Raw genomic sequence first — 56,144 nt, 5'->3', positions numbered from 1 at the left:
CCTACTTGATCATGACTAAAGCTTTGGATTACTTCGATCCTTCTCGTGAGTATGAACAATCTTTAGTTAAAGCAATGTCGAATACAAAATGTAAATTCCTTGTGATTTCATTTACTACGGATTGGAGATTCTCTCCTTCCCGATCTGTTGAGATTGTGGATGCATTGATTACCAATCATAAGCCTGTGAGCTATGTTGATATTGATGCAGAACAAGGTCATGACTCGTTCTTGTTCCCTATCCCTTTATATGTCAAAACTTTAAGGGCTTTCTTAGGCGGTGTAGACCATCTTGCTTCAACCCCTAAGGAGACCGTGTAATGCGTATCGATCAGAAGCTTGCAGAAAAATGGATTAAACCTGATTCAAGCATTTTAGATCTTGGTTGTGGCGATGGTGAGTTACTGGCTCATATGAGCAAAAAGCACAACATTCGTGCATACGGATTAGAAATCGATCAAGAAAAGATTGCAATTGCAGTCAGTCGAGGGTTAAATATCATCCAACAAGACTTGAACCTCGGTTTGGGACGCTTTGCAGACCAGTCATTTGACTATGTTGTCATGGCACAAGCTTTGCAAGCTGTAGATGCACCTGATGTGCTTTTGCGCGATATGGTGCGTGTTGGGAAACAAGCAATTATTACTTTTCCTAACTTTGCACACTGGAAAACACGCTCTTTCCTTGCTTTAAAAGGGAAAATGCCTGTTTCGGATGCCTTACCCTATATGTGGTATAACACTCCAAATATCCATCTGTGCACGTTTAAGGATTTCGAAGCACTTTGTGCTGAGAATCAAATTAAAATTATTGACCGTTTAGCCGTGAATGGGAATCAACAAGGGAGTTTGCTCAGCAAGCATATCCCGAACTTGTTTGGCGAGGTCGCGATTTATCGAGTGAGCGCTCTATGAAAAAGTTATTCTTAGGTACTTCATTATTTCTAGGGTTGTTGAGTTTCCAAGTTCATGCAGATTATGTACCTCAACAACCATCAACTTCTGCACTAGCTGCACAGTATTCACGTATGCCTGTATCGGAGCTCCAAAAAGCTGCTCGAGCAGGTCAACCGGCTGCCCAGTTTTATCTGGCAACACATTATCAACATGGTAAAGATGTTGCTAAAGACCTAAAGCAAGCTTTCGTTTGGTATAAGGCAGCAGCCGATCAAGGTATTTCATCTGCTCAGCTGAATGTGGGTCGTATGTATGCTGACGGTATTGGTGTTGCTAAAAATGAAACCTTAGCTCGCCAATACTTCGAAAAAGCAGCAAGTCATGGTGACAATCGTGCAAGCTTCAATTTAGCCGTTATGGAAGAGCAAAAGAAAAACTATATGAGTGCTTACCAATGGTATGAGCTTTCTACACGTGATGGCATGTTAGATAATAAAGTGATCAATATGTCTGAGACAAAAAAGACGGCTTTGGCTGCCAACCTGACACCAGAACAAATTCGTACTGCACGTGATCGTGCTGATCAATGGATTCAAAGCCGTTAGTAACGCTTATAAGTTTGAAGAAAGCACCTATCGGTGCTTTTTTTATTCGATCATCTTCTTCATTCTTATGAATTTCAGATCTTCGAATATGTCCACTTCACTCTGTGAAGTAAAACCTAATTTTTTATAAAAATGAACAGCCCCTATATGCGCATTGACTGTTATCTGCTGGATATCCGTTTGATTTAATTGATCTAACACATAATTAAATAAAAGAGTTCCAACGCCTTGAAATTGCAGATTTGGATGAACAAAAAAATGAAAAATATGAGTGGGTTGTTTGTAAGCAATCATCCCAACAAGCGACTGCTTTAATTCTGCAACAAAGTATTTTATCTCTTGATGATTGATGTGCGATACAAGAGCTTATTTTGAAAATAGGGACTTACTTTTTGGTATTTCATCAAAGTGGTTCAAAGCTAAAGCAATACAGGACGCAATATTTTCAACATCTGCGATCTCTGCTTAACGAATATGAATGCTATTTAAATTTCTCATGTTTAATGATTGGTTATTTTAAAGATGAGTTCATCTGTATCATCGCAAATATCCGTTAGAATAGCTTCAAATTTGAAACAGAAAGTGATTCAACATGGCGTCTAAAGATTGGTTAGATCAAGGTACTTTGGTTTTAGCGAGCAACAATAAAGGGAAAATAGCTGAGTTCGAAAAGTTATTTGAAGAATTAAAACTCCCTGTTAACGTTGTGCCTCAAGGACAACTGAACATTGAGGATGCGGTGGAAGATGGGTTAAGTTTTGTAGAAAATGCCATTATCAAAGCACGACATGCTTCTAAGATTTCGGGTAAACCAGCTATAGCAGATGACTCAGGTATTTGCGTCCCTGCACTTGGTGGTGCTCCTGGTATTTACTCTGCACGTTATGCTGGTGAGCATGGCGATGATGCTGCCAATAATGCTAAATTACTGGCAGATTTAGCACCATTACGTAACAATGGTGACGTGATTGAAGGGATGTTTGTGTGTGTACTCGCCTTAGTTCAACACGCTGAAGATCCTTTACCTCAGATTTTCCAAGGAATCTGGAAAGGTGAAATTTTGGAAGTAGCACGTGGCAAAAATGGTTTTGGCTACGACCCACTGTTTTGGCTACCTGAACTCAATATTAGTAGCGCTGAAATGACCAAAGAAGACAAAAATAAGATCAGTCATCGTGGTCAAGCCATGCAGTTATTCAAAGCAAGCCTCGAAACGAACTAAACGATCAGTCCATGATAAACCATGGCAAATAAACCAATTGTCATGCAACTTACGATGGTACCCGCTGCGATATATTGGGCTGAAACACCTGTTCCTGAATAATGTGTTTCTAAAGCAACAATATTCGCTGCGGGTGGTAATAAAAAAAACATAGACATCAGTGCAATAACAACCAGTTCGTGAGGAATCGGTAGAAGAAAATAGGCTACCGCACAGCACACTAAACCAAATAGAAATTTAATCAAAGCAAGTTTTAAACTTTCAATTAAATCGGACAAGTGAATTTTTACTTGAGATAACCACATCCCAAGGACACACATCCCTGTAAAGGTCATTAACCACTTATCCAATATATACAATGATTGAATCATTGCATTCTGCTGAAAATAACTAACATTCCATAACGAAAGAAAACCAGCAACTAATAAAGCTAAAATCGGTGGAGAGAAAGTCAATTTTCTCAAAATCTCCATCGCAGACTGCTTTTCAGCACTTAATACGGTCACTGCACAAATATTACCAAAAATAGAGCCCCCGACATAAAGTGCAACCATAGGACTAGATGCTTGCGCACCAAAAATAGCGAATGCAAATGGAAAGCCAAGCCAAGCCATGTTCAGGTAACTGGAACATAAGGAGACTAATTTGTCTTTTGTACGGTAATAAACAAATAAATACAGCAAAAATGAAGCGATAAAACTAAATAACATCAACCATATACTGCCCTCTTGGTAAAACACCATATTGTAAATAATGATGAGAGGAATCAGCACTTTCGCCAACAACATCGCCATAAAGGGACGAATTTTTTGTAAATATTCTACGCCAAAATAGCCGATGAGAAAGGAGACTAGTGGGAGTAGAAGAACCATATTAAATATGAAATAGATTTTTTCTCATCTTAGCACAACATCTATTTCACTTCAGAATAAGTCTCTTGCACACATAAAAAATCCATGACTTCAAACTGAAATAATTCCGTCAACTTGCTGTCATAAAGAACTGTTGAAATCATTCAAGATCATTTTCAATAAGGAATATATCATGGCTGGATTATCAATTTGGCACGTACTTATTTTCGCAATTGTCGTTTTACTTTTGTTCGGTACGTCTAAGCTAAAAAATTTGGGTAAAGATGTTGGTGGTGCGGTTAAAGATTTTAAAAAATCAATTAAGGATGACGAAGACCAGAGCACATCTGCTCAATTAAAAGAACCACGCACGATTGAACATCAAACATCTCATGATTTGAACTCAACAGCGAAACATTAAAGGTAGGTAACAGTAATGCTGAATATTGGTATGGCTGAACTATTAATGTTTGGCATCATTGCATTGCTTGTTCTTGGACCTGAAAAGCTTCCTGAGGGTGCGCGATTTGCTGGTAAATGGTATGGCAAAATTAAGCGTATGGTCAGCAATGTACAAAATGATATTGATCGTGAACTAAGAATGTCTGAACTTAAAGAACAAATGCAGACTGAAATGAAGCGCATTCAAGAATTAGAAGAAAAAATGAAAGCGCAAATGCAGGAAATTGAAAAACACACAGTATTAAGCGATGAATATTTAAATCCACCTATCGATCAACAGGTTCTCTCTGAAACAAGATCTATTTATGTGTATTTAAGCGTTCAGCAAAGTACAGCAGTTCCTTTTAGAGGACATGCTACACCTAAGCAAAGTTTTATTCATATTCAAAATTCGGCGCAACACAATAAACCGTATGTAGTCTTAGCGGAGGCAGTATGAGTCACAATACTCTCCCAAATATCATCTCTTCAAATGAAGATAATCCTCAGCTTGAAGAAATGCCAATAACCAAGCATCTTATTATTTTAAGAAAATATTTATTTAGAATAGTTGGGGTCATTCTCGTTTTATTCTTTTGTTTATTACCATTTGCAAATCAAAGCTATCAAATGATGTCTGAGCCTCTTAGAGCTCAACTCCCAATAAATTCATCAATGATTGCAACTGATGTCACCGCGACATTTATGGCACCATTTAAGTTAAACTTCTTCGTTGCTCTAATGATCGCCATGCCATTTATCATTTATCAAATATGGGCTTTTGTCAGACCGGCGCTATATAAAAATGAGAAAGCTTTAGCTCTACCATTACTCATCGGAAGTATTACATTATTTTATGCGGGTGTTGCTTTTGCTTACTTTGTAGCCCTCCCTTCGATTTTACATTTTTTCATTAGCGTTGCACCTGAAACGGTAGCACCCATGACTGACATTAATAGCTATCTGAGTTTCTGTTTAAAGTTATTCTTGGTTTTTGGTTTAACTTTTGAAATTCCAATTGTGACTTTATTACTCATTATGATTGGGGTAGTTACCACAGAACAATTGGTTGAAAAAAGACGTTTTATTATTGTAGGTTGTTTCTTCGTTTCTATGTTTGTGACGCCACCTGATGCACTCTCGATGATTATGTTAGCGATACCAATGTGGATGTTATTTGAATTGGGACTTTTGTTTGGAAAATTACTCGAAAACAGAAGAGCAAAGTCAGTACTTTGATATCTTGACCCTTTTACACATAGGCGAGTCTAAAGACTCGCCTTTTTCATACTCTTTAAATAAAAGCTTAATTCAACTGACATAAATCTATCATGTGATTGTCATGATTCCGCATTAAGTTGTTTGTGACGCTAAAAACTACCAAGCAAGATGCTAGGAACGAACATGACTGATTTAACACCTTTTAACGATGATTACGATAGCAATGATTCGGGGAATCCAGAATTTCACCATTTACTTGAAAAGCAAATTACGCGTAGAGATCTCATTAAGAAGACTGCTGGTGGTGCAGTAGCATTGACAGTAGCGGCTTCAGTAGCAGGCTGTAACAGTGACGACAATGACAATAACAACTCAAATCCTTCTCTACCTGAATTCGACAAATCAAAAACGCCAACTGAACTAACATTTAAAGCGGTTGATAAAAATATTAAAAATGAATTCACAGTGCCTGAAGGATATGAAGCACGTGTTATTTATGCACTAGGAGACCCGCTTTTTGAAGGTATGCCTGAATGGGATGCAGATAATATTCCGAGTGGTGCTTCATTTACCATGCGCTCAGGCGAATGTCATGACGGTATGACATATTTCGGCATGAAAAATAGTCGTTATGATCAAAATGAGTCAAATGTAGGTTTACTGGTACTCAACCACGAATATGTAGATAACAAAGCGATTTTGCATCCAGCGAATAATACCATTTCAGCGGATATTCGTTCTGAAGATGAAGCATTACGTGAAATCAACTGTCACGGCGTTTCAGTGATTGAAGTACAAAAAAATCCTACAACTCAACAAGTCACTCTAAACAAACGCTCTGTATTCAACCGTCGAATTACAGCTGCAACACCGATCGATTTCGCTGGTCCTGTAAAAGGGCATGAATTGGTACAAACCAAGATCAGTCCAGAAGGCACATTTACATTAGGTACGATCAATAACTGTGGTAACGGTTATACGCCTTGGGGCACATACTTAACCACTGAAGAAAACTTTAACCAATACTTTACTCGCGATGATAAAGATCGTTCTGAAAAGGATTTGGAGTCGTTAAAACGCTATAAAATTGCTTCAAATAGTTCTTATAAGTGGCACACAGTTCAAGCACAACTGTTCCCTCAAGATGTCTATGAGCGCTGGTTAACTAAAGTCTCTGCATCTTCTGCAACTCAAGATTTTAGAAACTCACCAAATACATTTGGTTGGATTGTTGAAATTGACCCGTTTGATGGTCGTCAACGCCCAGTAAAACGTACAGCTCTTGGACGTTTTGCACATGAAGATTGTCGTGTCAGTCGTGCCATTCCTGGGCAACCACTAGCCTTCTATATGGGGGATGACTCTCAAGGCGAATATATCTATAAATTTGTTTCAGATGCGGTTTGGGACCCTAAAGATATCAACGGCGGTTATGCTGCTGGTGATAAATATATGAATAACGGTAAATTCTATGTTGCTAAATTTAACTTTAATGAAGCAACTCAAAAGACGTCTGGTGAGTGGATTGAACTCAATATCTCCAATCCATTAATTGCTAGTTATTCAAAATACAAATTTACAGATCAAGCTGATGTATTGGTAAATGCCCGTTTAGCAGGTGATGCAGTTGGTGCAACCAAAATGGATCGTCCAGAATGGGTTGCAGTAAACCCAGAGAATGGTGAGGTTTATGTCACCTTAACCAATAACTCATTACGTGGAAGTGAGCATACAATTGATGCTGCTAACCCTCGTAACTATGCTGATAATGATAAAGGTGGTACTCCTCGCGGGAATATCAACGGACATATTATTCGTTTCCGTGAAACTGGTGATACTGTTACAGCAAAAACATTTGTATGGGATATCTTCTTATTTGGCGCAGAAGAAGATTCACTTCCAGGTGTAAACCTATCTGGACTCACATCAGCAAATGATTTCTCAAGTCCAGATGGCCTATGGTTTGATCCACGTGGTGTCTTGTGGATACAAACTGATGATGGCGCTTATACAGATGAAACGAATTGCATGATGCTCGCTGCACTTCCAGGTCAAGTAAGTGATGGTAAAGTGACTTCTGCAAATGCTGGTTCAAATAATGCCACTCAACTTACTCCTGCTGGCGCACAGCTTGATGATTCAAAGTTACGTCGTTTTTTAACAGGCCCTTCAGGCTGTGAAATTACAGGTGTAACGATGACACCAGACTATAAAGCTATTTTTGTGAATGTTCAGCATCCAGGTGGTACTTGGCCTGCAAATCACAGCAACACTATCAGCGGTGGTAAAGGTACACGTCCTCGCTCTGCGACGGTCGTGATTACACGTAAAGATGGTGGCGAGATTGTTGGGGAAAGTCTAGAAAAGAAAGAAAACACTCCTGCTGCTTAATTCAAACATTGAAATAGAAAATGCCGACTACGATGTCGGCATTTTTTTTGAAAGATGCAGATCAAGTTTGACTATTTGATTCTGATGCTTACCTTGCTGTGTTTTTTCAAACCAAGTCCATTGATTTCTTTTCATCAATAAATAGTTTGAACATCGTGTTCCATATATTGGGCTTTGTATAAAAGTAGAAGATAACAGCTGCTCCATTTCCACTGATATGCCCGTTTGAGGTAATAAGTCTAAATCAATTTTTCTTTCATCTTGTAAGATATCCCAAACGGCGTACTCTAAATCATACGCTTTTTGAGCATTGGGATTTAATTGCAATAATGGTAAGAACTCTTGTGTAAAGCGTTTACGCAAATGTTTGGTTTTTTCCCATGGATCACTTAATACACCATTGGAAACCACATATACACCTTTGGCAAGAACTTGTGGAGATTCACCACGATTACTCATATAAACCGCTTGATCAGAGGTTCCGATAAAAAGGTTAAATCCAGCGTAATCACATTGCTTTTTTTCTAATTCTTGGGCAAATCGGATCGGTGCTAATTCAGACTCCAGATATTGCTGAATGATATGTCCTCTTGAAGTTGGATATTCCTTCTTATCATTTGCATCACGGTAATTTGTCACAAGTGCCCAACGCCCTGCAGCAGTAATCCCCATCCATGTCCCACCAGATTGTAAATCTTGACCTGCAATAATTGGGCTATTTTCCCACTTATGAATTTGTGAAGCAGGTCGGTGATAAAACTCATCCCGATTTGAAATTAAGCATAATGGTGTTTCATCCAACACTTGCCATGCGATTGCTACAATACACATCGTTGCATCCTTAGAACTTTACACATTGAATGTACAACATTTTTTCAGTCTTTCCGTTAGAATCGACACAAAACATAATATAAAGGAAAAGCAATGCTGACCTATCCTTCTATTGACCCAGTGGCAATATCTGTGGGTCCATTACAAGTTCACTGGTATGGACTCATGTATCTACTCGCATTTTTATTTGCGTGGGGCTTGGCAACATTCCGTGCTAAGCAACGAGGATGGACACCAGACATGGTCTCTGATCTCATCTTTTACGGTGCATTAGGTGTCGTGATTGGTGGTCGAGTAGGCTATGTGTTCTTTTATGGTTTTGATCAATTCCTTGCAAATCCGATATGGTTATTCCAAGTTTGGACAGGTGGCATGAGCTTCCATGGCGGCTTCTTAGGTGTCATGTTTGCCATGTTATTGTGGTGTAAAAAATACAAAATGACTTGGTTCCAAACACTGGATTTTATTGCCCCATGTGTTCCAACAGGTCTGATGTTTGGTCGTATTGGCAACTTTATTGGCGGCGAACTTTATGGCCGACAAGTCACAGATCCAAATTTCGCATTGGGTATGGTTTTCCCTACAGATCCTTTACAACTCGTACGACATCCATCCCAACTTTACCAAGCACTCTGTGAGGGTTTGATTCTTTTTATTGTTCTGTGGTGGTTTAGTTCTAAACCTCGTCCACGCATGGCTGTTTCTGCTCTATTCTTAATTGGATATGGTATCGCTCGCTTCACAGTTGAATTCTTCCGTGAGCCAGATAATGGTCAATTATTTATCGGATGGATGAGCAAAGGACAATTCCTTACAGTTCCAATGATTCTCATCGGCCTATGGATGCTTTGGTATGCCTATCAAAAGAAAGTATATGACTGGGGTCCTCTACAAAATAATGGCAAATAAGTAAATCATGCCCTCAAAGGTGAACATCTTGTTCACCTTTTTTTGTGCTAGAGTTTTGACTTATTTACTTTGATTCAGATTACTATGCTCGAGTTTTGGTTTGATCCTAAAGTTTCAATACAGCACAAAGCTTTATTTTTTATTTTGATCGCGAGTGCTACCGCTACGTTATATTGGATGCAACCACTTAACTTTGATGCCATCTTAATGTTTGTGGGCACAGGTATCGTTTTTCTTATTTGCCGTTACTGTAAAATTCATTTCGCTTCACACCATCCAACAGGGTTGATGTACCGATTATTTACTTGGATTCCTATCGCTCTGCTACTTGCCTTGATTTTCATGCATGCAAAAGATGGAGAAATTCTTTTACCTGGCGCTCAAGGATTAGGATTTATGGCTTTATCTATTTGCTTATTTTCCCCACTGTCTCTACTTCATCAACATCAGCATTAAGACTTCATTATGTTAAATTTCTGGTATTCGGAACGATGCACACGCAGGCTTAAATTGATCATTTGTATATCAACGTGTGTAGTGATTCTGTTGACAGCTGAAATTAAAAAACTTGATTTTCTATCGACACTAATGAGCTTATGTTTAGGCTTAAGTCTACACATTATTCATCATGTTTTGATCCAATCTAAGCGTCTAAAGCATCAGCTGAAAGCATATTATGCTTTTAGTCCTTTCATCTTGATTGTATTTTTTATCTTCATGCTTTCAGCGCTGAACTTTCAAAATAGCAGAGAGTTTTTTGCACTTTTTGTACAACTCATGGGTTATAGCGCAGTGGGATTATTCGTAGTGAGTTTATATGCATCTCGTACACCCCGCTGAATTTCAAAACTACTAAGCAAATGAAAATAAATATAAATTAATCGCACTCACTTAACGCTTTGCTACAGAACAGTATTATTTCTACTCCAAAACTGTGCCTATACTCAAAGGATGTATCTAATTTAGATTAAATGGAGTACATCATAATGAGTCAAAATTTAACGACCGTATCTAACTTCCAACTTGAACGCTATTTAGGTACTTGGTATGAGATTGCACGCTTACCAATGAAGCATCAACCTGAAGACAGTACGGATATTTCGGCAGTCTATACCTTAAACAGCGATGGAACTGTACGTGTTCAAAATCGTTGTCTTGATGGCAACAAAGAGCTGGATGAGTCTATTGGCGAAGCCACAGTCGTAGATGCTGCACATGGCAAATTAGAAGTCAGCTTTTTGCCTGAAGGATTTCGTTGGATTCCATTCACTAAAGGTGACTATTGGGTACTTAAGATCGATGAAAATTATCAAACTGCTTTAGTCGGTGAACCTAATCAAAAATATCTTTGGATTCTGCACCGTGAACCTGTGTTAAATGAATCTATCAAACAAGCGTATCTTGCATATGCTCAATCCATTGGTTATGACCTAAGCGATTTAATTCATACTGTACATACAGGACACAAAACTACTTAAGCCCTAAAATTTTGAGTTAAATGAGAGCACCCTAAAGGGTGCTTTCTTATTTCTTTAATTACTCGCTTTCAAAGATTCTATTCCGTAAGGAAGATATTAAAAAGCATGCTGCTTTAGTATAAACTGATGCCAATGAAATTTTTGGCATTGGTTTATTCTTCAAATGCCACATTCAAATCGATCAGGAAATTTATGAAAGCGTATTTAGACCTACTACAACATATCCTCGACAATGGCGGTGATAAAGGTGACCGTACTGGTACAGGTACTCGTTCTGTATTTGGTCATCAAATGCGCTTTGATCTTTCTAAAGGTTTTCCTCTACTGACCACAAAGAAAGTTCACTTCCGTTCAATCGTGGTTGAATTACTTTGGTTCCTTAAAGGTGATACCAATGTTAAATATCTCCAAGATCATAAAGTTACAATTTGGGATGAATGGTCGACAGCTGAGCAGACTGCTCGTTTTGGACGTCCTGAAGGAGAGCTAGGTCCAGTATATGGACACCAATGGCGTAACTTTGGTGCAACTAAAAAAGACGATGGTTTATACGAGCAAGATGGTTTCGATCAAATCAAATGGTTAATTAATGAAATTAAAACCAATCCAAACTCCCGTCGTTTAATCGTATCAGGTTGGAACCCAAAAGAAGCTGGACAAGTGGCACTCCCTCCTTGTCACACGCTTTTCCAGTTTTTTGTTCAGGATGGAAAATTATCATGTCAGCTTTATCAACGTAGTGCTGATGTTTTTCTTGGCGTTCCATTTAATATTGCAAGTTATGCACTTCTCACCCATATGATTGCGCAAGTCTGTGATCTAGAAGTCGGTGATTTTGTTTGGACAGGTGGTGATACTCATCTTTACGCCAATCATTTCGAGCAAGCACAACTTCAATTAACACGTGAACCACTTCCATTGTGCCAACTCAAACTGAATCCCGAAATTAAAGATATTTTTGATTTCAAATTTGAAGATATTGAAATCGTAAATTACGAATCGCATCCTGCAATTAAAGCACCTGTTGCGGTTTGATTTTAACTAATGTCTTTTGGGATCACAGTTGATACTAATCGTGATCCAACTTTACATTTCCCTCTTTAACTCATATTCGCTGGAAGAATAATCATGGCATTTCAAGGTTTAGAAGTCGTACACGTCGTTGCAATGGATCAGCAACGTTGTATTGGCAAAGGAAATGATTTGCCATGGCATATTTCAGCTGATCTCAAACATTTTAAAGAAATTACCCAAGGTGGTGTTGTGGTGATGGGACGTAAAACACTTGAGTCTATGGGTAGAACGCTTCCTAAACGTGTAAATTGGGTCATTACACGAGATACGTCATGGCAATTTGAAGGAACAAAAATCGCGCATACAATCGAGAGTGCACTTGAGCAGGCAGTCCATGATGTAAAAGCTTCAGAAAAGCCTGGATCTATTTTTATCATAGGTGGTGGAGAAATTTTTAGCCAAACGATCTCTATTGCGGATCGCTTAGAACTCACGCATGTTGAATTAGACGTTCAAGGTGATGCTCATTATCCCGAGATTCCACCTGAATTTAAAAAAGTGGCATCAGAGCAACATATTGATGACAAAACAAATATTGCATTTGAGTTCGCAACCTACCAAAAATAAAGCTTTCTAACATATAGCCAATAATAATGCATAACATCGGTAAAAGAGAGTTTATTCTTGCACTTGCAAAGGGAGCTTTTCACTCCCTATTTAGTTTATTTGTCATCTTCTCTTCGATTTGGTTATGTATGGCCTTATGGGTTCAAGAGCCATTTGGCTGGTTAGTCAGTCGTATTATCATTGGCTTTTGGGGCGCTTTTGCCTTAAGTGTTTTAGGCATATATGCAACACAACATTTTTTTAGCCGTAGTAAAGATGTCGTCTTATACATTGTCTTTTTTGCGTTCAGTTTAGTTTGGTATTTTAGCATCCCTGCCAAACAAGACCGTGAGTGGAATCCTGAAGTCGCAAGAATTCTCAATTATGAACGTCAAGGTGATTGGGTCACTTTACACAATGTGCGTAATTTTGCATGGAATGAAGACGGAACCTATCAAGAACGCTGGGATACACGTCAGATTGATTTGAATCAAATCAGTGGCATTAACATCATTACTTCATATTGGATGGGACCACAAATCGCCCACACTTTAGTCAGCTTTGATTTCAAAAACTCTAAACCATTGACCTTTTCGATTGAAATTCGCAAAGAAAAAGATGAAGAGTTCTCTGCTATTGGTGGTTTTTTTAGAAAGTACGAAGTCAGTTTAGTTGCTGCTGACGAGAAAGACATTATTTATACACGTAGCAATGTACGTAATGAGCAGGTCTATTTTTTCCCAATCAACATGGAAGCTGCTGAAATGAAAGCTTTATTTGAGGAATATTTAGAGCAAGCAGATCAACTTAATCAAGAACCAAAATGGTATAACACCTTGACCAGTAACTGCACCACTTTGGTTTTTGATATGGTTCAAGCGATTTCCAAACATGAACTGCCAGTGGACTACAGATTATTAGCCTCAGGTTATTTACCTAATTATCTGTATGACTTGGGGGCATTACAACATCATTGGGATATCAAAACATGGTACAACAAGGCACATGTCAACCCAAGAACAGACCAATTTAATCAATTTAAATATCAAAGTAGTGAAAATTATTCAAAATTGATTCGTCTGGGTCTCCCTCAGAGTCAGCCAGAGCTTGCACCTTAGCGTATCAGTTGATATACATAAAATTGACTTGAATTTAATTTATATTAGAAAGAAATAACACAGGGGCATTTCATATGTTAAAACAACTTTTAGCCGTATCCGTTATAGGCTCAGCATTACTTTTTACAGCATGTACCACAACACCATCTGCTGAAAAGCAGCAACAAGCACTTAATCAATTGCAAAATAAAACTTGGATTTTGACACATATCGGCGCAACAGAATTTAAAACCGACCCTACTGCACACAATGTTCCAAGTATTCAATTTGATGCAGCATCTAGTCGTTTGAGTGGTGCAGATGGTTGTAACCGTTTTATGGGTGCATATAGCATTAAAGCTGACAAAATTAGCTTGAGTGAAGTTGCGACTACACAAATGATGTGCGTGAATACTCAAGAACTTGCAAATCGCTATAATGCTGCCTTGGCAAAAGTCGCGGCATTCCAAGTCTATGACAAAACGCTTCGCCTACTCGATGAGAATGGTAATCCAGTATTGCAGTATGAGTCTGCAATACAACCGCGTTAACAGTTAAGCAACCATTTCACTGGTTGCTTTTTTCATTCTACACCCCATTATTTCAGTCATTGCAACTCAATAAGGTGAATCCCATGCAACAAGCTTTGCTCGGTGGCGGATGCTTCTGGTGTGTTGAAGCAGTTTTCCTTCAACTCAAAGGTGTCACTAAAGTCGTGAGTGGTTATGCGGGTGGGTATACGGCCAATCCAAGCTATGAGGACATTTGCAAAGGAGACACCCATCACGCGGAAGTGGTTTTAGTGGATTTTGATGAAAGTCAAATTAGCTTTGCTCAATTGCTTGATGTATTTTTTGCAACACATGATCCAACCACACTCAATCGCCAAGGTAATGATATAGGTACGCAATATCGCTCTGTCATTTATTATTTTGATGAAGAACAGCGCCAGATTGCAGAGAAAGCGATTCGACAGTTAAAAGCAGAAGGTTTAGATATTGTTACAGAACTAAGCTCAGTACCGACCTTCTACCCTGCTGAAGAATATCATCAAAATTTCTTTGCTCGTAACCCGACTCAAGGCTACTGCAATTTTAGTATCCCACCAAAACTTTTAAAGCTGCGCTCTAAATTTGAAGGTTTACTCAAAGACTAATACAGGTTTAAAAAAAGCGACCTTATGGTCGCTTTTCTCATGTTAATCAGTTAATTATCTGTGGCAAAGGCAATGTCAGCAAGCCCGGCTTCGCTTGCACGTGACATCACTTGAGCAACAGTATCATAACGTGATTCTTTATCTGCTTTAAGAATAATCGTCGGTTGTTGTGCTGAACCACCGGCATCGTTAAATCTTTTTTGCAATTCATCTAAGCTGATAATTTCTGAATCCCATGCAATCTCACCCTGTGAGTTAATGCTTACTTGAATCGATTCAGGTGGCGGATCAATGATATCCGCTGTCGTTTTTGGTAAAGTTAATGGAATTGATGGGTTAGCAACGGTCGCTGTCACCAAGAAGATGATCATCAAAACCAACATAATGTCAATTAACGGGATGAGGTTCATCTCCGTCATGCCTGTATCGTTGTCTTCACCCAATTGAAAAGCCATTAAGCTTGACCTCCAACGTAACTTTCTTGAGTCGCTTTCACTTCAACTTTTTGCGCAGAAGAATCTTGTTGCAGCATCGTGTCGATTAAAAGACTGTGAGCATGATCTTGTAGTTCATTACTTAATGTACGATTAAAGCGAATACAAATGTTGTATGCGATCACTGCTGGAATAGCAACTGCTAGACCAATACCAGTCATAATCAGGGCTTCACCCACAGGGGTTGCAACTTGTGCAAGTCCTGCTTGACCGCTTTTACCTACTGCAACCAATGCATGGAAGATTCCCCATACTGTACCAAATAGCCCTACAAATGGTGCAAGTGAGGCAATAGTTCCGAGTACAGCAACACCTTTTTCAGCAGATGCTTTTTCCAAAGCAATCTGACGCAATAAAGCTTGCTCAGCAACAGCTTTACGTTGTTCAAATCCCAAAGGAGCGAGTTTTGCTTTCAATCCTGCTAATGCTTTAGAGAGTTGAGCATAAGCAACTTCTTTCAGTTGACGTGTTCCCATCACACGTAAAACGACAATTGTCCATGTCGCAATAGACATTGCGAGTAAAACGAAATAAAGCGTCTTACTGACTGCATCAGCATGTTGCCAATAAACTGAAAAGTTCATACTCGAACTCCTAATAAAAGTTAGCCGTTAGAATTCAACTTAAGTTCAAATGGTTGTTCCGCTCTAAACGGATAAGCCACGCCATTTTCCTTATAAGGTCTGAATTTTGCATTACGCACTGAGCGTAAAATCTTTTGATCAAGCGAATCAATTCCACTTGATTTTGTGATTCTGGCATTCACTACATTACCGTTAGTGTCCGCTTCAATCGATACTACAACAGTACGATCAGAACCTTGTAAATCTCGGTTGGTATATGATGGCTTCGGTGTACGAGACCATGATATTTGCCCAATACTTAAATTCTTTGGTGTATTGCGTGCTTGCTGCTCACGACGTTCTTGTTCGCGTCTTTCATTTTCCAAGCGCTCACGTTCTTGTTGCTCACGTAGCTGTTGGTCACGCAATGCTTGCTCTCGTCGCTGCTGTTCCAGCAACTCACGATTTTTACGTTCTTGCTCTAACCGCTGTTGTTCCTGCTTTTGCTTTTCTAATTTATCTTCTTGAACAATTGCTTTTTGTTCGACAGGTTTAGGCTTTTCAGCAATGACTTTGGGTTTAACCACAGGAGGTGGTTCAACCACTTTAGGTTCTGGTTTTGGTTGAACTTGAGGTTTCACAGGTTCAACAGGAGGTGGCGGCAGTGGCGCATCCTCTTTAATCTGAACAAAACGAACCTTAATTGGATCCTTATCAATAGGTTTTAATTCAGGTGTTTTCATCTGACTCACGGCAAATAAAACACCAATATGCCCGATCACCACTGCAATGAGCGAAGTAAGCACTTTCTTTTTCATTGAGATTGGATTTTGCATCATAGGAATGGGAGATGGGCTCATTAAAATTTATGACCTGATATACATTGACGCTGTCTTCATAAGGAAGATTTCAATCAAACTTATCGGTTAGTACAATTAAAGTACGCCAATAATAAATGAGAAGTGTTTTCATTTGCAACTATTAATTCTGCAGTTTTGATGAGTTTTTTTGATCATCAATAAAAAAGGCATGCTCACGCATGCCTTAATAAATCAGTGATATTTAATTAAAAATCACTGGAATACCACAGTTTTATTACCATCAACAATGATACGGTCTTCTAAATGCCACTTAACAGCACGCGCCAAGACATTACGTTCAACGTCTTGACCTAATTCACGTAATTGATCAACTGTAAAATCATGGCTGACACGCTCAACATCTTGTTCAATAATCGGACCTTGATCCAAATCAGCTGTCACATAATGCGCTGTTGCACCAATCAGTTTTACGCCTTTTTCATACGCTTGCTTATAAGGGTTAGCACCCACAAAAGCTGGAAGGAAAGAATGATGAATGTTGATCACTTTCATTTCCCACTTAGAGACGAACTCTTCATCAAGAATCTGCATATAACGTGCGAGTACAAGTAAATCATTACCTTGCATTAACTCATCAATTTTTGCATATGCTTCGCGCTTGTTCTCTTTATTGACAGGCACAACTTCAAAAGGAATACCGAAGTTTTCCACAGACTCACGTAGATCTTCATGATTCGATACAACCTTAGTGATTTCACAAGGTAATCCACCACGTGCATGACGCCACAAAAGCTCAAGCAAGGCATGGTCGACTTTCGATACCAAAATACCGACTTTCTTTACATCTGACACTAAAGCTAAACGCCAATGCATGTTGTAACGTTCAGCTACGTTTGTGGCGAAAGTTTGTAGAATATTCTCCTTACGGCTTTGCAAATTGTCGAGTTCAAACTCAACACGCATGAAATAACGCCCGCCCTGAGCTTCTGTTGCATATTGATCAAGCGCAGTGATGTTTGCCCCTTGATGATACAAAAAGCTCGATACAGCCTGCACGATTCCTGGTTTATCTTCGCAAGTAATCAGTAAACGTGCTGTGTTAGCAGTTGTCATATTCATGATGATTTATATCACTTAACAGTTAAATTGAAAAACAGCCGCGTATTCTAACTCTTTTTTTAATGCTTTCAAATTATCTTTGCTGAAATCAATCTTCTCGATCAGCAGAAAGACTGGCAAATAATTCAGATGTTCCCAGCGTTTCAAGCAAGCGCTCATAAGTCTGACGACTTTCACCACGTAAATAAGGACCTTCAAGAAACACCATTTGACGCAGTGCCTGCCAAACCCACTTTTCATCTAAATGGTTGGAATCTTTTAAATGACCAGACATATAGAGAAAATTCGTCCAGTTCGTTAGGACGATCCATAGGTTGATGATCAACGCTTCAATTTCAGACTCTGTCATTTGCATGAGACCTGCATTGACGAAGGCTCTGTAAATCTTTTGACCTTGTTGCATCACTTTACCTGCGAAACGCGGGTAAATTTTTCTAAAGTCATCATTATTTTCTGTTAAATGATATACATCACGATGCAGAAAACGATAGGCCCATAACTGACTACTGAGTACTTGAAAGTATCGGATTTTATCATTGGCATTTACATCACGGTCTTCTGGCAATGCTAGCAGCTCTAAAGTTGCATGCTGATATTGCTCCATCAGCTCTTTAATGATCTCTTGCTTGTTACGAAAGTGATAATAGAGATTACCAGGACTAATACCTAACTCTGCTGCGATATGGTTAGTTGTGACAGATCGCTCTCCACGTTCGTTAAAGAGTTGCAAACTAATTTGCAAGATTCGGTCTTTGGTTTTTAACGTTTTGGAATGCGACATCCTAATACCATCTATAACAAGAATAATGACGTTTAGCCCAAGCTAACATAAAAGTGACTTGACTTTTAGAGTATTTACTCTAAAAATAAAAATCACATCAACCCTTACATTAGTGGTACTGGTCATGAACAGTCAAACAAAAACAAATTTAATGACGACTGAAGCATCGGAAGTTCAGCATTTACATGATCTTCTAGCGCTTCAGAAAGCAGCCTATCGACGTTATCCGAACCCGACAGCAAAACAGCGTATTGAACGTTTGGCTCGTCTTAAAGCAGTTTTGATTAAATATCAGGACCAAATTGCAGAAGCAATTAGCCAAGATTATGGTAATCGTTCGGTTTCTGAAACTAAAATTGGTGAACTGCTCACTTCACTCGAGCAAATCAAATATTACAGCAAACATTTAACAGAGTGGATGAAGCCTTCTAAACGCCATATCGGTATTTTACATCAACCTGCAAAAGGTTGGGTTCAGTATCAACCTTTGGGTGTTGTCGGTATCATTTCCCCTTGGAACTACCCTTTATTATTGGCGATTAGCCCATTAGTATGTGCCTTGGCAGCGGGCAACCACGCCATGATTAAAGTTTCAAGCACCTCACGTAATTTTGGTTATGTATTACAAAATGCTCTATCTGAAGCATTCCCACAAGAGTTAGTTGCCGTTGTTACAGGTGGTGGCGTAATCTCTGACACATTCAGTCATCTTGCATTTGATAAATTAGTCTTCACAGGCTCTACCAATGTTGGTAAGACTGTGATGAAAGCAGCATCTGAAAACTTAGTTCCAGTTATTCTAGAACTTGGTGGTAAATCACCAGTTATCGTGCACCCTTCAATTGACTTAAAGGATGTCGCGGAGCGTGTTGCATTCGGTAAATTGTGGAATGCGGGTCAAACTTGTGTCGCACCAGATTATATTTTCCTACCACGTGGTAAAACTTCAGAGTTTATTCACCAGTTTGAAACCGTTGCGAAAACGATGTATCCAACATTACGTGACAACCAAGATTACACCTCTATAGTGAGCGATAAGCAAAATAAACGCTTACAAGGTTACTTAGAAGATGCGATTCAAAATGGTGCTCAAGTCACTGAAATTAACCCATTAAAAGAAGAGCTTGCTTCTGTACGTAAAATAGCGCCAACCCTTCTGACCAATATCAGCCCTGATATGGAAATTATGAAGAACGAAATCTTTGGTCCAATTTTACCAATCTTAGAATATGATCAAATAGACGAAGTTATCGAGTTTATTAATGACCGACCACGTCCACTTGCATTATACTATTTCGACTTTAACGATGCTCGAGCAGAATACGTTTCGCAACGTACTCACTCTGGACACTTTGGTCAAAACGCTGTTGTTACTCATGTTGCACAAGATGATCTACCTTTCGGTGGCGTTGGTGCATCTGGTATGGGCAGATACCATGGTCCCGAAGGCTTCTTCAGTTTATCAAATGAACGCTCAGTCATGTCTATTCCAAAGCTATTCAGCTTGAAATACGTACTGCCTCCGTTTAATAGACCGATCCCTAGTCTTATCCGTAAAGCCTTTCTTCGTTAAATGATCAAGGCATGATCTATCACAACAGGTCATGCCCTGTTTTTATCAATTTCGCTTGTCTTTTAAGCGTATTTTTGATATAAAACGCCCCTTGAATGAATTCAATCCGTTTTATTTTGACTGGCCATACAGGTTTGCTGTTGGCTAAATCAATGGAGTTACACCATGTCTAAGGTTTGCCAAGTTACCGGCAAGCGTCCAGTCGTTGGTAACAACGTCTCACACGCCAACAACAAAACTAAGCGCCGGTTCGAGCCGAACCTGCACCACCACCGTTTTTGGTTAGAAAGCGAAAAACGTTTCGTACGTCTTCGTCTAACTACTAAAGGTATGCGTATTATCGACAAATTGGGCATCGAAAAGGTTGTTGCTGACCTACGTGCTCAAGGTCAAAAGATCTAAGGAGCAACGAAAATGCGTGATAAGATTCGCCTAGTTTCTTCTGCTGGTACAGGTTATTTCTATACCACTACTAAGAACAAACGTACTATGCCGGAAAAAATGGAAATCAAAAAATTTGATCCAAAAATCCGTCAACACGTAATCTTCAAAGAAGCTAAAATCAAATAATTTTAGCTCTTTAAAAAAATACGACCCATTGGGTCGTTTTTTTTGCCTTTTTTTTCTTCAGGTTGTTAAAATTTAATCTCAGTTTGGCATTTTTTATGCTTATACAGCTCAAAAGCCAATTCATAATTTATAAATATTTAAGGGGTGATTAGTGCCACATGATGTAGATTTAATTATATTGCTTGCGGTTGGTTTTGGCTTAGCCCTTATTTTTGGCTTTATCGCCGCACGTTTACGTCTACCCCCTCTTGTTGGCTATCTCATTGCCGGCATTATTATTAGCCCCAAAACCCCCGGTATCGTCGCCGATATCACACTAGCCAATCAACTCGCAGAACTGGGTGTCATGTTTTTGATGTTCGGTGTCGGGATGCACTTTTCACTGAAAGATTTAATGCAAGTTCGGCGTATTGCTGTCCCTGGTGCAATTTTACAAATCACAGTGGCTACCATCCTCGGGATTGGCGTCTCCATGCTATGGGGATGGAGTTTTGGGTCAGCATTGGTGTTTGGCTTAAGCTTATCTTGTGCGAGTACTGTGGTACTCCTAAAAGCTTTAGGTGACCGAGGCTTACTGGATTCAGTCAATGGAAAAATTGCTGTGGGATGGCTACTCGTCGAAGACCTAGTCATGGTGCTCGCATTAGTTTTATTACCCGCTACAGCTGTACTCCTTGGCGGAACAGCACTGGAAGGCGCTGATCCAGATCAAAATGTCTTTGTGACTTTAGGAATAACCTTACTTAAAGTTACGGGCTTTATTGCCTTTATGCTGATTATTGGTAAGCGCCTCATCCCTAAAATTATTCAGTTTGTCGTACGCTTGGGTTCTCGCGAGCTATTTACACTGACTGTGGTTGCAGCAGCCGTATCCATTGCCTATGGTTCATATGCGATTTTTGGCGTTTCAATGGCATTAGGTGCATTCTTTGCTGGGATGGTGGTTAAAGAGTCTGACTTCAGTCATCGTGCTGAAGAAGAAACGTTACCACTGCGTGAGATATTCTCCATCCTATTCTTCGTCTCTGTCGGAATGTTGTTTGACCCAACAATTATCGTTGAAGAACCATTTCATATTCTGGCTGTGATTGGCATTATCATGATCGGAAAAACATTAGCAGCAATGGCGCTGGTTTTGTTCTTCCGCTATCCATTAAATACCGCACTTACAGTAGGTGCCTCACTCGCTCAAATCGGTGAGTTCTCATTTATATTGGCAACACTCGGTCTATCTATAGGATTATTAACCCCTGAAGCTCAAAACTTGATTTTAGCCGGGGCATTATTTTCTATTTCGCTCAATTCTGTTTTATTTTCAGCCATTGAACCCGTACAGAAATGGATTCGTGAGCGCTCGCATTTGGCTCGTTTGCTTGAGCGTAGTGGTGATCCATTGGCGATGTTACCTGACGAGGTCTCACAGGACTACCTGCGCGATCAAGTGGTCATGGTCGGTCATGGAGAAGTTGGACGTCGCTTAACGAAAACACTGATGGAAAATAACATCAAAGTGGTGATTGCTGAAGAAAACCGAGAAATTGTTGAAAAACTACGCGCAAAAGATATTGCTGCAGTATCAGGTTCAGCAACAGAACCAGGCGTATTAATTCAAGCACATATTCAACATGCGAGGCTTTTAATTATCTCGCCGATGGATATTTTAGATATTCATAAGATTGTAGATACTGCCAAACTTCTGAATCCACAGATTCAAGTTTTGATCTGTGCAGAAAGTAAAGAAGAAGCTGAAGCAATACGTGCAGATGAAATTGGTGAAGTGTATTACGCGAAGGAAGAAATGGCGAAGAACATGAGCAATCATATTCTAAATCAAATTGAAATCGCACATCATCATGCACCATCTCACTAAGTAAAATAAAAACCGCGCTATTTGCGCGGTTTTTTCTTAGCTATAAAACCGTGGTTTTTCATCTACGATTTCCGCATGCCATTCATTCGATTGTTTTTCGAGAAGTGCAAATAACGCAGCCTGAATCATGTGTTGGGCAATCAAAGGCATATGATCACCTAATAAAGCTTTCACTTCATCATTAAATTGAATTTTCACAAGTGGCTCATCCTCGGATGCAGCGTGACGAAGCGCTAACTCGCCATTCTCAAGTTGCACCAATTCTAAAATTGCTTCTTGTGTTCCGAATAATTCTTTCAATTGCTCTATAGACATATACCCTCCATGATTCACATGGTGGCAAAATGCTGAATGCACTTTGCATAGCTTAGACTATTTTATATAAGTTCTAAAATTTATATTTCAAGTCTAATCGTTTAAAACTGTCATGATTACAATTAAAACTCAACCATTTCGTTACGAAAACCGTCAATAAGATGGGTTAAGTCACGATGCCACTCTCGAAGAATTTGAATGTCTGGCAACCACGCTTGAGGTGTCTGCGTGACTTTAATAATAAGATTTGAAGAAGTCTCATCCTCAGGTTCTGGTGCACTTGGTTCAGGTGCATACTGGCACATACGATAAGCGCGCTTTAGTTCTGCAATAAAACCATCCTTTGCAAGATGCTGTAACACGGTGATTTCCGGAGAAACTTGCCCTTTAGCGGCCATATGCTCTTCAATAGATTTTAATGTAGGTGAAAAATCATTTAAACGGTAATAACGAACCAACTCTTGCAAAAATGCCAAGACTGCTCCATGCAAATGAAAGACTGCCGCTTCACGATGGGCTTGAGCTTGTTGAATATGCTCTGTCTGTTCTGCTTGCTGACATGATAGACGGGCAAAATAGAGTTTTTGATTAGTGCGATCTGCATGAAAACGAGCAACACGAGACATGAAAACTTCCTAACAACATTTATGTCATACAACTTAAATGTTGACGCCATATCACGCAATGCTTTTAAGAAAAAAATCAAGATTAATTTTAGATCAACAAGATTGATTGAAAGCCTGATTATTAATGCATACTGCTTAAATAAAAAAGCCAGCCAAATGCATGGCTGACCCTTTCGAATGAATCTAAGGTTATATTAGCGAACAATACCCTTAAAAATTCCTAATGGATTATAAGTCCCATCGCCTTTTTCATTGTCATAATGAAATTTGACCTGATCTTGATCGCCACCTAACAGTGTTCCAGCCCTGTAAAGACCTTCTGAAATCGCAAGGAAGCCAACATCAATTGCTTGATGAACTGTACCAACACCAGGAATTAGGCTCAATGGCTTCCAAATTGGAGCTTGAACATTCAATGTGCTCGAAAATAGGTTTGATGCGTTTTGAAGCGTGTCACCGATTAACGTACCTGCACCTGATACGATTTCTGTTTCTAGATGATTTAATTCTTGAATAGACATTTTTATAACCTTTTGGGGTTTTATAATGGAGCTTTTATACTACACACTTCACTCAAACTTATTCAATCTATTATTAAGTTATACTTCACAATAATTTGTATATAAATGTGATTTTAAGTGTATGTTTTTAATAAAAATATTAATATACAACAGAAATACATTTCAAAAATATGTCAACTCTTCAAAGTACAAAAGTTGGTCAAAAAAGCTAAAAAGATTCATATTTATTAGTAAAATTAAATAAAATATCAAATAAAAAGGAGCAATAACTGCTCCTACTTTATTTAGACATCAAGTTATGCCTCTGGCTTTTCGTCTGCAGCTTTTACTCGAATACCTGCACCTTTAACTTTACGGGTGTTCAGCCCCTTAATTGCTTTCACAGCTTCACGGCCATGTGGCATTTCAACAAAGGCAAATCCTTTCGATTTGCCTGTTGCAGCATCTAATACCAATGTACATGAGTCTACTGTTCCAAACTGCTGAAATAACTCCAGAATCTCAGCTTCAGTAATGCTGCGCTCTAAGTTACGAACTAAAATTTTCATGAAAAAACCTTAAGAAGATAGGCAAAAAAACCAAAAAGTACGCGCCTACTCTACTTTTTGTATGAAACAATCTAGATAGTTTAATCGAGATCAATCCCAAAATCTAAATTAATCGACTGTCGCTCAATCAAAGCACTCTTAACCGTTTGCTGTCTGGTTTTATAATGTGTTTCACTTGTACACAAATGTCTTGAAAGATCATTAAGAAAATAGCTTTCAACTTTTCGTCCTTGCTCATCAACTTGTTCCCTTGCCCACGTCACCAAATTTTGCTTGGTTAAAATCAATTCATTTTGTGCACGGGTAAGTGCTACATAAAGCACACGGCGTTCTTCTTCAACTTCATCAAAATCCCCTTGAGCTCTTGCATGTGGATACTGACCAGGTGTCACATTCGCCACGTAACAAACTTTTTGTTCAGTTCCTTTAGCAGAATGTATCGTGATCAAGGTAACAACATCAGTATCTGACTGGCGTTCGATTTCACTGATTGAAACTGGATCAAGCACGTAGGCTTCTAAAAACTCACTTAACTGAGTATGTTTTGAAGCTAACTGTTTCACCAACTCAAAGTCTCCTTGACGACGCCCCCAATCCTTTTTGTAATTTTCACTCAACTGAATTTCTATTGCCTGAATTGCCAAGCTTACGCAAGCTTGAACTTCAGTCTTTAACACATTCAACTGCTTCATAATGAGTAGAGCCTCAGCAGGAATACGTCCAAATTTTTCTAGTTTTTCCGCAATGACATCATCTTGAGGGTCCTGTAACAACTGTTGCGCTAAACGGCTTGCGCCAACATCACCGACCCCATCCCAAAGCGTCAAAAACCGCATCCATGCAATATCGTCTGAAGGATTGGCAATGACCCGTAGTAAACTCAGTAAATCCTTAACATGCGCAGTTTCAAGAAGTTTCATACCACCAATAAACCGATATGGGACATTGGCTGCAATGAAAGCTGCTTCAATATGACGAGCTGCAAAGCTTGAACGTACCAGAACCATATGATCGCGCCAAGGACTTCCCTCAAGTAAATGTCGCTCTTTAATATCTATGGCAATCCATTTTGCTTCATCAAACTCATTCGGGAAAATATGAATTTTAGGCTTTATGCCTGTACCTCGATACGCATTTAAGCGCTTGTCGTATTTAATCTCACTTTGATCAAGCAACCAATTTGATAAATCTAAAATTTCTTGAGTAGATCGGTAGTTTTTTTCTAATTTAAAAATTTGAGCTTCTGGCACACGCTCTTTAAAGTGATGAATGTTTTCGAAATCTGCTCCACGAAAACCATAAATCGATTGAGCATCATCACCGACGCAAAACAAACTTACTCGATCCTTTAAAGGATCTAACAGCGCCCATTGCAATGGATTGGTGTCTTGCATTTCATCCACGAGCATATGTCTGCAAATCGAAGCCACATAATCGACTAGACCCTCAGACTGTGCTAAAGCTGATGCCACGATCGCAAGAATATCGTCATAATCAAGAAAGCTACGTGCCTGCTTTCGAGTTTCATATTCTTTCATGATTTCTGCAATCAGGTCTTTCATTGCTAAGAATTCAGGCATTTGCTTTTCTATGGCAACACTTAGCTTTTGACGCGTATTTCTAGCATATGAATACAGATCACATAATTCAGCAGGCTTCGGGAGCTGATTGGGATTCTTCTTATCATCTTTACCACGTATCAAACGAAACATCATGAGTTGATCATCACGATCAATAATTGAGAATTGCGCTAAGCCGAAAGCTTTTGGTATACGACGCAGCAAGTACATACAAAAAGTATGGAATGTTGATGCTCGTAATCCTTTTGCTTGTTCACCGAGTGCCAATTCGACACGCGCCACGATTTCACTGGCAGCACGACGCGTAAACGTCAAAATTTGAATTTGATTGGCGGGTACACCTTGATCAATGAGATAAGCAGCACGTGCCACAATCGTTTTGGTTTTACCACAGCCCGCACCCGCCAACACCAAACTATGTAAGGCTTCTGTGGTTGCAGCTTGTTTTTGTTGAGGATTTAATTCATCAATCAGGCTGTCTAAACTCATCGCTACTCATCAATTTTACAATAACAATAGTTTAACAGAGCTAGATTTAGAAAATACAAACACGCTTCAGTTTTAAACCTCAAAGCCCACTTACATAGAGAATTAGATATACTGCCTTACGATATTTTGTACCGTTAAATCTAAATTCTGAACTGCATTTTTCAAGGATTCTGACAAACTTTGATCCAGTGGATTAATACTACAGATGTGATGAAACCCTTGTTCGTACAATGGTTCCACCCCTTCACCAACTCTACCAGCGAATGCAAATACAGGCTTGTTGTGCCGATATGCGACTTGAGCAACGGCAAATGGGGTTTTACCAAATTGAGTCTGAGTATCAATTTTCCCTTCACCCGTAAATACATAATCAGCTTGCGCAATTTTTTCAGCCAATTGAGTTTCCTCAATGATTAATTCAGCACCCGATCGAATATCTGCGCCTGTAAATGCCATCAAACCAAATCCCAAACCACCTGCTGCACCAGCACCAGATCGATGACGTAAATCGACTAAAAACTGCTGCTCTACCACCCCTGCAAAGTGCGATAAGTTAAGGTCTAATACTTGCACCATTTCAGGTGTAGCCCCTTTTTGCGGACCAAAAATATACGATGCGCCAAGTGGACCACATAATGGATTGTTTACATCTGAAGCGATAACAATTTCTGTTTTAGTCAATCTTGGGTCGAGTTGTGACACATCAATGGAATCGATTTGGTTTAAGTTTCCACCTGTTGGCTCAAATGCTTCATGATATTGATTAATAAATTTCACGCCCAAAGCATGCGCCATACCAGCACCACCATCATTGGTCACACTCCCACCTAATCCGATGATAATCTTTTTCACACCGAATTCGAGAGCTGCGGCAATCAGTTGCCCTGTTCCTACAGTATTAGTGAACAAAGGGTTTCTTAAATGAGGTGGTATGAGATGAATGCCATTGGCTTTCGCCATTTCAATGACTGCTGTTTGTCCCTGATCAATTAATCCAAAATGAGTCATGACACGCTGATCAGCGAATGGACCTTGTACTTCGCACGCGATTTTTAATCCTGATTTTGCCATGACCAATGCATCAATGGTTCCTTCACCACCATCTGCCATTGGATTCAAAATACATTGTGCATCGGGTAAGACTTTATGGATTGCATTTTTCATAATCATGCATACCTGCTCAGCAGGCATGCTTTCTTTGAAAGAGTCGGGAGCCAAAATAAAAGTTTCTATCCTTTGCTGCATACTTTATTGCTATTCTCATATTTAAATTAATTCAGATACTTATTTATTACATTGAGATTTTCAATTTTTCAAATAGAACCCTTATATATATTGTAATAAACTTACAATTCCCCAAAAAAAATAACGGTATAACAATGCAAAAATATCAAATATTTAAAAAAACTTTAGTGCTGTGTACATTCATTTTTGTATGTAATCAAGCTACCAGCTCGTCTGCAACCAATTCACACAGTAGTGAAAATATTCAATTATCAGCACTTTCAGCCAAATGGAAATGTACTGAAGAAATGGATTACATGGGTTATGCTGCGAAAAGCGAAATAGTGTCTGAGTTCAAACCAAATGGTCAATATTTTGAAAAAAATCAAATGACCTTTATTAAAGATAACGAGAAAGCAATTGCTTATACCCAATCTGAAGCTCAATGGAGTTTACAAGAACATATACTCACAATTGATCAAAATAAATTACTGAAATTTGAAATAGACAATGCTCAAGTTGAAGAGCAATTAAACCTTAAATCAGCTTTAGCTGATCCTGATGCTGTGAAATTACTAATTAAAAAACTCGATAACAAAGAAATGATTGCGAATTTCATTCTATTTGATACAGAAATAGAAAATCTCTCAAGAGTATGTGTAAGACAATAAATTTAATGTCATAAAAAAATGCTGACCTAAGTCAGCATTTTCTGTTATTTAAACGTTAAGCTTCAATCCATTTACCATCTTGGTAAATCAAAGACCATTTCGTTTGTTTACCTTCAGGCGTTTCAGAACCAATATATTGCGCTTGATTTTTACGACTAAACTTCACTAAAGTTGGGTTTCCATCAGGGTCAGTATCTGGCGCTTGCAGAATAAACTGATACTTTGGATCTAGCTGTTCAGCAACCGTACGCAATTCCGCAACCTTAGGAGCACGAGTTTCACGCACTTTAGGGAATTTACTTGCTGCTAAGAATAAGCCTGCTGCTCCATCACGTAATACGAAAAAGTCGTCATGTTTCGTTGAGCGCAAATGTTCCATTTTAATCGGGTCGACACGAGGAGGTGCTGGTTGACCATTCTTCAATACTTTACGTGTATTTTCACAGCTTGTGCAGGCAAAATAAGGACCAAAACGCCCTGTCTTTAACTGCATCTCACCATCACATTTGTCACATGGAATTGTTGGACCATCGTACCCTTTAATTTTGAACTCACCTTCTTCAAGTTCAAAACCTTCGCAATCTGGGTTGTTCCCACAAATATGAAGTTTACGGCCACCATCAATAACGTAGCTATCCATTGCTGTTTCGCAAATTGGGCAACGTTTTTTCGACATTAAATCTGCGGTTTCTGCAGACTCATCATCAGATAATGCAGCCAAGGACTCTACTGGCGTTAAGTTAAGTGTGCCTTTACAACGTTCTTTCGGTGGTAAGTTATAGCCAGAACAACCTAAGAATACACCTGTGGTACCGGTACGAATCTGCATCGGACGATCACATTCTTTACAATGCACAGCATCAACTTCAACAGGCTGATTACGGCGCATGCCATTTTCACCCTGTGCAGTAGTCAGACGTTTCTTAAAATCACCATAGAAACTATCTAATAACTCTTTCCAATTACGCTCACCATCTGCAACTTTATCCAGTTGACCTTCTAAATCTGCAGTAAATGCATAATTCATTAAGTTGTTAAAACTTTCGTCCAAACGATCTGTAACAATTTCACCCATCTTCTCTGCATAGAGACGACGGTTATCCAATTTCACATAGCCACGATCTTGGATCGTTGAAATAATCGCTGCGTAAGTTGAAGGACGACCAATGCCTTTTTTCTCAAGCTCTTTCACCAATGATGCTTCTGTAAAACGTGCAGGCGGTTTAGTGAAATGTTGCGAAGGATCTAACTTTTGAAGTTGTAGAACTTCACCCACTTTCACAGCAGGCAGTAAAACATCATCATCCGACTTGTTCTGACCACGTACTTTCGTAAAGCCATCGAATACCAAAGTACGACCTTTAGCTTTAAGCTCTACACCGTTTGCATCGACGAAGATTGTCGAAGACAAATATTCAGCAGGTGTCATTTGACATGCAACAAACTGACGCCAAATCAGATCATATAGACGCTGAGCATCGCGATCTACGCCTGCAAGCTGATCACCCTTCAACGCGACGTTTGATGGACGAATCGCTTCATGGGCTTCTTGCGCACCTGCTTTATTTCCAAAACGGTTTGGCTTTGCAGGAATATATTTTTCACCATACTCGGTTTCGATATGTCCACGTACCATATTGACCGCATCATCACTCAAGAATGTAGAGTCGGTACGCATATAGGTGATATAACCCGCCTCATACAAGCGCTGTGCCATCGTCATCGTTTTCTTTACAGAGAAACCAAGTCGAGTACTTGCTGCTTGTTGTAAGGTCGATGTGATATAGGGTGCGCTCGGATTAACTTTGGTCGGTTTATCTTCACGGGCAGCAACTTTAAATTCAGCTTCTTTTAAGACATCCAATAAAGCATCTGTTTGTGCTTTGTTTTGAAGTTTTAATGTCTTACCTGACTGTTTGACTGCTTCTAAACGAATATCATCTTTTTTAGATTTGGTATCTGCAAAAACTTGCCAATATTCTTCAGGAATAAAAGCACGAATTTCTCGCTCACGCTCAACCACAAGTTTCGCAGCAACTGACTGTACACGACCCGCAGATAAACCACGTGCGATCTTCTCCCACAATAGTGGTGAAATCATAAAGCCAACAATACGATCAAGGAAACGGCGTGCTTGTTGTGCATTGACTTTATCAATATCTAAACGAGCAGGCTGTTTAAATGCTTCTTGAATGGCATTTTTAGTAATTTCGTTGAAAACCACACGTCTATAACGAGAGTCATCACCACCAATAACTTCTTTTAAATGCCAAGCAATCGCTTCTCCTTCGCGGTCCAAATCGGTTGCGAGATAGACCTCGTCAACCTGCGAAGCAAGCTTTTTCAGTTCTGAAACAACATTTTCTTTACCAGGAAGCACTTCATAGTGTGCTTTCCAACCGTGCTCAGGGTCTACCCCCATACGATTGATCAGTGCCTGTTGAGCTTTTTCAGCTTTCTCTTCAGCAGTCTGTTTGGTACGTGTTACTGGTTTCTTTTCCGTACTTTTTGAAGCACCTGTTGGTAAGTCACGGACATGACCCACAGATGATTTCACAATGTAGTTTGAACCTAAGTATTTATTAATGGTCTTCGCTTTAGCAGGCGACTCGACGATCACTAAAGCACGTTTTTTTCCAGCTTCTGACGATTGAGCTGTAGCGCTTTTGGATGTGGACTTAGGAGCATTCGCCATAGTGAACCGTTATTCCTATAAGATTAAAAAATTAAATTTCAGCCAATTTGTGTAAAAGTGCTTTCATTTCATCAAGTTGTGTAGCATGAAGATCTTCTTCTTCCTTCCAGTACAAACCGACGCAATTAGACTGCATATCAATAGCATAAATCCCTTTTAATGCAATGGGGAAATCATTAAATTTCTCATTCCCGTGAACAACCTTAAGTTTTTCATTTTCAACCAATGCGCGCATTAAAGGTAGGCGACCATCAGGAATGATAACGCTGTAATACGCTACCATACTGGCACGATTTTCTGATGCCATTGGAATATTGGTCCATGAAGGTGCAGCAATCAAACGCGGGTGTAATCCCATTTTTCGCGCTTTCTCACGCATGATCCCCAAAGCTTTTTCTCTTGGATTTACACGTAATCCGAAGATCGAGCCCAGCACAAAAACAACGATAAGAATCGTTATCCAAAGTCCAGCATTTTCCATAGTTCACCTTTTGCTTCTTATATTAGAGTTGCATAAGCCGAATATAAAAGGCAAGTTGAAAATTAAAAATACGATTTATAGCGGCATGAAACCAGTATTGAGACCTGAACCAAATAAGGCATGATGTGGTATAACTCACCTAAGCACAGTGCAACTGAAATAAAAAAAAAAGCGATAAAATCATCGCTTTTTTCCTAGGCATTTTTAGTTCAAAAACATCTCATGGCTATAAAGTACTTCATGACCATTCCAATAAATATATCCTTTATCAATCATTTCCTTAAGCAATAACCGCACATCTGATTTTGGAAATAGTTGTTCTAATAAATCACGCAGTTCATAAATATCTTTAGGCTTTCCGGATTTTAAAGCATTCAATTTTTGGATGACTTCCAGCTGGACAGGATCTATTTTTTCAAAATTTTTAAACAAATCACTCTGAATATGTTGAATGTCTTGTGACTCTTCAATTTCAGCTAAAATGTCTTTTGCTTCGATATGTAGCTTCGCCAATAACGCATCTACCTGACCAAGCTTGTGGTCTGCTACTACATCTTCATCAACATTCATATCCAATTGAGCCCACTGCTTTAATACCTTTTTACGAAAGGAAATTTGCTCACCTTCTTTTTTAATCACCTTTAAATTAATGAGCATGCCAATCAATTTAGCGCTGTGCTCGTCATTTATTCGCAACGTATTCTCGATCGAGTTTTTAAGCTTAGCTAAAGTGTTTGGCTTCCCTTCCATACGAACCACAACATCGCAATATTGCTTTACTCTAAATAAATCATAATTTTGACGAATAGTTTCAACTGAAGGCACGTTGTATTTGAGTTTTGACACAGGTTGCTCTGGTTGTACCTGTATCAAATTACATTGAATACCAGAAGCTCGCATCATGTCAGCCAACATGGTGCTACAGTCTCGTGCAGAAATCACATCAATTTCTGCGCCATGCTCAACCAATGCCAAGATTTGCCCCACAATCACAGCGTACTCAAATTCTTTTTCTTTTGCCTCAAGCATTTCTAAAATGACAATTTGACCACTACTAATCCAACTCGAAAATTCAGTCAAATCAGTGAGACTGTAATGAAAACTCCCTTTCGAATGAAATAGATATGTCGTGGTGTAATGTTGCACAATCTCCCGAAATAACGTCGAAGTCGGCATGTTATTTTCAAGATCTATTAGGACAACTTTAGCGCTCATAGGATAAGATTCAGAATTCGGCAAGTGAAAAGACTATTACAACGACCTTCATATCAAAGGTCAAACTATTTACGCATACTTCTTGATAAATAATCAGTATTTATGTCACGTCTTAATAATGTGGCGGTTTATCCAAAATTGGATCAAATGGAGCAACACCATCGTCAGCATGAGTAGCTTCAACACGTTGATACAAAATTTGCATTTGTTTCTTTAAATCGCTGATTTCACGGCTTTGTAATGCAATTTGAATATTTAACTGATCAACTAATTCATCTAAAAATGCAATTCGGACTTGCAAATCTTCTATGGGTGCGGAAAATGACGCCTGCTCATTTAGATTTTTTTGATTCGACATTATAAGTCCTCATCAGGGGATTTCAGGAAACATTATGGCCTATATTACCTTAAGGGACGTCCAACTCGCATTTGGTGGACCGTACTTACTCGACGGCGCGAATTTTAGTTTAGAGCGCGGCGAACGAGTGTGTTTGATTGGCCGTAATGGTGAGGGTAAGTCTACTTTACTTAAACTCATTGATGGAAGTTTATTGCCTGATGCTGGTGAAGTTTCCCTGCAAAATGGCATCACCATTTCTATGCTGGCTCAAGACGTGCCAATGGACTCGGGACGTGTTGCAGATATTGTGGCAGATGGCGCAGGTGAAGCAGCTTCTGTTCTTAGAGCTTATCACGAAGCAAGCGAAGCTTGTGTACTCGGCGATATGGAAGCTTGCGATCGCATGGGTAACTTGCAACATAAAATGGATCAATTAGATGGTTGGGCACTTGAAACTAAAGTGAATTCAATCCTCAGTAAAATGGGACTTGATCCTGATGCTGATTTAGCTAATCTTTCAGGTGGTCGTAAACGTCGTGTACTTCTTGCACGCGCACTACTCACCCAACCTGATGTTTTGTTACTCGACGAACCAACGAACCATTTAGATGTTGAAAGTATCGAGTGGTTAGAAAAATTCTTACTCGATCAAAATAATCTAACATTACTCTTCATTTCGCATGACCGTTCATTTGTAGACAGTATTGCTACACGTATTGTGGAACTGGATCGTGGCATCTTACGCAGTTATGAAGGGAACTATTCACGTTACCTCGAACTCAAAGCTGCACAGATGGAAGCAGAAGAAAAACAAAATGCGCTGTTCGATAAAAAGTTAGCAGAAGAAGAAGTTTGGATTCGTCAAGGTATTAAAGCACGTCGTACCCGTAACGAAGGTCGTGTGCGTGCCTTAAAAGCATTACGAGAAGAATCTAAAGCCCGCCGTTCGCAGCAAGGCAAAGTGAGCATGGCCACCCAAGATGCTCAACGTTCAGGCAAAGTGGTCTTCGAAATTGAAAACCTCAGTGTGCAATTTGGCGACAATCCTCCAATTATCAAAAACTTTAACGCATTGGTGCTACGCGGTGACCGTATTGGTCTAGTCGGTGACAACGGTGTCGGTAAAACCACGCTGATCAAAGCAATTTTGGGTCAACAAGAACATTCAGGCACGGTCAAAACAGGTACTCAACTCGAAGTGGCTTATTTTGACCAGCTCCGTAATGTACTCGATCTTGAAAAATCAGTAAAAGATAATGTGGCTGAAGGGTCAGACTTTGTCGATATCAATGGCGGGCGTCGTCATATCTATAGCTATTTACAAGACTTCTTGTTCTCACCTGAACGTTCTCGTACGCCTGTAAAAGCCCTTTCTGGTGGTGAACGTAACCGCATTTTATTGGCGAAATTACTGCTTAAACCATCGAACCTCATCGTGATGGATGAGCCAACCAATGACTTGGATATGGTCACGCTTGAACTACTTGAGGAGATGCTCAGCGATTACAAAGGAACATTGCTTCTTATTTCGCATGACCGTGCCTTCATGGACAATGTTGTGACTTCAACTTGGGTATTCGATGGCAAAGGCAATATCGATGAATATGTCGGTGGTTATCAAGACTACCTCATGCAACGTCCTGATCAAACTGTAGTCGATCAAAAATCTGCGGTGAAAAAAGCAGCCGCAAAGGCTGAAGCGGCAGCAGCCCCTGCACCCGCAGTTAAAAAAGTTAAACTAAGCTATAAAGATCAGCGTGCTTTAGAACAACTTCCTGCTGAAATGGAAGCTTTGGAAAAGGAACAAGCCGAGATTAATGCACTTTTAGCAGATGGTTCTTTATTTGTGTCAGATAGTGACAAAGCAACTCAACTTTCAATTCGACTTACTGAAATTGATGAGCAACTTTTAGAGAAATTAGAACGCTGGGAAGCGCTTGAAAGTCTTGCGAATGGTAGCTGATTACCCTAGTAAATAAAAAACTCCGCGCTTGCGGAGTTTTTTTTGTCAAGATTGATCACGCTAAACCAATTACTGCAACCAATGCTGCTAGCGCACCTACAATCTTTTTACCTTGTGGAACAAATTTCACCATCAATGCCCCTAAACCCAGTCCAAGAGCATAAATCATTGCCATGGCAGTAATCATGCCTAAAATCTGAATGCCAACATTTCCATTCATCGCTAATTCAGCTCCGTGTGCTGAACCATGAAAAACTGATAGAAACACTGCTGCAACTGGAAAAATTCTGTTCGATTTGGTCCATAAACTTACAGCTAAGATGAACAATGAACCTACAATTCCAATTTCTGCAACGCCATTCGGAATAATTCCATGCGCACCTAAACTGAATCCAGCAACGAGCGCTGTAAGCAAGCCCCATGCCCCAATCATCTTCCAAATTTTAGACATGCTCCACATCAAAACGCCGAAACTGAGTGCCATCATCAAATGATCAAATCCTGTAAACGGATGAATGAAGCCCGTCCAAAAATTAGCGTCATGGTGATGATGGCCTGGATGTGCCATTACAAGGCTCGGAACACTTGCCAGAATGAATAGACCGAATTTATTGCATTGTTTCATCCTTTAAGCCCTCTTGTTTAAGCTTTGAATAAACCTTGTTTTTCAATAAAACTGATAATCTCGTTTAAACCATCTTCAGTTTTCATGTTTGAAAACAAGAACGGTTTATCTCCTCGCATACGCTTGGCATCTTGATCCATCACCTGCAAATTCGCTCCAACCATTGGCGCCAGATCTGTTTTATTGATAATCAGTAAGTCAGACTTGGTAATGCCTGGACCGCCTTTACGTGGAATTTTTTCACCACCAGCAACATCAATCACATATAGCGTCAGATCAGACAGTTCAGGGCTAAACGTTGCTGCCAAATTATCACCGCCACTTTCAATGATAATTAACTCTAGACCATCAAACTTTTCGCATAAGTCATCAATCGCTGCCAAATTGATTGAAGCATCTTCACGAATAGCCGTATGCGGGCAACCGCCAGTTTCCACCCCCACAATACGATCGGGTGACATGGCTTCATGACGAGTTAAGAAGTTGGAATCTTCTTTGGTGTAAATATCATTGGTCACCACCGCCATATTGTATTTATGGCGTAAGGCACGACATAAATTCAGGGTAAGTGCTGTTTTACCTGAACCGACTGGTCCACCAATTCCAACACGTAAAGGAGAACGTTCTGACATGATTGATTCCTTATGATAATTTTTAAGATCTAAATAGACGCGAATACTGGGTTTCATGTGACATGCTGAGCATGGCGTACTGAGGAAGTGCGCTGCTGAGTTGCGTATCGTCTAAAAGCAATGCTTTTTCGATGGCCTGAGGGACGAGTCCATGTAAGTGCCACAAAATCCGTTGACCACTCATCTGACCGAGCGGCACAGTTTTGACTGCGCCAAGTACTTGGTTTTCTAAAACAGTAAACGTATACGCCGTTAAAACATCTTCGATATTCAGATCCAATCGCCCACATAACTGAGCATATACGGGTACAAATCCAAGTTGTTTTTTGACCGTAACGGGCATTTTCAATACATCTTTAATCCATGCGTTCAAGGAAAATGCCAACTGCTGCGATTCAGCCAATAACTCACGACTTTCACGACTGGCTCGATACAACTGCGCCCAATGATTAAACTGCTGTTCATTATCATGGGCCTGCATCAAACGCTTCAATACAGGTAGCTCAAAACGAACTAAAAGCATTTCCAGAACTTCTTCGAAGTACGCAATACTGGATTGCTCGTCATGAATCAAACCTTGATCGATCGCACTTTCAACACCTTGCGAATAGCAATAAGCGCCTACAGGCAAAGCTGTAGAGGACAAAGTTAACAGTTTGAGTAAATGAACTGCATTAGTGTTGCGCATGAGCATGAATCGCTTTGATTGGGCTTAGACGATGATCATGTGCATGCTGAGCATAAGCACCACTTTCTGGCTCAAATGGATGATCCACTTCCGTGACCAGTAAACCCAATCCTTCGACCATTTCGGCTAAGACATGATCAGGTTCAAAATATAGTGCACTAGGCGTGAGCATAAGAGGGACATGACGATTCCCTAAATGATAGGCTGCTTTCAAAAGCTCAAATTCAGATGAAGCTTGGACACACATCAGGCGTTCAGGCAATGCATCCACACGCAGTAAGTCACCTGTTTCAGTTGCAATAAATGATCCTCCGCGAAGAATGCCTGTGCGCGGTAAATCTGCACCAATATCGCACCCTGAAACTAAAGTTGCACGAAAACGGCTCTTTTGTCGTGTATCAAAGTTGAGTTGCACAGTTTCGAAAGCTTGATCTTCTGTCACTGCTTCTATTCTTTGAGTATAGATTTTCATGCCTTTCCTATTGTCGCTTGAATACTTTGCTTTAATTTCAACTCGCGAAATGTCTTGTTCAACATCAATCCATTTACGCATCAAAATTAAGCATTATTCATGCCAACATGAAATCTATTGGTGCATCCCCTTCTTCTTATTAAAGAATATTCAATGATCTATAAAAATGTTTAAGCCCAGATCACCAAGATTGCCGCTATCACAACTAAGGCTAATCCCCAATGTTCGGCTTTCGCTAACTTTTCTTTAAAGAAATAAGCGGAGATCAACAAACTAAATAAGATTTCAATTTGACCAAGTGTTTTCACCACTGGGACACTCATCATACTCATGGCAGTAAACCATCCGAGAGATGCCATAAAACTACATACACTGACTTTAAAGGTCAGTCCTAGACGTTGCCACATCGCCAGCAACGTTTGATGACTGAATAAACTGAGATACAAAAGCATACTCAAACATTGTAAGCCAATCACCGACAGTAATACCCATGCAGCGCGATGAATTGTTGGCAACATTGTTAGTTCAAGACTGGCCTCTCTGACCAATAGTGAAGTGATAGCAAAACACAAACCACTTCCGATGCCAATCATCAGTGTTTTGGGTGAAAATCCAGTAAAACCATGTCCCCGACTCAACAGAAACACAGCAAAACCACCCAGTAACACCCCAAACCATGCCAACCATGACAAATGATCAGAGAGAAAAGCAACGCCAATGATTGCAGCTAAGATCGCTTCACTTTTAGCCAGTCCCACGCCAATGGCATAGTTTTTTTGCTTAAACAACTGCACCATTAACGCAGTCGCTAAAATTTGGCTAATGCCTGCGATAAAAATATAAACCCAATATTTTGTCGTAAATTGAACAGTCGCTGTTACCGGTGAAAAGTGATAAAGGCTACTCAAATAAATCAATGCAAAAGGCAAGGCGAAGATAAAGCGTGCAAGGGTCACGCCCCATACATCGACAGTGGTACTCAGTTGTTTTTGAAAGGCATTGCGCCAAGCCTGCATAAAAGCAGCCATGAGGGTAAAGAGAATCCAACTGAACGCCATAAAAATATCACTTTAATGAGTAGGACTGACGGGTTTTATTCTATGCCTCATCCAGTGTAATGACTAATCAAAAAAGGATTGTATGTAGATAGCATAAAGTTTGATTTTATTCGTTAGATAAAAAGATGATATTTTTTGAGCTAACATTCCTCGTGTAACTGTCACCTAAATCAGTTGAAGTAACATGGTATCTAAATTGCATAACATTGAGATCACTGATAAATTTTTCACATGAATATTTTTATATGTTAAAAGTATGTAATTAGACCCTAAGTCTAATTGCAAGATGCTGCCCCTTAATGCAGTATTTACTTATAAAAAAAATGATTTATCAGTGACGATATTTCACCCTATACCCGATAGCCGGAAGCCATCTCAGGTAAGGACCTACAATGACCAGCTTACAATATTATCAAACTATTTTTGATAAAGCGGGCGATGCAATTTTTGTACATGATATTGGCAGTGTCCAATTTATGGATGCCAATGAAGCCGCTGTAGAACTTACTGGATATAGTAAATCTGAATTGACACAAATGAACGTTGAAAAGATCAGTGCTTTTCAACATGGTTTTGATTTGCATCATGCACTCCGAAAAGTTCAACAGGCCGCCACTACAACAGACGAAGCAATCACATTTGAATGGTTAATAGAGTCTCAAGACCAACGTCATATCCCAGTTGAAGTATGTCTTAAAAAAGTTGAGATTGAAAATGAACCAAAGCTTCTCGCTCTAGTACGTAACATCAGCGAAATCAAAAAGTATCAATATGCTCTACAGTCTAAAGATCAATATTTCAAAATGCTGCTTGAGCATTCGGGAGATGGGATTGCTATTCTCGACTTACAAGGCAAACTACTTTATGCCAGCCCATCATTACAAGGTATTCTTGGTTATCGGGATCGCTTTGTACTCAATAAGAATGTGTTAACTGCAATTCATCCTGATGATCGTATTAAAGTCAGACAGCTTCTATTTAAAAAAACAGAACAACGTGCACTTAGTGTGATTCATTACAAAATCTTGCACCACAATGGAAAATGGCGACACCACGAGGCAACCTATCGTAACTTATTAGATCACCCTGATATTCAGGGCATATTGGTGAATTATCGTGATATCACTGAGCGTATTGAGGCTGAAGAAAAAGCACGTGCTCGTGAAAAGCAACTTGGTCATATGTCACGTTGCAAAACGATGGGCGAACTGGCTACAGCACTCGCCCACGAATTAAATCAACCACTGGCTGCACTCAACAATTACGTCGGAGGTAGTATTATTCGCATTCAAAACGGTTTAGCCAACACACAAGAGACTCTTGATGCCCTCAATGCTGCTTTAAATCAAACACATCGCGTTAATGGCATTATTCACAGCATGAGAAGCTTTTTACGTAAAGGCGAAGCGAATTTCCAGATTCATTCTGTGAGTCATCTTATTCAAGAGTTACATCCTTTGATTAAGCTTAAAGCAGATCAAGGTGGATGTACCATCCATTATGAATTAAGTGTTTCGCCTATTTTTATATCAGCAGATGAAACGCTCTTTAGCCAAGTCATTATCAATCTCGTCTTCAATGCGGTCGATGCTCTACAAACTAACCCTGAGGGTGAAAGGGACATTTATATCCGCACTTGGCAACATAACCAACATGCTCGAATTGCAATTGCAGATAATGGGCCTGGACTCGAAGGGCAAAATCCAGAACAAATTTTTGAATCTTTCTATTCAAGTAAAAACAACAGCATGGGTATTGGCTTAACTCTGTCTCGAAGCATCATTGAAAACCATCATGGTTATTTATGGGTCTGTGAAGGTGAGTCCGGCGCTATTTTTAATATCTCTCTGGCAGCACAGGAGCGTACAAAATGTATTTAACCAATTCTCATGTTCCCGAGCCCATTGTGTATGTGATAGATGATGATCAAGACATTTGTAATTCACTCACATGGTTGCTCGATTCCGTGCAACTCGAAACAAAAACATTCAATAGTGCTACTGAATTCCTGAATTATCAGCGCCCGCAAACGCCTGCATGTTTGATTCTTGACATTCGTATGCGAGGAATGAGTGGCTTGCAATTACAACAACAATTGAACCAACAAAAAACCCGTATGCCGATCATTTTCATGACTGGCCACGGCGACATTCCAATGTCGGTCAATGCGATGAAAGCTGGGGCATTTGATTTTTTAGAAAAACCTTTTAATCCACAACATATGCTTAATCAAATCCAAGCCTGTCTGCAACTTGCTGAACAAGACTTTATTGAAGAAGAAAAACGTCAAGAACAGATGATTAAATTGAAATCTTTATCACCAAGAGAAAGTGAGATTATAAATTTATTGGTCGATGGACTTTCGAGTAAACATATCGCACAAATGTTGAATATCAGCCATAAAACAGTAGAAATTCACCGCACTCATATTCGTCAGAAATTAGGAACTGAATCTATCGCACAGATCGTCAATATGGTCTTGATGTGTCGTGATCGCTCAATACCGGCGATGGGTTAACCATCGCCTGAGCGGGAGAAAAATGATATCTTCGATTAAAAGAAACGATCAAAATGAATTTGTTGTTGTGGAATACCTGCTTGATGGGCCATTTGTTCAATAGATTTCACCATCGGTGGCGGACCTGCACAATAAATTTCATGCTCACGCAATTGTTCGCCTAATACATCTTGAATCACTTCATGAATAAACCCCGAACGGATACCTTCAATGAGTTCAGAGGAGGTTGCAGGTACATAATTGAGGCGTTCCCCTAACTCTGTCCAGTCACGTAATTGATTTTCAGTAAACAAATCACGTTGCTCACGACCACCATGGAAAAACCAGACTTTGTGATTTTTCAAATGTGGATTGACTGCAACACCACGTGCAATCGCTAACATGGGGGCAAGACCTGAACCGCCTGCCACACAGACAATAGGGCGAGGCTTCTCTTGTAAATGCGCTAACCCATATGGACCATCAATTTGAATATCAGCCTTTTCACGTAACTGTTCATCAAATAACAAATTGGTCATTTTACCATCAGGAACACGTCGAATTTGGAAGACCCATAAACCGTCGTCATTCGGCAGATTGGACATCGAATAGGCACGAAGTAACTCTTGATTCACCCAAATTAAAGCGTATTGTCCAGGAATAAATTGTGCTGGCTCATCTGATTGAAAATGTACTTCCAAAATATCATGTGTCACCAAATGAGCATGCTTCAATGTTACTTTTTTTTGTTTTGGAATAATTTTAGGAACACATTGTTCGTCTAAATGAAGCTTAATCACGCAATCCGATTTGGGGCGACACTGACACGCCAGTAACCGACCTTTACGTTTATCACGATCGCTTAATCCAGGTGCATCTGCCCATAAATTTTCTACTTCACCTGACAGGACTTCGATTTTACACGTCCCGCAACCACCCGCATTACATTCGTAAGGAATGCCTAGTCCTTCACGTAAGCCACCGCGTAGCAATACATCATTAGCTGAACAATAAAATTCGGCTTGACCGTCTATTTGGATTTTATACATCGGCATCACTCCACCAAATAAACATTATTGTCACGTACAATCGATTGATAGGTTTTCAGTGGAATCGTACAAGGTGCACCACATGGTTCACCGGTTTTGATATTAAATGCACCCGCATGAAATGGGCACTCCACTTCACAGCCATCAATCTCACCATCTGCCAATGATGCATCACCATGTGTACACGTATCATCGGTGACATAGAACTCGCCATCTTCTAAGTGAAACACTGCCAATGGAGGATAACCGTCAATAATGATTTGTAGTCCCTCACCCTGTTCCACATCAGAGGTTGAACACAAAAATTTCTCAGCAACATTGGTCATTTTAATGTTCATTGAGTTAACTCCTCTATTGGTGAATCTGTGGCTTCAGGACCTAGAATGTGATAACCACCATCGGCATGAATCACACTGCCTGTAAGTAATTTTGCTTTCGGGCTACACAATAAACTTAATGCTTGTGCGACTTCCTCTGCATCCGCAATACGTCCTAACACATGGAAACGTCCTGCCACTCGATCAGTTTTGGCGCGGTCTCCGCCGGAAATCATTTGCATTGGGACGGACCAAGTCCAACCTAATGAGAGTGCATGTACACGAATACCATCTTGTGCTAGATCCAGTGCCATGCTTTGTGTGAGTTGCTCTAAAGTTGCTTTAGATGCTGGATAGACCCAGCGTTCTTTTTGTGCAATACGTGCACTGACACTGCTGATATTAATTACGGCACCATCAGTACTTTTTTTCAAAAGTGGTCGACATGCTTGTACTAACGCTGCGTGACCAAATACCGTGACATTGAACGTGTTTTGCCAATCTTGACGTGTAGATTCAGATCCATGATCTTCATACAAACACGCTAGGTTAACCAAGACGTCTAACTGAGTGAGTTTTCCACTTAATGTGCGAATACTGTCATCATTAGCGAGATCTAGAAATTCGTACTGAGCTTGGGTTGATTGTGCAACTTGCTGTCCTTGAGTTTGATTAATATCAGCAACAATGACCTGTGCACCTAAGCCTTTCAACTCTTGGACTACGGCTTGACCAATATGTGTCGCACCACCTGTCACCAAGACGACTTTTCCATCTAAGTCTGTCATGAAACCTCCTTGTACTCAGGCCATTCATTAAATTGTCCCTTGCAAAACAGCAGAGGTCGTTGATTACTGTGGCGACATTGCTCAATTTTACCGAGGAAGATTTGATGATCACCCGCTTCAATTTGTTGAGCTCTTTTGCAAATAAATTGCACGACACATCCTTCTAAAACAGGTGCTTTCGAACCTTGAATTTTCCACGTACCATACTGAAATTTGTCCGCAATCGGCTTAGCGAAGTTTAAGCCTACTTCCTGCTGATGTGCACCTAAAATATTAATGGCGAAGTATTCAGCATTTTCAAAAATAGATCGGCTTGGAGAATGATTGACTAAACTCCATAACACCAATGCAGGATCTAAAGACACTGAACTAAAGGAATTAATCGTCAACCCTACAGGTTGTTGATCTTGGTCTAGGCAAGTGACGATCGCCACTCCTGTCGCAAAGCCACCAAATGCCTGACGGAGCGATTTCGCTTCCGCCAGATCAACATCCTGCCAAAGTAATTCAGGCAGCTGCATGTTGAAACTCCTTTCGTGACAAGTATTCTTTTGCCCCAGCTTCACCATCTACCGCTGGCCAGAAACCACATGGATTGTTGAAATGCCCCATAAAATCATCTGCAATCGCTTGGTTTTGCGATGCTGCGCCTAACACTTGCAATAAGCTTTCACTTGGTGGGTTTAACAGCAAGTTGGTAAATTCTGTGGTATAACGACCTGACTTTTCCCAGAATTGCTCGAATACTTCTGTCATCCAATCTGCACTAAAGTCTTCATCACCTCGTGCTAAAATCGCAGCTAAATAATGCTCCACCATACGAGTTGCATTGTTTGCGCCTTGTCCTGCGATTGGATCATTTACAATGACAGTGTCTCCAATCCCCCAAATTTTTGCACCGTTATCTAAGGTTGCAACAGGATCTCGAACTTCAGGGCGGAATGCACCTTTGAGCCATGCATTTGGATCACTTAATTCCATATTATCGACCATACGGAAGCTTTGATCTGGTGTTACTTTGGCAACCGCTTCTTTCATGCGTTGGACCATTTCTTCGCCAGATGTCACATCATCGAAGATATCCATTGGACCATTCGGTACACATTCAAATAAGAAACTACGACATGGACCATGCGTGTGACTATAGAACGGCATACTGAAGTATTCACCTGCACCTGCAACAAAATTAAAATGCAAAGTCTGAGATGGTTGACCTTGCCAACTATTTGGACCACACAAATCATCACCTACGACGAGTGCAGCAGCCAATTTACGTGGCGGCGTTTGATGCACTGAACGTGTTTCATTGCGTTTGAATAAACTCGTGATATTGCCCTTACCTGCCGCCAAAATCGTCAAATCATTTTCAGCAGTGATTACTTCCAAATCTTCTGGACTGACATTTTGAATGATGAGCTTGCCACCACGGCGCGGATATTCCTCTAACCAACGGTGATATTTGGTTCGTTGGTCCATGGCAATACCGTCATTATCATGTAAAAAACCAGTCACAGGTAACATGATATCGCCGTTTGGTGCACGAAAATCGACATGCAATGCTTGACCACGATGCGCTTTCCCATCCCAGAAATTCAAACCAAGTTTGCGTTCAAACTCTAATGTATTGGCGAAGAACATCGTGGTACTGACCATACGACCGTGTAACAATTCATCCGCAGGGCGATCTACATATAAAGTGACATCATATTTATTTTCGAGTAGCGAGAACGCGAGTAATAAGCCTGCTTGTCCACCACCGATAATTGCAATTTTTCTCATCTTAAATTCCCCTTAGGCCGTATTGATTCAGTGCCTATTTAACTGTGTTCGGATAGGGTTGATTGAAGGTCAAATTCAATTCGACGCGTTCAAATTTCCATTCACCCTGCTCATTCCGACTTACTTCTGTTTTATAAAATCCACCTAAGCAACAGGTCGTTGCAGGTTTAACTTGATCTGTTGCGGCTGTTGTTGATTCCTCGGCTAAATTACAGACTTCCCATAACATCCAAGTTGCCTTTGCATGGTCTTGATCTAGGAGCTGTATATCGGGCATGGCCATAATATGTAAGCTCCATAACACTTGAGCCTCTGCAATATTGGACAATGCCTCTAAAATATTTTGACGTCCTTGATACTCCCCAAAACCCTTAGCACACCAAACGGCATTTTGGTGAAATACATGCTGTAAAATGGCTGGATTGTTGCGCTGATCAGCCGCTGTTGCATAGCGACCGATCAGGCCACGAATCGCCTCGCAGGCCTCCAGATAATGCAAACGCTGTTCTAGATTGTGCTGGCTCATCCTGTATTCCTCTTAAACGTTGACCATGTCACCAGTTTCATAAATGAAACGGTTCTCCGCAAATGCATACGGTACGCCAACTGAACCCTTATAAAGCTCGATGTGTGGTGCAACTTCAGCAAAGCTGAGACTTAACCAATACAACTTATGAAGCTCTTCAGGTAAGGTCCCTAGGACATATTGATCGAGTGCGGCAAGTAGCTTGCGCATTTCGGGCAAAATAGCATCGTAAAATGCTTGCAATTCTTCTTTGGTTGAGTTCAAACGCGCTTCATGGCGTTGCTTACCCGTTCCTAAAGCCCATTTCGCAACAAAAGGTTCTAAGCTTGCAAAGTCAGCTGGCAATTGTGAAATGATGTTTGACATGTGCATTCTCCTTATGCGCGATTCAGGTATTGTTCAAGAACGTGGTAACCGTGACGAATCAGGATTTCTTCGTCTTGTAGATGCATCACTTTTTTCGCTCGAGACTCAAGTGCTTCTTGGGTATCTTCCATGGTGGCAGTATCTTCTAACCACGCATTACGTTGTAATACTTGTGCAAACTCTTGCGCCCAACGCTCTGAATAGGTTTTCGCTTTAGGCAGGTAATAGCGACCCTCCCAACGGGTTTGGTTATGGCCGACCGGCCAGAACTGATGGGTGAACCATACTCCTTCAGTCACATGCACCAAGATATTCGGGAAAATGACAGATAATTCAAACGAGAAGTCATCACGATCATTTGGATTGACTGATTTAGGTAGCTGAACACGTTCATAGTGATTCACCAATGATGCGCCAGTGATCTCACCTGACAATGCAGCCGCTGGTTTTGGATTGGCGTTTTTGGTTAAGCACACAGCGCAAGTACGATGATCACCAAACAATTGCACTTCTTGTAAACCTGATGCGAATACATTCGGGAAAGAGCCTGCATGAATGGTCGCCACGTGATACGCTTCAGCAAATGCGTCATGAGCGACTTTCCAGTTACAGTTCAGAACTGTGTTATAGGCAAAGCATTCTTCCATTTCATGGAATGGATAACCGCCTAAATGCTGTCCCATACCGCCTAAGAATTCTTCTACCGATTGAGTGCCGTCATTATCCAAATTGATGAAGATAAAACCTTCCCACACTTCGGTGCGTATTGGTGCTAAACCGTTATGACCTTTGTCAAAGCAAGATGTGAATTTTTCTTCTTCAGGTACGCTGACCAAATCACCTTTAGCATCGTAAACCCAACCGTGGAAACGACACGTCACGACTGCGGCTTTGTTTGAACCAAAGGTTTCATTGCCGGTTTCCACCACAACTTTGTTACCACGGTGTGAACAAATATTGTGGAATCCACGGATTTCACCATCTTTACCATGCATTAAAATGACTGAGGTTTTAGCAAAATCTAAGCGTTTAACTTTATAGTCGCCTTTCTTTGGTATTTCTTCTACACGCCCCACTTTCAACCAAACTTTTGAGAAAACTTTTTCAATTTCCTCTTGATAGATCTCTGGCGAAATACATGGTTCAGTTGGAATAGGCTCAATACCAAGTTCTGGATATAAATCGCCCCAACGGAGTTTTGCATTACTGTTCATATGACATTCCTGTTCAAGTTCTCGTTTCTAAGTTTTAAGTTCAGTAAATTTCATGCTTATTTGCGAACAGCGTTTGAATCACCCGAATCAAACGCCGATGACGTGATGAATTAAAGTTGGTAATGTTCGCGAACTAAGTTTGCGATCCCAAGTTTTTCTAAAATTGGCATTGGGCATAAGAAGGTTGCACGTACCATTCCTGGTAAACGACTGATTTCGATAGAGCCTGTGATGGTGCAACGGTTCATGACCTCATCCACACTTAAACCTGTGATTTTTGCCGCTCGATTTAAAGCATTGTCCGTTGCATCATTGAGGTTCTTACCTGTTCCCATAAATGTGATTGGACCACTTTCCTCAATTTCAGTTTGTCCCCAACGCGCACCTAAAGCTCTCACTTTTTCACGCTCTTCCTTGGTAAATGGACGTGCCATTGGTGGTAAGTCATCTGGTGCTTGAAGCAAAATTGGACCATCAATAGTTAAGCCTTTAATCACTTCCACTTGTAATTCTGTTTCGCCTGAAACGTCCGTGGCATGTCCTGCAATTTCGCCATTACCTTGTTGCGCATGCATATCCCCCATATACACACCCGCACCCGGTACTTTCACAGGACAAATCAAAATACAGCCTGGACGAATCGAATTGGTATCCATGTGACCGTCTGTTTTGGCTGCGATAAGTTCTTCTTCAGTCATTCCGAATTTATGCGGTGCATCAATCAAATACTGACCAAAGTCGTGGCAGTTGTGAGAGTCTGGTAAGTCACGTGAAGGTGTCGTACCAATATTTCCAAGGAATGGACGCATATGCGCAGCAACCCCAGGCATATCAGCACGTGCAAGCGACAAGATTGAATGTTGCGCTGCATGTTCAGGCAGTGCAGAAAGCTCATTGGCATTGCCTGCTAACTTGTTGGCAATCTCTTGATTGACCGTCAAGCTCACTTTGTTTTCTTCATCCAACACAATCACATAACCATGTGAAAAGCGAAAAGCACTGACTTCTGCCCCACAGTTTTTACAGTGAATCGCATCTTCACCAATTCCTTCTACATAACTTGCTGGTTGCTCTGTACCACATGCTTCACAGTATTTCGCAACAAACGGATCGCCTTTATAACGCCCTTCAACAAATTGCATCACACCCGATGAGGTTGCTGTAGAAGTGACATGCATATCCTTAATCTTTAAAGCGACAGCATCACCTACCTCTGCACCTTCAATAAAGACAGGGAGTGTCACTTCATGACCACCTTGGAATGCAGGTGTAATCATTGGACCCCAACAGCCAGGCGGTGTGCCTGTTTTTAACGTTCCACCATTTTTTAAAGGTCCCAGCATACGTTGGCTTGGTCCCACAATACCGCCTGAAAACTCATTCACCACTAAATAATCGACAGCTCCAGCACTGCCTGCTGCATATTCTTGATTCTCAATTTTCATGGCCTTACCTCTATATGCTTGCTCTAATGTTTAGGTAACAATGTTTTAAAATGGGATGGTGATATCAATTGCGAACTTCTGACCTTCTGGTCGGTTTTCAACATCAAATTCTTTTTGATATTTCGCTGCGATTGCATACCCTTTAGGGAATTGATAGCGAACTTGCGGACCTATGCTGGCTGCTTTAGCTTTAAAATCACCTAAAACAGCACCTTCACCTGAGTCACCTTCAAGCTGACGATGTACGTAACCACCAACACCAACCGCCAAAGGTCCCATGTGTTTCGCAACTAAGTAATCGACATGCAAAGCGTTGCCCGATTCATATTTGGTATCCTTATTCTCGAAATTGATGTCGTACATCCACTTTGTACTGACTTCGATACCTTGTTTATTTAAGTATGTGGTCGAGATAATTGGTTGAATGGTGTAATAGTTACGTCCAATATTCGCGAGTCTATTTTTTTTGTAAGAGCCAACTGGAATATAAAAGTCGATACCTGTAGCCACATGCCAATCCCCTTTATGCCAACCCAATAAGAATGGATCGATAATGAGATCACCCATTGACATGTGATCATCTTGACGACCACCTAATGTAAGATCTGCATGGGCATATACAAGGAATGCATGCATGCCCCATGTCGCGCCTAAAAATGTTTTGTCACTGACATAGACACCACGAGCAACTGTGGCAAAAGTATCAATTTTAAAATCATCAAATACTGGATGATCATTTTTAAATTTATCTGCGTTGTAGTATTGGTTATAACTGACGAGATACATCCCAGGTGGCGGCATTGCGCCACCAAAAAAACTCTCTGTCCCATCTGGATAAGCACTTCCGCCATTTTCAGCGGCAAGCGCTAAACTTGCGCTACTGAAAAGACATGTGGTCAATGCCACAGAAGTTAGATATTTCCTTACCATTTACCGCATCCCCCTCGTTGCTAAATTCCTTGCTGGCGATGTTCTAAATCGTCTAGCGCATGTCTTAATCTAGTCTTGAAATGAGGCAGGGAAATATAAGGATGAATCTATGTTGAATTAAGGGATTATCTTGTAGAAATATTGATTTATTCTCACTGGTATAGAGGTTTTAGAGAAATAAAATAGGTTTTCTTCACTATAGTGATAGGTAAAATCCCCTATAAATGTGAATGATTTTTTATTTAAATTACATGTTTTGAAACATTTGAAAGTTAGCGTTGTCATATCGCTGTTGTACTTTGTAGAACACAGAGCAGCTAGATGTGCACAATCATGAATATTAAAAGCAACTCCATCATCGGCGTGGGCATCATGTTGATTGATCAACGTCAAAAAGTTCTATTGGGTTATAGAAACAAAAATGATGAACCTGCCTCATGGTGTTTCCCGGGTGGAAAAATGGATGCCCATGAATCAATTGAAGATGCTGCAGTACGCGAATTGTTAGAGGAAACTGCTTTAGATCTGAGTCAATATATTGAGTCTATTCAACCCTTAAATACGATCATTGATCAAAATGCTGAGGCGGTGAAGATTACGTTCGGAACGATTTATCAACTTTTAGATGAACGTTTAAAAACTCAAATTTGCGTGACAGAACCTGAGATTTTTGAGCGTTGGGAATGGTTTAGCATTGATGAGCTTCCACAACCACTTTTTTCTGAAACTGAAGTCATGATTAGACATTGGCTCAAACAATTTCAAGATAAAAAATGGTCTGTATATTCCTTGTCTAAGAAAGATTAGTTTTAATAAATTAATTTCAAAATTATTTTATAAAGGTATCTTTATTTATTTCATATAAAATATGATTTTCAAGAATATGCCCTGTAGGTAATTCTGGATGCTTGAATTGCTTAACTTCGGTCATACCTAGCCTTTTCATAACTGCTTCTGAAGGCTTATTTGTCAAAGCTGTAAATGCAACTACTTTATTTAAATTAAGCTCTTCAAAAGCATATATCAATGCAGCTCTTGCACCTTCTGTTGCGTACCCCATTCCCCAATATCTTTTTAATAACCGCCATCCAATTTCAACACATGGAGAAAATTCGAATAACACTGGTTGATTGTGCAATCCAATAAAACCAATAAACTCACTAGTATCTTTCAACTCTACAGCCCAAAAGCCCCACCCGTTTCGTTCAATTAACTCATAAATTGTTTCCGCCATCTCAATACTCTGTTGTGGGGTCAAAACTTCATGAAAATATTTCATAACATCTGGATCTAAACCCATTTTTATAAAAGATGAGTAATCTGCTTCCTTCCATTGTCTTAATATTAGTCTCTCAGTTTCAATCATTAGAGTACCTCTATGAATCTATTAAATTTAATATTTTTTGTGCTTGGAAAACTTCTAATATCGATTAAATTTAAAATTTATATATTTTAATTCAGTGTTTAATTTCTTTTAGCAAACGCGTTTATTCCGCTGAAATTTTTATGTATTTAAAATAAATCGATGAATTCTATCTAATGATAAAGTCTTATTAATTACATAAGACTTTATCACCTATCACAGTAATTATCTTTTCTAGAGACAACTTTAAAACAAGAAATACCGCTGTGCCATCGGCAATACTTCCGCAGGCTCACAGGTTAGCAATTTCCCATCGGCTCGCACTTCATAAATTTCAGGATCAACCTCCATCACAGGACAATAGGTATTTAGTTTCATATCTTTCTTCTGAATATCGCGTGTACCTTTACATGGACTGATCCACTTTTTCAGACCCAATTTTTCATGTACACCTGCCTCAATGGCGACTTGGGATAAAAAGGTGATACAGGTGTTATGCACACCGCGCGCATTTGCCCCAAACATCGGACGATAATGCACAGGCTGTGGTGTTGGAATCGAAGCGTTAATATCTCCCATCGGCGCAGCTGCAATCATGCCACCTTTAATAATCATCGAAGGCTTCACCCCAAAAAATGCAGGCTTCCACAACACTAAATCTGCAAGTTTCCCCACTTCAACCGAGCCAATTTCATGGCTTAAACCATGCGTAATGGCAGGGTTAATTGTATATTTGGCGATATAACGTTTGACCCGATTATTGTCATGCGTGGCATTGTCACCTTCTAAAGGACCCCGCTGTATTTTCATTTTATGTGCGGTTTGCCATGTGCGAATCACCACTTCACCAACTCTCCCCATCGCTTGCGAGTCTGATGACATCATGGCAATGGCACCTAAGTCCTGCAAAATATCTTCTGCTGCAATGGTTTCACGTCGAATACGACTTTCCGCAAATGCCACATCTTCAGAAATCGCAGGGTCTAAATGGTGACACACCATCAGCATATCCAAATGCTCATCAATGGTGTTGATGGTATACGGACGAGTTGGATTGGTGGAAGATGGCAACACATTCGGCTGACCAATGGCTTTTAAAATATCAGGGGCATGTCCACCGCCTGCGCCTTCGGTATGGTAGGTGTGAATGGTACGATTTTTAAATGCAGCCAAGGTTTCTTCCAAGAAACCGCTTTCATTTAACGTGTCAGTATGAATGGCCACCTGCACATCAAATTCATCGGCAACACTCAGGCAATTATCAATCGCTGCGGGGGTTGAACCCCAATCTTCATGTAGCTTTAAACCCACTACCCCTGCACGAATTTGCTCACGAATTGGGTCGGGCTGACTTAAATTACCTTTACCCAATAAACCAATATTCATCGGTAAATCATCTATGGCTTGAAGCATCGTCCCGATATGCCAAGGCCCCGGTGTCACTGTAGTTGCAGAAGTCCCTGCCGCAGGGCCTGTACCACCACCAATCATGGTGGTCACACCGGACATCAGTGCCGTTTCCACTTGCTGCGGGCAAATCCAATGAATATGCGTATCGACACCGCCTGCGGTGAGAATCTGTCCTTCACCAGCGATCACTTCCGTCGCTGCACCAAGTGGAATGGTGATATCGGGCTGAATATCTGGATTTCCCGCTTTCCCAATTTTCCAAATGCGACCGCTCTTTAAACCGACATCAGCTTTGACAATACCCCACCAATCCACAATCAGCGCATTGGTAATGACCGTATCCGCAACATCTTCAGCCAACAGTTGTGATTGTCCCATGCCATCACGAATCACTTTACCACCGCCAAACTTCACTTCCTCACCATAGGTAGTGAGGTCTTGCTCAACTTCAATAAACAGCTCAGTATCCGCGAGACGAACTCGATCACCTACCGTTGGACCAAACATTTCCGCATAAGCACGGCGTGACATTTTCATTATTATTTTCCCTTAATCCAACTTACCCATAACACGACCCGCAAAGCCATACACCTCACGCTTACCTGCGAGTGCAACAAGTTCAATATCTCGACTCTGTCCTGGCTCAAAACGCACCGCTGTACCTGCCGCAATATTCAGTCGATATCCTCGTGCTAACTCACGATCAAACTGCAACGCATCATTCGCTTCAGCAAAGTGATAATGTGACCCAACCTGAATCGGTCGATCCCCTGCATTTGCTACCGTCATTTTGAGCGTTGCCCGTCCGACATTCATTTCAATGTCTGTATTGGACGTAATGATTTCACCTGGAATCATATTTAATTTTTCCTCTCAGACATCACACAATCGGTTGATGTACAGTGACCAGTTTTGAACCATCAGGAAATGTCGCTTCCACTTGGACCTCTGCGATCATTTCAGCCACGCCTTCCATTACTTCATCCCGTTTTAGCAATGTTGTTCCAAAATGCATGAGGTCACTCACACTCATTCCATCACGTGCACCTTCTAATAGTGCGGCAGAAATATAAGCCACTGCTTCTGGATAATTCAGCTTTAATCCACGGGCCTTGCGTCTTTCCGCTACAAGCCCCGCAGTAAAAATCAGCATTTTGTCTTTTTCTGTAGGTGTTAGTTCCATAATGCTTTCCTCACTATCTTTAAATATTGATGCAAGATGTGTGCTCAAATGTTTGTGTTAAAACAACTTAACTATGTTGCTATGACAAGAATAAATTTATGTGCGCCAAATTCTTGGGAACTCTTCATCAAGATCAAACCAATAACGACGAAGCTTTGCACGAATTGCAGCAAATGCATCATGACACTCACGTACATCATCTCCGAGATAACGTGCGGTTACGACGTAATCGAGTAATGTCAATGTGACGTTAATATTCATACGCATGATTAATTCACGAATTTGATCAATATGTTGATCAAGATAGAAATTTGACCGGTATTGTTCTGGAGGCACTGCCCAAAAACTGGCCATCACTGCATGACCGTTCATCCCTAAACAGGACTTTAACCAACGATCATTGCCTTTAAAATTTAAACAGTCTGCAACCAATATTTTCTGATTTTGATAAAGCTGAAATTTATTTTGGTAAGCACCCTGCGAGAAGGTTTCATGTCGTGCTTGCCGTCCAATCACCAACATATCCCAACCGATAAAACTGGCAGCAGCGTCCAAATGTACGATTGTTTCTGAATTTGCATTCGCACCATTAAAGAGCATCGTCTCTTGAGGAAGCCATTCGAAAATCGCCTCATCTTGGACATGAATATGAATATGTTGAAATGCTTGTTTAAGATTGGTTTTGTACCACTTCCCTGCGCCAGGTGTGGTAACCAAAGCATGCGAATCCTGATCTATTTTTATTTCAAAGGTAAGATGATCTCCACCAGCAATTCCAGCAGGTGGATGAACAATAATGGCGTGACATACTCCTGTTTTTTCAGGCCACAGCATCTTTTGCACGCGAACAGGTCCAAAGTGCTTACGATGCGCCAAAATTGTGCGATTTGAATCTTTGGTAAAACCTAACTCTAATTTAGCAAACCAATACTGTGCATTTTTGACTGGCTCATTGAACAATACTTGATTCATTCACGGTCATCTTCGTATTCATATCATTTTCAGTAAATGTTCTGCAAAAATTGCACCAAGTTTGCTCAAGCTAATTTTGGTTAAAGGTTCTTAGGCACTTAGGCACTTAATGTTGATATTGATGAGTAATTCATGTGAAAAATCTAAGAACGTTTTTCTAAAGAATCCGATTGTTGCCTTCGCCGAAAAAAAACAGTTCGTGCTAATATAGTGAATTACCTTAAATTGTTATCAAGTTTGAATATGAGTAAACAGAAAAACTACCAACCGGGAGAGTTCCAGTGGTCTTTCTTAATGCCAAAATATTGGGGCATTTGGATTGGTATTATATTTCTGATGCTCCTTGCAATATTACCTTGGGCAATTCAGCATCGTTTAGCGTATCTGATGGGAAATGTAGCTTTCAAATACTTGCGTTCACGTCGTGAAACAACTTTAAGAAATTTAGAAGTCTGCTTTCCTGAATGGATGCCCGAACTTCGTTATGAAAATGCTCGCCAAGTCTTTATTGATCAAATGGTCGGTGTTTTTGAAACACTGAATGCTTGGTATTGTCCCAAATGGTTTAAAGATCGTGTAACGATTGAAGGTTTAGAACATATTCAACAAGCGCAAGCTGAAGGGCGTGGGGCTTTACTACTTGGTACACACTCTACTCTACTCGATGCAGGTGGATATGTCTGTGCCCAGTATTTTGATCCAGATGTCGTGTATCGTCCGCAAAATAATCCATTGCTAGATATGCTGATCTACCGTTGTCGTGCCACGATTTATACCCATCAAATCGACCATGATGATATGCGTGGATTAATCCGTCATTTAAAAGAAGGACGACCTATTTGGTATAGTCCCGACCAAGATTTTGGTCTTAAACAAGGTGTTATGGCACCCTTTTTTGGTGTACCCGCAGCCACTGTAACTGCACATCGCCGTATATTAAAAATGACCAAAGCTGCCGCGATTCCACTTTACTTCTACCGTAAAGGTGATATTACAAATCCGAAATATCATATTTTGATTGAACCTGCTTTAGACAATATGCCAAGTGAAGATGAAATTGCAGACGCGACACGAACAAATTTGATTATTGAAAATCAACTTCGTTTAGCACCAACCCAATATATGTGGTTCCACCGTAGATTTAAAACACGTCCCGAAGGTTTTGAAAAAATTTATTAAAAAAAGCGGCGGAGCCGCTTTTTTATTGTGTTTCTAATACATCTGAATTTTTATCAGTATCAGGCTTTTTCGCCTCTACCATCTTATAGCGGTTGATACGACCTAACTCATCTTTTAAAGTGATATGCTGCATGTCCAAGACATTTAATATCAGCTTTTCTGAAGTTTTATTTTGATTCTGATCTGTCCAATTTACATTGAACTCCGTACCTAAACGAGTCCATTGATTTGCATGAATTTCACCGACAGCAACAGGGGTTACAAATTTTGGTACTTTTCCGTTGAGATCAATTTGAATCTCTTTTAAATCCACCCTTGGACATTGCTCAGCAAAACATTGATAGGCTGCTGGTTCAGGCGTTACTTTTTGAGCAAAAGACTGTGCTTTAGCTTCTTTAGCTTCTTTAGCTTCTTTAGCTTCTTTAGCTTCTTTAGCTTCTTTAGCTTCTTTAGCTTCTTTAGCTTCTTTAGCTTC

Annotated in this window: 66 protein-coding genes (1 of these 66 running past the window's edge); 27 read left to right on the top strand and 39 right to left on the bottom strand. The window is 40.1% G+C overall.

Annotated elements, in window-relative coordinates:
• The 3 genes in view from metX to AC1M9D_RS01150 are tightly spaced (each overlapping or abutting the next) and all read left to right on the top strand, a layout consistent with a single transcriptional unit that may run on beyond the window.
• A protein-coding gene (metX, locus tag AC1M9D_RS01160) for a homoserine O-succinyltransferase MetX (protein ID WP_035265259.1) crosses the window boundary here: on the top strand, positions 1-320 show its 3' end. The gene continues 841 nt to the left of window position 1, outside the view; only the last 320 of its 1,161 coding nucleotides appear in the window; its start codon lies off the left edge, out of view; the stop codon is at positions 318-320.
• Positions 320-913, top strand: a complete 594-nt coding sequence (gene metW, locus AC1M9D_RS01155) for a methionine biosynthesis protein MetW (protein WP_092766759.1) — start codon at positions 320-322, stop codon at positions 911-913. Before metX ends, metW begins: the two co-directional genes overlap by 1 nt.
• Entirely contained in the window at positions 910-1,500 is a 591-nt protein-coding gene (locus tag AC1M9D_RS01150) for a tetratricopeptide repeat protein (protein WP_180028340.1), read from the top strand. The genes metW and AC1M9D_RS01150 overlap by 4 nt, the downstream gene beginning before the upstream one ends.
• Before the next feature lie 42 nt (positions 1,501-1,542).
• Here the strand turns inward: AC1M9D_RS01150 and AC1M9D_RS01145 are convergent, their stop codons facing one another.
• Complete coding sequence (locus tag AC1M9D_RS01145) at positions 1,543-1,851, bottom strand: GNAT family N-acetyltransferase (protein ID WP_180028369.1); 309 nt, start codon at positions 1,849-1,851, stop codon at positions 1,543-1,545.
• Between the two features lie 241 nt (positions 1,852-2,092).
• On the opposite strand from AC1M9D_RS01145, the gene rdgB reads away from it, so the two are divergent.
• Positions 2,093-2,722, top strand: coding sequence for an RdgB/HAM1 family non-canonical purine NTP pyrophosphatase (rdgB, locus tag AC1M9D_RS01140; protein WP_092766756.1), 630 nt, complete (start codon positions 2,093-2,095; stop codon positions 2,720-2,722).
• Here the strand turns inward: rdgB and AC1M9D_RS01135 are convergent.
• Positions 2,719-3,594, bottom strand: coding sequence for an AEC family transporter (locus AC1M9D_RS01135; RefSeq protein WP_481611320.1), 876 nt, complete (start codon positions 3,592-3,594; stop codon positions 2,719-2,721). The genes rdgB and AC1M9D_RS01135 overlap by 4 nt on opposite strands.
• A gap of 172 nt (positions 3,595-3,766) precedes the next feature.
• On the opposite strand from AC1M9D_RS01135, the gene tatA reads away from it, so the two are divergent.
• The 4 genes from tatA (at position 3,767) to AC1M9D_RS01115 (ending at position 7,626) form a co-directional block, all read left to right on the top strand.
• Positions 3,767-3,994, top strand: a complete 228-nt coding sequence (gene tatA, locus AC1M9D_RS01130) for a Sec-independent protein translocase subunit TatA (protein WP_035266725.1) — start codon at positions 3,767-3,769, stop codon at positions 3,992-3,994.
• Positions 3,995-4,009: 15 nt separating this feature from the next.
• On the top strand, positions 4,010-4,474 hold the full coding sequence (gene tatB, locus AC1M9D_RS01125) for a Sec-independent protein translocase protein TatB (protein ID WP_051586559.1): 465 nt from the start codon (positions 4,010-4,012) through the stop codon (positions 4,472-4,474).
• Entirely contained in the window at positions 4,471-5,253 is a 783-nt protein-coding gene (gene tatC, locus AC1M9D_RS01120) for a twin-arginine translocase subunit TatC (RefSeq protein WP_481611319.1), read from the top strand. Before tatB ends, tatC begins: the two co-directional genes overlap by 4 nt.
• 165 nt (positions 5,254-5,418) lie before the next feature.
• The gene (locus AC1M9D_RS01115) at positions 5,419-7,626 is read left to right on the top strand and encodes a PhoX family protein (protein WP_481611318.1); all 2,208 of its coding nucleotides are present in this window, start codon (positions 5,419-5,421) and stop codon (positions 7,624-7,626) included.
• Positions 7,627-7,653: 27 nt separating this feature from the next.
• Here the strand turns inward: AC1M9D_RS01115 and AC1M9D_RS01110 are convergent, their stop codons facing one another.
• Positions 7,654-8,457, bottom strand: a complete 804-nt coding sequence (locus AC1M9D_RS01110) for an NRDE family protein (RefSeq protein WP_481611317.1) — start codon at positions 8,455-8,457, stop codon at positions 7,654-7,656.
• 93 nt (positions 8,458-8,550) lie between these two features.
• Here AC1M9D_RS01110 and lgt point away from each other — a divergent pair, with 93 nt between their 5' ends.
• The 9 genes from lgt to msrA all read left to right on the top strand — a co-directional run bounded on the left by lgt (position 8,551) and on the right by msrA (position 14,717).
• Entirely contained in the window at positions 8,551-9,366 is an 816-nt protein-coding gene (lgt, locus tag AC1M9D_RS01105; RefSeq protein ID WP_481593299.1) for a prolipoprotein diacylglyceryl transferase, read from the top strand.
• Positions 9,367-9,450: 84 nt separating this feature from the next.
• Positions 9,451-9,822: a hypothetical protein gene (locus tag AC1M9D_RS01100; protein WP_179998670.1), complete on the top strand. Its 372-nt coding sequence runs from the start codon at positions 9,451-9,453 to the stop codon at positions 9,820-9,822.
• Positions 9,823-9,903: 81 nt separating this feature from the next.
• Positions 9,904-10,206, top strand: a complete 303-nt coding sequence (locus AC1M9D_RS01095) for a hypothetical protein (RefSeq protein WP_180028343.1) — start codon at positions 9,904-9,906, stop codon at positions 10,204-10,206.
• A gap of 146 nt (positions 10,207-10,352) precedes the next feature.
• Positions 10,353-10,844: a lipocalin family protein gene (locus AC1M9D_RS01090; protein ID WP_481588674.1), complete on the top strand. Its 492-nt coding sequence runs from the start codon at positions 10,353-10,355 to the stop codon at positions 10,842-10,844.
• Positions 10,845-11,036: 192 nt separating this feature from the next.
• Positions 11,037-11,879: a thymidylate synthase gene (gene thyA, locus AC1M9D_RS01085; RefSeq protein ID WP_481588673.1), complete on the top strand. Its 843-nt coding sequence runs from the start codon at positions 11,037-11,039 to the stop codon at positions 11,877-11,879.
• Between the two features lie 93 nt (positions 11,880-11,972).
• Positions 11,973-12,485 (top strand): dihydrofolate reductase, encoded by a 513-nt coding sequence (locus AC1M9D_RS01080; protein ID WP_035266739.1) that lies wholly within the window; start codon positions 11,973-11,975, stop codon positions 12,483-12,485.
• Positions 12,486-12,511: 26 nt separating this feature from the next.
• A complete protein-coding gene (locus tag AC1M9D_RS01075) occupies positions 12,512-13,582 on the top strand; it encodes an Lnb N-terminal periplasmic domain-containing protein (RefSeq protein ID WP_481588672.1) in 1,071 nt (356 codons plus the stop codon).
• Positions 13,583-13,656: 74 nt separating this feature from the next.
• A complete protein-coding gene (locus AC1M9D_RS01070; RefSeq protein ID WP_035266743.1) occupies positions 13,657-14,112 on the top strand; it encodes an META domain-containing protein in 456 nt (151 codons plus the stop codon).
• 83 nt (positions 14,113-14,195) lie between these two features.
• Positions 14,196-14,717, top strand: a complete 522-nt coding sequence (gene msrA, locus AC1M9D_RS01065) for a peptide-methionine (S)-S-oxide reductase MsrA (RefSeq protein ID WP_481590375.1) — start codon at positions 14,196-14,198, stop codon at positions 14,715-14,717.
• A 50-nt stretch (positions 14,718-14,767) separates the two neighbouring features.
• Here the strand turns inward: msrA and AC1M9D_RS01060 are convergent, their stop codons facing one another.
• The 5 genes from AC1M9D_RS01060 to AC1M9D_RS01040 form a co-directional block, all read right to left on the bottom strand.
• Positions 14,768-15,172, bottom strand: a complete 405-nt coding sequence (locus AC1M9D_RS01060; RefSeq protein WP_035266746.1) for an ExbD/TolR family protein — start codon at positions 15,170-15,172, stop codon at positions 14,768-14,770.
• Positions 15,172-15,795, bottom strand: a complete 624-nt coding sequence (locus tag AC1M9D_RS01055) for a MotA/TolQ/ExbB proton channel family protein (protein WP_180028347.1) — start codon at positions 15,793-15,795, stop codon at positions 15,172-15,174. Before AC1M9D_RS01055 ends, AC1M9D_RS01060 begins: the two co-directional genes overlap by 1 nt.
• A 20-nt stretch (positions 15,796-15,815) precedes the next feature.
• Positions 15,816-16,634, bottom strand: a complete 819-nt coding sequence (locus AC1M9D_RS01050; RefSeq protein WP_481611316.1) for an energy transducer TonB — start codon at positions 16,632-16,634, stop codon at positions 15,816-15,818.
• Positions 16,635-16,847: 213 nt separating this feature from the next.
• Positions 16,848-17,714: a formyltetrahydrofolate deformylase gene (purU, locus tag AC1M9D_RS01045; RefSeq protein ID WP_092766746.1), complete on the bottom strand. Its 867-nt coding sequence runs from the start codon at positions 17,712-17,714 to the stop codon at positions 16,848-16,850.
• Between the two features lie 88 nt (positions 17,715-17,802).
• The gene (locus AC1M9D_RS01040; RefSeq protein WP_035266753.1) at positions 17,803-18,495 is read right to left on the bottom strand and encodes a TetR/AcrR family transcriptional regulator; all 693 of its coding nucleotides are present in this window, start codon (positions 18,493-18,495) and stop codon (positions 17,803-17,805) included.
• Positions 18,496-18,619: 124 nt separating this feature from the next.
• Here AC1M9D_RS01040 and AC1M9D_RS01035 point away from each other — a divergent pair, with 124 nt between their 5' ends.
• The 4 genes from AC1M9D_RS01035 to AC1M9D_RS01020 all read left to right on the top strand — a co-directional run bounded on the left by AC1M9D_RS01035 (position 18,620) and on the right by AC1M9D_RS01020 (position 22,508).
• A complete protein-coding gene (locus AC1M9D_RS01035) occupies positions 18,620-20,068 on the top strand; it encodes a coniferyl aldehyde dehydrogenase (RefSeq protein WP_035266754.1) in 1,449 nt (482 codons plus the stop codon).
• A gap of 165 nt (positions 20,069-20,233) precedes the next feature.
• Positions 20,234-20,470 carry a 50S ribosomal protein L28 gene (gene rpmB / locus AC1M9D_RS01030; RefSeq protein ID WP_000048256.1) on the top strand — a complete coding sequence of 79 codons (237 nt, stop codon included), beginning with the start codon at positions 20,234-20,236 and terminating at the stop codon, positions 20,468-20,470.
• Between the two features lie 12 nt (positions 20,471-20,482).
• The gene (rpmG, locus tag AC1M9D_RS01025) at positions 20,483-20,638 is read left to right on the top strand and encodes a 50S ribosomal protein L33 (protein WP_001205031.1); all 156 of its coding nucleotides are present in this window, start codon (positions 20,483-20,485) and stop codon (positions 20,636-20,638) included.
• A 151-nt stretch (positions 20,639-20,789) separates the two neighbouring features.
• Positions 20,790-22,508, top strand: coding sequence for a cation:proton antiporter (locus AC1M9D_RS01020; RefSeq protein WP_481611315.1), 1,719 nt, complete (start codon positions 20,790-20,792; stop codon positions 22,506-22,508).
• A 36-nt stretch (positions 22,509-22,544) separates the two neighbouring features.
• Here the strand turns inward: AC1M9D_RS01020 and AC1M9D_RS01015 are convergent, their stop codons facing one another.
• From AC1M9D_RS01015 to AC1M9D_RS00990, 6 genes are all read right to left on the bottom strand, one after another.
• Positions 22,545-22,823: a hypothetical protein gene (locus tag AC1M9D_RS01015; protein WP_481611314.1), complete on the bottom strand. Its 279-nt coding sequence runs from the start codon at positions 22,821-22,823 to the stop codon at positions 22,545-22,547.
• Between the two features lie 122 nt (positions 22,824-22,945).
• Positions 22,946-23,449, bottom strand: a complete 504-nt coding sequence (locus tag AC1M9D_RS01010) for a DUF6586 family protein (RefSeq protein ID WP_481611313.1) — start codon at positions 23,447-23,449, stop codon at positions 22,946-22,948.
• Positions 23,450-23,643: 194 nt separating this feature from the next.
• The gene (locus AC1M9D_RS01005; RefSeq protein WP_481591569.1) at positions 23,644-23,970 is read right to left on the bottom strand and encodes a hypothetical protein; all 327 of its coding nucleotides are present in this window, start codon (positions 23,968-23,970) and stop codon (positions 23,644-23,646) included.
• A gap of 296 nt (positions 23,971-24,266) precedes the next feature.
• A complete protein-coding gene (locus tag AC1M9D_RS01000) occupies positions 24,267-24,518 on the bottom strand; it encodes an RNA recognition motif domain-containing protein (RefSeq protein WP_035266766.1) in 252 nt (83 codons plus the stop codon).
• Between the two features lie 80 nt (positions 24,519-24,598).
• Complete coding sequence (locus tag AC1M9D_RS00995; protein ID WP_481593293.1) at positions 24,599-26,587, bottom strand: ATP-dependent helicase; 1,989 nt, start codon at positions 26,585-26,587, stop codon at positions 24,599-24,601.
• A 102-nt stretch (positions 26,588-26,689) separates the two neighbouring features.
• Positions 26,690-27,832: a glycerate kinase family protein gene (locus AC1M9D_RS00990; protein WP_481611312.1), complete on the bottom strand. Its 1,143-nt coding sequence runs from the start codon at positions 27,830-27,832 to the stop codon at positions 26,690-26,692.
• Between the two features lie 134 nt (positions 27,833-27,966).
• Between AC1M9D_RS00990 and AC1M9D_RS00985 the strand changes: the two genes are divergently transcribed.
• Positions 27,967-28,482: a hypothetical protein gene (locus AC1M9D_RS00985; RefSeq protein ID WP_481588666.1), complete on the top strand. Its 516-nt coding sequence runs from the start codon at positions 27,967-27,969 to the stop codon at positions 28,480-28,482.
• A 55-nt stretch (positions 28,483-28,537) separates the two neighbouring features.
• Here AC1M9D_RS00985 and topA read toward each other — a convergent pair whose 3' ends face one another.
• The 4 genes from topA to AC1M9D_RS00965 all read right to left on the bottom strand — a co-directional run bounded on the left by topA (position 28,538) and on the right by AC1M9D_RS00965 (position 33,231).
• A complete protein-coding gene (topA, locus tag AC1M9D_RS00980; protein ID WP_481611311.1) occupies positions 28,538-31,177 on the bottom strand; it encodes a type I DNA topoisomerase in 2,640 nt (879 codons plus the stop codon).
• Positions 31,178-31,208: 31 nt separating this feature from the next.
• The gene (locus tag AC1M9D_RS00975; protein WP_035266779.1) at positions 31,209-31,658 is read right to left on the bottom strand and encodes a hypothetical protein; all 450 of its coding nucleotides are present in this window, start codon (positions 31,656-31,658) and stop codon (positions 31,209-31,211) included.
• A 204-nt stretch (positions 31,659-31,862) separates the two neighbouring features.
• Positions 31,863-32,873: a hypothetical protein gene (locus AC1M9D_RS00970; RefSeq protein WP_481611310.1), complete on the bottom strand. Its 1,011-nt coding sequence runs from the start codon at positions 32,871-32,873 to the stop codon at positions 31,863-31,865.
• A gap of 112 nt (positions 32,874-32,985) precedes the next feature.
• Positions 32,986-33,231 (bottom strand): SlyX family protein, encoded by a 246-nt coding sequence (locus AC1M9D_RS00965; RefSeq protein ID WP_035266784.1) that lies wholly within the window; start codon positions 33,229-33,231, stop codon positions 32,986-32,988.
• Between the two features lie 34 nt (positions 33,232-33,265).
• Between AC1M9D_RS00965 and AC1M9D_RS00960 the strand changes: the two genes are divergently transcribed.
• A complete protein-coding gene (locus AC1M9D_RS00960; protein WP_481611309.1) occupies positions 33,266-35,176 on the top strand; it encodes an ATP-binding cassette domain-containing protein in 1,911 nt (636 codons plus the stop codon).
• 55 nt (positions 35,177-35,231) lie between these two features.
• On the opposite strand, the gene AC1M9D_RS00955 is transcribed toward AC1M9D_RS00960, so the two are convergent.
• The 5 genes from AC1M9D_RS00955 to AC1M9D_RS00935 all read right to left on the bottom strand — a co-directional run bounded on the left by AC1M9D_RS00955 (position 35,232) and on the right by AC1M9D_RS00935 (position 38,651).
• On the bottom strand, positions 35,232-35,801 hold the full coding sequence (locus tag AC1M9D_RS00955) for a HupE/UreJ family protein (protein WP_481611308.1): 570 nt from the start codon (positions 35,799-35,801) through the stop codon (positions 35,232-35,234).
• Positions 35,802-35,818: 17 nt separating this feature from the next.
• Positions 35,819-36,433 (bottom strand): urease accessory protein UreG, encoded by a 615-nt coding sequence (ureG, locus tag AC1M9D_RS00950; protein WP_092766737.1) that lies wholly within the window; start codon positions 36,431-36,433, stop codon positions 35,819-35,821.
• 22 nt (positions 36,434-36,455) lie between these two features.
• Positions 36,456-37,121 (bottom strand): urease accessory protein UreF, encoded by a 666-nt coding sequence (locus AC1M9D_RS00945; RefSeq protein WP_481607787.1) that lies wholly within the window; start codon positions 37,119-37,121, stop codon positions 36,456-36,458.
• Complete coding sequence (ureE, locus tag AC1M9D_RS00940) at positions 37,108-37,593, bottom strand: urease accessory protein UreE (protein ID WP_481607843.1); 486 nt, start codon at positions 37,591-37,593, stop codon at positions 37,108-37,110. Before ureE ends, AC1M9D_RS00945 begins: the two co-directional genes overlap by 14 nt.
• Before the next feature lie 170 nt (positions 37,594-37,763).
• The gene (locus AC1M9D_RS00935) at positions 37,764-38,651 is read right to left on the bottom strand and encodes a DMT family transporter (protein WP_092766734.1); all 888 of its coding nucleotides are present in this window, start codon (positions 38,649-38,651) and stop codon (positions 37,764-37,766) included.
• A 392-nt stretch (positions 38,652-39,043) separates the two neighbouring features.
• On the opposite strand from AC1M9D_RS00935, the gene AC1M9D_RS00930 reads away from it, so the two are divergent.
• Positions 39,044-40,531 carry a PAS domain S-box protein gene (locus AC1M9D_RS00930; protein ID WP_481607786.1) on the top strand — a complete coding sequence of 496 codons (1,488 nt, stop codon included), beginning with the start codon at positions 39,044-39,046 and terminating at the stop codon, positions 40,529-40,531.
• Positions 40,522-41,169, top strand: coding sequence for a response regulator transcription factor (locus AC1M9D_RS00925; RefSeq protein WP_092766732.1), 648 nt, complete (start codon positions 40,522-40,524; stop codon positions 41,167-41,169). The genes AC1M9D_RS00930 and AC1M9D_RS00925 overlap by 10 nt, the downstream gene beginning before the upstream one ends.
• A 35-nt stretch (positions 41,170-41,204) precedes the next feature.
• On the opposite strand, the gene AC1M9D_RS00920 is transcribed toward AC1M9D_RS00925, so the two are convergent.
• The 10 genes from AC1M9D_RS00920 to AC1M9D_RS00875 all read right to left on the bottom strand — a co-directional run bounded on the left by AC1M9D_RS00920 (position 41,205) and on the right by AC1M9D_RS00875 (position 49,562).
• A complete protein-coding gene (locus AC1M9D_RS00920; protein ID WP_481611307.1) occupies positions 41,205-42,197 on the bottom strand; it encodes a 2Fe-2S iron-sulfur cluster-binding protein in 993 nt (330 codons plus the stop codon).
• A 5-nt stretch (positions 42,198-42,202) separates the two neighbouring features.
• Positions 42,203-42,535 carry a non-heme iron oxygenase ferredoxin subunit gene (locus AC1M9D_RS00915; protein WP_092766730.1) on the bottom strand — a complete coding sequence of 111 codons (333 nt, stop codon included), beginning with the start codon at positions 42,533-42,535 and terminating at the stop codon, positions 42,203-42,205.
• A complete protein-coding gene (locus AC1M9D_RS00910) occupies positions 42,532-43,302 on the bottom strand; it encodes an SDR family oxidoreductase (RefSeq protein WP_092766729.1) in 771 nt (256 codons plus the stop codon). The genes AC1M9D_RS00915 and AC1M9D_RS00910 overlap by 4 nt, the downstream gene beginning before the upstream one ends.
• Positions 43,299-43,823 (bottom strand): flavin reductase family protein, encoded by a 525-nt coding sequence (locus AC1M9D_RS00905; RefSeq protein ID WP_092766728.1) that lies wholly within the window; start codon positions 43,821-43,823, stop codon positions 43,299-43,301. The genes AC1M9D_RS00910 and AC1M9D_RS00905 overlap by 4 nt, the downstream gene beginning before the upstream one ends.
• Positions 43,810-45,081 carry a styrene monooxygenase/indole monooxygenase family protein gene (locus AC1M9D_RS00900; protein WP_481588658.1) on the bottom strand — a complete coding sequence of 424 codons (1,272 nt, stop codon included), beginning with the start codon at positions 45,079-45,081 and terminating at the stop codon, positions 43,810-43,812. The genes AC1M9D_RS00905 and AC1M9D_RS00900 overlap by 14 nt, the downstream gene beginning before the upstream one ends.
• Positions 45,082-45,115: 34 nt before the next feature.
• Positions 45,116-45,607, bottom strand: coding sequence for a nuclear transport factor 2 family protein (locus AC1M9D_RS00895; RefSeq protein WP_092766726.1), 492 nt, complete (start codon positions 45,605-45,607; stop codon positions 45,116-45,118).
• Positions 45,608-45,619: 12 nt separating this feature from the next.
• The gene (locus tag AC1M9D_RS00890) at positions 45,620-45,973 is read right to left on the bottom strand and encodes a hypothetical protein (RefSeq protein WP_092766725.1); all 354 of its coding nucleotides are present in this window, start codon (positions 45,971-45,973) and stop codon (positions 45,620-45,622) included.
• Positions 45,974-45,984: 11 nt separating this feature from the next.
• A complete protein-coding gene (locus AC1M9D_RS00885; RefSeq protein ID WP_180028360.1) occupies positions 45,985-47,187 on the bottom strand; it encodes an aromatic ring-hydroxylating oxygenase subunit alpha in 1,203 nt (400 codons plus the stop codon).
• 110 nt (positions 47,188-47,297) lie between these two features.
• The gene (locus AC1M9D_RS00880) at positions 47,298-48,632 is read right to left on the bottom strand and encodes an acetamidase/formamidase family protein (protein WP_180102741.1); all 1,335 of its coding nucleotides are present in this window, start codon (positions 48,630-48,632) and stop codon (positions 47,298-47,300) included.
• Positions 48,633-48,677: 45 nt separating this feature from the next.
• On the bottom strand, positions 48,678-49,562 hold the full coding sequence (locus AC1M9D_RS00875) for a SphA family protein (RefSeq protein ID WP_481590393.1): 885 nt from the start codon (positions 49,560-49,562) through the stop codon (positions 48,678-48,680).
• A 333-nt stretch (positions 49,563-49,895) separates the two neighbouring features.
• Between AC1M9D_RS00875 and AC1M9D_RS00870 the strand changes: the two genes are divergently transcribed.
• Positions 49,896-50,369, top strand: coding sequence for a nucleotide triphosphate diphosphatase NUDT15 (locus AC1M9D_RS00870; protein WP_481596221.1), 474 nt, complete (start codon positions 49,896-49,898; stop codon positions 50,367-50,369).
• Positions 50,370-50,391: 22 nt separating this feature from the next.
• Here AC1M9D_RS00870 and AC1M9D_RS00865 read toward each other — a convergent pair whose 3' ends face one another.
• The 5 genes from AC1M9D_RS00865 to AC1M9D_RS00845 form a co-directional block, all read right to left on the bottom strand.
• The gene (locus AC1M9D_RS00865) at positions 50,392-50,928 is read right to left on the bottom strand and encodes a GNAT family N-acetyltransferase (protein ID WP_481611306.1); all 537 of its coding nucleotides are present in this window, start codon (positions 50,926-50,928) and stop codon (positions 50,392-50,394) included.
• A 243-nt stretch (positions 50,929-51,171) separates the two neighbouring features.
• The gene (ureC, locus tag AC1M9D_RS00860; RefSeq protein ID WP_481611305.1) at positions 51,172-52,872 is read right to left on the bottom strand and encodes an urease subunit alpha; all 1,701 of its coding nucleotides are present in this window, start codon (positions 52,870-52,872) and stop codon (positions 51,172-51,174) included.
• Between the two features lie 12 nt (positions 52,873-52,884).
• Positions 52,885-53,193 (bottom strand): urease subunit beta, encoded by a 309-nt coding sequence (locus AC1M9D_RS00855; RefSeq protein ID WP_481607781.1) that lies wholly within the window; start codon positions 53,191-53,193, stop codon positions 52,885-52,887.
• Positions 53,194-53,215: 22 nt separating this feature from the next.
• Positions 53,216-53,518, bottom strand: a complete 303-nt coding sequence (gene ureA, locus AC1M9D_RS00850; protein WP_035270654.1) for an urease subunit gamma — start codon at positions 53,516-53,518, stop codon at positions 53,216-53,218.
• A 96-nt stretch (positions 53,519-53,614) separates the two neighbouring features.
• The gene (locus tag AC1M9D_RS00845) at positions 53,615-54,490 is read right to left on the bottom strand and encodes an urease accessory protein UreD (protein WP_481597566.1); all 876 of its coding nucleotides are present in this window, start codon (positions 54,488-54,490) and stop codon (positions 53,615-53,617) included.
• A gap of 243 nt (positions 54,491-54,733) precedes the next feature.
• On the opposite strand from AC1M9D_RS00845, the gene AC1M9D_RS00840 reads away from it, so the two are divergent.
• Complete coding sequence (locus AC1M9D_RS00840; protein ID WP_481609975.1) at positions 54,734-55,669, top strand: LpxL/LpxP family acyltransferase; 936 nt, start codon at positions 54,734-54,736, stop codon at positions 55,667-55,669.
• 22 nt (positions 55,670-55,691) lie between these two features.
• Here AC1M9D_RS00840 and AC1M9D_RS00835 read toward each other — a convergent pair.
• The coding region (locus tag AC1M9D_RS00835) for a hypothetical protein (RefSeq protein WP_481610819.1) at positions 55,692-56,144 on the bottom strand (453 nt) is incomplete at its 5' end.

This window comes from Acinetobacter sp. ANC_7682, assembly GCF_056779795.1.
Note: the sequence above shows the minus strand (reverse complement) of the source record. Positions and strands in the feature narration are given on the sequence as shown.

Coding starts and splice junctions, on each gene's coding strand:
- metW (WP_092766759.1), top strand. CDS start 320: ATGCGTATCGATCAGAAGCTTGCAGAAAAATGGATTAAACCTGATTCA.
- AC1M9D_RS01150 (WP_180028340.1), top strand. CDS start 910: ATGAAAAAGTTATTCTTAGGTACTTCATTATTTCTAGGGTTGTTGAGT.
- rdgB (WP_092766756.1), top strand. CDS start 2,093: ATGGCGTCTAAAGATTGGTTAGATCAAGGTACTTTGGTTTTAGCGAGC.
- AC1M9D_RS01135 (WP_481611320.1), bottom strand. CDS start 3,594: ATGGTTCTTCTACTCCCACTAGTCTCCTTTCTCATCGGCTATTTTGGC.
- tatA (WP_035266725.1), top strand. CDS start 3,767: ATGGCTGGATTATCAATTTGGCACGTACTTATTTTCGCAATTGTCGTT.
- tatB (WP_051586559.1), top strand. CDS start 4,010: ATGCTGAATATTGGTATGGCTGAACTATTAATGTTTGGCATCATTGCA.
- tatC (WP_481611319.1), top strand. CDS start 4,471: ATGAGTCACAATACTCTCCCAAATATCATCTCTTCAAATGAAGATAAT.
- AC1M9D_RS01115 (WP_481611318.1), top strand. CDS start 5,419: ATGACTGATTTAACACCTTTTAACGATGATTACGATAGCAATGATTCG.
- AC1M9D_RS01110 (WP_481611317.1), bottom strand. CDS start 8,457: ATGTGTATTGTAGCAATCGCATGGCAAGTGTTGGATGAAACACCATTA.
- lgt (WP_481593299.1), top strand. CDS start 8,551: ATGCTGACCTATCCTTCTATTGACCCAGTGGCAATATCTGTGGGTCCA.
- AC1M9D_RS01100 (WP_179998670.1), top strand. CDS start 9,451: ATGCTCGAGTTTTGGTTTGATCCTAAAGTTTCAATACAGCACAAAGCT.
- AC1M9D_RS01090 (WP_481588674.1), top strand. CDS start 10,353: ATGAGTCAAAATTTAACGACCGTATCTAACTTCCAACTTGAACGCTAT.
- thyA (WP_481588673.1), top strand. CDS start 11,037: ATGAAAGCGTATTTAGACCTACTACAACATATCCTCGACAATGGCGGT.
- AC1M9D_RS01080 (WP_035266739.1), top strand. CDS start 11,973: ATGGCATTTCAAGGTTTAGAAGTCGTACACGTCGTTGCAATGGATCAG.
- AC1M9D_RS01075 (WP_481588672.1), top strand. CDS start 12,512: ATGCATAACATCGGTAAAAGAGAGTTTATTCTTGCACTTGCAAAGGGA.
- AC1M9D_RS01070 (WP_035266743.1), top strand. CDS start 13,657: ATGTTAAAACAACTTTTAGCCGTATCCGTTATAGGCTCAGCATTACTT.
- msrA (WP_481590375.1), top strand. CDS start 14,196: ATGCAACAAGCTTTGCTCGGTGGCGGATGCTTCTGGTGTGTTGAAGCA.
- AC1M9D_RS01060 (WP_035266746.1), bottom strand. CDS start 15,172: ATGGCTTTTCAATTGGGTGAAGACAACGATACAGGCATGACGGAGATG.
- AC1M9D_RS01055 (WP_180028347.1), bottom strand. CDS start 15,795: ATGAACTTTTCAGTTTATTGGCAACATGCTGATGCAGTCAGTAAGACG.
- AC1M9D_RS01050 (WP_481611316.1), bottom strand. CDS start 16,634: ATGAGCCCATCTCCCATTCCTATGATGCAAAATCCAATCTCAATGAAA.
- purU (WP_092766746.1), bottom strand. CDS start 17,714: ATGAATATGACAACTGCTAACACAGCACGTTTACTGATTACTTGCGAA.
- AC1M9D_RS01040 (WP_035266753.1), bottom strand. CDS start 18,495: ATGTCGCATTCCAAAACGTTAAAAACCAAAGACCGAATCTTGCAAATT.
- AC1M9D_RS01035 (WP_035266754.1), top strand. CDS start 18,620: ATGAACAGTCAAACAAAAACAAATTTAATGACGACTGAAGCATCGGAA.
- rpmB (WP_000048256.1), top strand. CDS start 20,234: ATGTCTAAGGTTTGCCAAGTTACCGGCAAGCGTCCAGTCGTTGGTAAC.
- rpmG (WP_001205031.1), top strand. CDS start 20,483: ATGCGTGATAAGATTCGCCTAGTTTCTTCTGCTGGTACAGGTTATTTC.
- AC1M9D_RS01015 (WP_481611314.1), bottom strand. CDS start 22,823: ATGTCTATAGAGCAATTGAAAGAATTATTCGGAACACAAGAAGCAATT.
- AC1M9D_RS01010 (WP_481611313.1), bottom strand. CDS start 23,449: ATGTCTCGTGTTGCTCGTTTTCATGCAGATCGCACTAATCAAAAACTC.
- AC1M9D_RS01005 (WP_481591569.1), bottom strand. CDS start 23,970: ATGTCTATTCAAGAATTAAATCATCTAGAAACAGAAATCGTATCAGGT.
- AC1M9D_RS01000 (WP_035266766.1), bottom strand. CDS start 24,518: ATGAAAATTTTAGTTCGTAACTTAGAGCGCAGCATTACTGAAGCTGAG.
- AC1M9D_RS00995 (WP_481593293.1), bottom strand. CDS start 26,587: ATGAGTTTAGACAGCCTGATTGATGAATTAAATCCTCAACAAAAACAA.
- AC1M9D_RS00990 (WP_481611312.1), bottom strand. CDS start 27,832: ATGCAGCAAAGGATAGAAACTTTTATTTTGGCTCCCGACTCTTTCAAA.
- AC1M9D_RS00985 (WP_481588666.1), top strand. CDS start 27,967: ATGCAAAAATATCAAATATTTAAAAAAACTTTAGTGCTGTGTACATTC.
- topA (WP_481611311.1), bottom strand. CDS start 31,177: ATGGCGAATGCTCCTAAGTCCACATCCAAAAGCGCTACAGCTCAATCG.
- AC1M9D_RS00975 (WP_035266779.1), bottom strand. CDS start 31,658: ATGGAAAATGCTGGACTTTGGATAACGATTCTTATCGTTGTTTTTGTG.
- AC1M9D_RS00970 (WP_481611310.1), bottom strand. CDS start 32,873: ATGAGCGCTAAAGTTGTCCTAATAGATCTTGAAAATAACATGCCGACT.
- AC1M9D_RS00965 (WP_035266784.1), bottom strand. CDS start 33,231: ATGTCGAATCAAAAAAATCTAAATGAGCAGGCGTCATTTTCCGCACCC.
- AC1M9D_RS00960 (WP_481611309.1), top strand. CDS start 33,266: ATGGCCTATATTACCTTAAGGGACGTCCAACTCGCATTTGGTGGACCG.
- AC1M9D_RS00955 (WP_481611308.1), bottom strand. CDS start 35,801: ATGAAACAATGCAATAAATTCGGTCTATTCATTCTGGCAAGTGTTCCG.
- ureG (WP_092766737.1), bottom strand. CDS start 36,433: ATGTCAGAACGTTCTCCTTTACGTGTTGGAATTGGTGGACCAGTCGGT.
- AC1M9D_RS00945 (WP_481607787.1), bottom strand. CDS start 37,121: ATGCGCAACACTAATGCAGTTCATTTACTCAAACTGTTAACTTTGTCC.
- ureE (WP_481607843.1), bottom strand. CDS start 37,593: ATGAAAATCTATACTCAAAGAATAGAAGCAGTGACAGAAGATCAAGCT.
- AC1M9D_RS00935 (WP_092766734.1), bottom strand. CDS start 38,651: ATGGCGTTCAGTTGGATTCTCTTTACCCTCATGGCTGCTTTTATGCAG.
- AC1M9D_RS00930 (WP_481607786.1), top strand. CDS start 39,044: ATGACCAGCTTACAATATTATCAAACTATTTTTGATAAAGCGGGCGAT.
- AC1M9D_RS00925 (WP_092766732.1), top strand. CDS start 40,522: ATGTATTTAACCAATTCTCATGTTCCCGAGCCCATTGTGTATGTGATA.
- AC1M9D_RS00920 (WP_481611307.1), bottom strand. CDS start 42,197: ATGTATAAAATCCAAATAGACGGTCAAGCCGAATTTTATTGTTCAGCT.
- AC1M9D_RS00915 (WP_092766730.1), bottom strand. CDS start 42,535: ATGAACATTAAAATGACCAATGTTGCTGAGAAATTTTTGTGTTCAACC.
- AC1M9D_RS00910 (WP_092766729.1), bottom strand. CDS start 43,302: ATGACAGACTTAGATGGAAAAGTCGTCTTGGTGACAGGTGGTGCGACA.
- AC1M9D_RS00905 (WP_092766728.1), bottom strand. CDS start 43,823: ATGCAGCTGCCTGAATTACTTTGGCAGGATGTTGATCTGGCGGAAGCG.
- AC1M9D_RS00900 (WP_481588658.1), bottom strand. CDS start 45,081: ATGAGAAAAATTGCAATTATCGGTGGTGGACAAGCAGGCTTATTACTC.
- AC1M9D_RS00895 (WP_092766726.1), bottom strand. CDS start 45,607: ATGAGCCAGCACAATCTAGAACAGCGTTTGCATTATCTGGAGGCCTGC.
- AC1M9D_RS00890 (WP_092766725.1), bottom strand. CDS start 45,973: ATGTCAAACATCATTTCACAATTGCCAGCTGACTTTGCAAGCTTAGAA.
- AC1M9D_RS00885 (WP_180028360.1), bottom strand. CDS start 47,187: ATGAACAGTAATGCAAAACTCCGTTGGGGCGATTTATATCCAGAACTT.
- AC1M9D_RS00880 (WP_180102741.1), bottom strand. CDS start 48,632: ATGAAAATTGAGAATCAAGAATATGCAGCAGGCAGTGCTGGAGCTGTC.
- AC1M9D_RS00875 (WP_481590393.1), bottom strand. CDS start 49,562: ATGGTAAGGAAATATCTAACTTCTGTGGCATTGACCACATGTCTTTTC.
- AC1M9D_RS00870 (WP_481596221.1), top strand. CDS start 49,896: ATGAATATTAAAAGCAACTCCATCATCGGCGTGGGCATCATGTTGATT.
- AC1M9D_RS00865 (WP_481611306.1), bottom strand. CDS start 50,928: ATGATTGAAACTGAGAGACTAATATTAAGACAATGGAAGGAAGCAGAT.
- ureC (WP_481611305.1), bottom strand. CDS start 52,872: ATGAAAATGTCACGCCGTGCTTATGCGGAAATGTTTGGTCCAACGGTA.
- AC1M9D_RS00855 (WP_481607781.1), bottom strand. CDS start 53,193: ATGATTCCAGGTGAAATCATTACGTCCAATACAGACATTGAAATGAAT.
- ureA (WP_035270654.1), bottom strand. CDS start 53,518: ATGGAACTAACACCTACAGAAAAAGACAAAATGCTGATTTTTACTGCG.
- AC1M9D_RS00845 (WP_481597566.1), bottom strand. CDS start 54,490: ATGAATCAAGTATTGTTCAATGAGCCAGTCAAAAATGCACAGTATTGG.
- AC1M9D_RS00840 (WP_481609975.1), top strand. CDS start 54,734: ATGAGTAAACAGAAAAACTACCAACCGGGAGAGTTCCAGTGGTCTTTC.